56 protein-coding genes (1 of these 56 running past the window's edge) are annotated in these 55,588 nt (G+C 68.9%); 29 read left to right on the plus strand and 27 right to left on the minus strand.

Annotated features, from left to right (window positions below; genetic code table 11):
* Window positions 1–74: 74 nt before the first annotated feature.
* Window positions 75–2,345, minus strand: a complete 2,271-nt coding sequence (gene ovoA / locus ACIHAO_RS16160; RefSeq protein WP_396558458.1) for a 5-histidylcysteine sulfoxide synthase — start codon at window positions 2,343–2,345, stop codon at window positions 75–77.
* A gap of 189 nt (window positions 2,346–2,534) precedes the next feature.
* Between ovoA and ACIHAO_RS16165 the strand changes: the two genes are divergently transcribed.
* Both ACIHAO_RS16165 and ACIHAO_RS16170 read left to right on the plus strand, forming a co-directional pair.
* Entirely contained in the window at window positions 2,535–3,821 is a 1,287-nt protein-coding gene (locus ACIHAO_RS16165; protein ID WP_396558460.1) for an ATP-grasp domain-containing protein, read from the plus strand.
* Entirely contained in the window at window positions 3,818–5,029 is a 1,212-nt protein-coding gene (locus tag ACIHAO_RS16170; RefSeq protein ID WP_396558462.1) for an MDR family MFS transporter, read from the plus strand. Before ACIHAO_RS16165 ends, ACIHAO_RS16170 begins: the two co-directional genes overlap by 4 nt.
* A 6-nt stretch (window positions 5,030–5,035) precedes the next feature.
* Here ACIHAO_RS16170 and ACIHAO_RS16175 read toward each other — a convergent pair whose 3' ends face one another.
* The 4 genes from ACIHAO_RS16175 to ACIHAO_RS16190 form a co-directional block, all read right to left on the minus strand.
* Entirely contained in the window at window positions 5,036–5,662 is a 627-nt protein-coding gene (locus ACIHAO_RS16175; RefSeq protein ID WP_396558464.1) for a maleylpyruvate isomerase family mycothiol-dependent enzyme, read from the minus strand.
* Window positions 5,663–5,868: 206 nt separating this feature from the next.
* Window positions 5,869–7,188 carry a M20/M25/M40 family metallo-hydrolase gene (locus ACIHAO_RS16180; protein ID WP_396558808.1) on the minus strand — a complete coding sequence of 440 codons (1,320 nt, stop codon included), beginning with the start codon at window positions 7,186–7,188 and terminating at the stop codon, window positions 5,869–5,871.
* A gap of 136 nt (window positions 7,189–7,324) precedes the next feature.
* On the minus strand, window positions 7,325–8,152 hold the full coding sequence (locus ACIHAO_RS16185; protein WP_007035431.1) for a M55 family metallopeptidase: 828 nt from the start codon (window positions 8,150–8,152) through the stop codon (window positions 7,325–7,327).
* Window positions 8,153–8,194: 42 nt separating this feature from the next.
* Window positions 8,195–8,791 carry a hypothetical protein gene (locus ACIHAO_RS16190; protein ID WP_396558466.1) on the minus strand — a complete coding sequence of 199 codons (597 nt, stop codon included), beginning with the start codon at window positions 8,789–8,791 and terminating at the stop codon, window positions 8,195–8,197.
* A 283-nt stretch (window positions 8,792–9,074) separates the two neighbouring features.
* On the opposite strand from ACIHAO_RS16190, the gene abc-f reads away from it, so the two are divergent.
* Window positions 9,075–10,697, plus strand: coding sequence for a ribosomal protection-like ABC-F family protein (gene abc-f, locus ACIHAO_RS16195; RefSeq protein ID WP_396558468.1), 1,623 nt, complete (start codon window positions 9,075–9,077; stop codon window positions 10,695–10,697).
* Here abc-f and ACIHAO_RS16200 read toward each other — a convergent pair.
* Entirely contained in the window at window positions 10,681–11,946 is a 1,266-nt protein-coding gene (locus ACIHAO_RS16200) for a family 1 glycosylhydrolase (protein WP_396558470.1), read from the minus strand. The genes abc-f and ACIHAO_RS16200 overlap by 17 nt on opposite strands.
* 181 nt (window positions 11,947–12,127) lie before the next feature.
* Here ACIHAO_RS16200 and ACIHAO_RS16205 point away from each other — a divergent pair, with 181 nt between their 5' ends.
* Complete coding sequence (locus ACIHAO_RS16205) at window positions 12,128–12,973, plus strand: LLM class flavin-dependent oxidoreductase (RefSeq protein WP_125794071.1); 846 nt, start codon at window positions 12,128–12,130, stop codon at window positions 12,971–12,973.
* Between the two features lie 423 nt (window positions 12,974–13,396).
* Window positions 13,397–13,972 carry a CGNR zinc finger domain-containing protein gene (locus ACIHAO_RS16210; protein WP_396558472.1) on the plus strand — a complete coding sequence of 192 codons (576 nt, stop codon included), beginning with the start codon at window positions 13,397–13,399 and terminating at the stop codon, window positions 13,970–13,972.
* Here the strand turns inward: ACIHAO_RS16210 and ACIHAO_RS16215 are convergent.
* Window positions 13,961–14,713 (minus strand): PIG-L deacetylase family protein, encoded by a 753-nt coding sequence (locus ACIHAO_RS16215; RefSeq protein WP_396558474.1) that lies wholly within the window; start codon window positions 14,711–14,713, stop codon window positions 13,961–13,963. The genes ACIHAO_RS16210 and ACIHAO_RS16215 overlap by 12 nt on opposite strands.
* A 177-nt stretch (window positions 14,714–14,890) precedes the next feature.
* Here ACIHAO_RS16215 and ACIHAO_RS16220 point away from each other — a divergent pair, with 177 nt between their 5' ends.
* Window positions 14,891–15,970, plus strand: coding sequence for a glycoside hydrolase family 5 protein (locus tag ACIHAO_RS16220; RefSeq protein ID WP_396558476.1), 1,080 nt, complete (start codon window positions 14,891–14,893; stop codon window positions 15,968–15,970).
* A 72-nt stretch (window positions 15,971–16,042) separates the two neighbouring features.
* Here ACIHAO_RS16220 and sigJ read toward each other — a convergent pair whose 3' ends face one another.
* Both sigJ and ACIHAO_RS16230 read right to left on the minus strand, forming a co-directional pair.
* On the minus strand, window positions 16,043–16,930 hold the full coding sequence (gene sigJ / locus ACIHAO_RS16225) for an RNA polymerase sigma factor SigJ (protein WP_396558478.1): 888 nt from the start codon (window positions 16,928–16,930) through the stop codon (window positions 16,043–16,045).
* A 118-nt stretch (window positions 16,931–17,048) separates the two neighbouring features.
* A complete protein-coding gene (locus tag ACIHAO_RS16230) occupies window positions 17,049–18,230 on the minus strand; it encodes a thiolase family protein (protein WP_396558480.1) in 1,182 nt (393 codons plus the stop codon).
* Window positions 18,231–18,319: 89 nt separating this feature from the next.
* Here ACIHAO_RS16230 and ACIHAO_RS16235 point away from each other — a divergent pair, with 89 nt between their 5' ends.
* Window positions 18,320–18,754 (plus strand): winged helix-turn-helix transcriptional regulator, encoded by a 435-nt coding sequence (locus ACIHAO_RS16235; protein ID WP_396558482.1) that lies wholly within the window; start codon window positions 18,320–18,322, stop codon window positions 18,752–18,754.
* A gap of 72 nt (window positions 18,755–18,826) precedes the next feature.
* Here ACIHAO_RS16235 and ACIHAO_RS16240 read toward each other — a convergent pair whose 3' ends face one another.
* Together ACIHAO_RS16240 and ACIHAO_RS16245 are read right to left on the minus strand one after the other, a co-directional pair.
* Window positions 18,827–19,405 (minus strand): DUF2867 domain-containing protein, encoded by a 579-nt coding sequence (locus ACIHAO_RS16240; protein ID WP_396558484.1) that lies wholly within the window; start codon window positions 19,403–19,405, stop codon window positions 18,827–18,829.
* The gene (locus ACIHAO_RS16245) at window positions 19,402–19,686 is read right to left on the minus strand and encodes an antibiotic biosynthesis monooxygenase (protein WP_125794061.1); all 285 of its coding nucleotides are present in this window, start codon (window positions 19,684–19,686) and stop codon (window positions 19,402–19,404) included. The genes ACIHAO_RS16240 and ACIHAO_RS16245 overlap by 4 nt, the downstream gene beginning before the upstream one ends.
* Before the next feature lie 93 nt (window positions 19,687–19,779).
* On the opposite strand from ACIHAO_RS16245, the gene ACIHAO_RS16250 reads away from it, so the two are divergent.
* Both ACIHAO_RS16250 and pip read left to right on the plus strand, forming a co-directional pair.
* Window positions 19,780–20,346, plus strand: coding sequence for a TetR/AcrR family transcriptional regulator (locus tag ACIHAO_RS16250; protein ID WP_396558486.1), 567 nt, complete (start codon window positions 19,780–19,782; stop codon window positions 20,344–20,346).
* Window positions 20,347–20,405: 59 nt separating this feature from the next.
* Window positions 20,406–21,347, plus strand: a complete 942-nt coding sequence (gene pip / locus ACIHAO_RS16255) for a prolyl aminopeptidase (protein WP_396558488.1) — start codon at window positions 20,406–20,408, stop codon at window positions 21,345–21,347.
* A 136-nt stretch (window positions 21,348–21,483) separates the two neighbouring features.
* Here the strand turns inward: pip and ACIHAO_RS16260 are convergent, their stop codons facing one another.
* Genes ACIHAO_RS16260 through ACIHAO_RS16270 form a run of 3 tightly spaced genes read right to left on the minus strand, consistent with a single transcriptional unit; the run spans window position 21,484 to window position 23,212 of the window.
* Window positions 21,484–21,630 (minus strand): hypothetical protein, encoded by a 147-nt coding sequence (locus ACIHAO_RS16260; RefSeq protein ID WP_396558490.1) that lies wholly within the window; start codon window positions 21,628–21,630, stop codon window positions 21,484–21,486.
* Entirely contained in the window at window positions 21,627–22,850 is a 1,224-nt protein-coding gene (locus ACIHAO_RS16265; protein ID WP_396558492.1) for a hypothetical protein, read from the minus strand. The genes ACIHAO_RS16260 and ACIHAO_RS16265 overlap by 4 nt, the downstream gene beginning before the upstream one ends.
* Window positions 22,847–23,212, minus strand: a complete 366-nt coding sequence (locus ACIHAO_RS16270; protein ID WP_396558494.1) for a hypothetical protein — start codon at window positions 23,210–23,212, stop codon at window positions 22,847–22,849. Before ACIHAO_RS16270 ends, ACIHAO_RS16265 begins: the two co-directional genes overlap by 4 nt.
* 111 nt (window positions 23,213–23,323) lie before the next feature.
* Here ACIHAO_RS16270 and ACIHAO_RS16275 point away from each other — a divergent pair, with 111 nt between their 5' ends.
* From ACIHAO_RS16275 to mptB, 6 genes are all read left to right on the plus strand, one after another.
* Complete coding sequence (locus ACIHAO_RS16275) at window positions 23,324–25,114, plus strand: hypothetical protein (RefSeq protein ID WP_396558496.1); 1,791 nt, start codon at window positions 23,324–23,326, stop codon at window positions 25,112–25,114.
* Window positions 25,115–25,405: 291 nt separating this feature from the next.
* Window positions 25,406–27,292 carry an ABC transporter substrate-binding protein gene (locus ACIHAO_RS16280; RefSeq protein WP_396558498.1) on the plus strand — a complete coding sequence of 629 codons (1,887 nt, stop codon included), beginning with the start codon at window positions 25,406–25,408 and terminating at the stop codon, window positions 27,290–27,292.
* A gap of 6 nt (window positions 27,293–27,298) precedes the next feature.
* A complete protein-coding gene (locus ACIHAO_RS16285) occupies window positions 27,299–28,330 on the plus strand; it encodes an ABC transporter permease (RefSeq protein WP_396558500.1) in 1,032 nt (343 codons plus the stop codon).
* Window positions 28,327–29,232, plus strand: a complete 906-nt coding sequence (locus tag ACIHAO_RS16290; protein WP_396558502.1) for an ABC transporter permease — start codon at window positions 28,327–28,329, stop codon at window positions 29,230–29,232. Before ACIHAO_RS16285 ends, ACIHAO_RS16290 begins: the two co-directional genes overlap by 4 nt.
* Window positions 29,229–30,899: a nickel ABC transporter ATP-binding protein NikE gene (gene nikE, locus ACIHAO_RS16295; RefSeq protein WP_396558504.1), complete on the plus strand. Its 1,671-nt coding sequence runs from the start codon at window positions 29,229–29,231 to the stop codon at window positions 30,897–30,899. The genes ACIHAO_RS16290 and nikE overlap by 4 nt, the downstream gene beginning before the upstream one ends.
* Window positions 30,900–30,913: 14 nt before the next feature.
* On the plus strand, window positions 30,914–32,476 hold the full coding sequence (gene mptB, locus ACIHAO_RS16300) for a polyprenol phosphomannose-dependent alpha 1,6 mannosyltransferase MptB (protein ID WP_396558506.1): 1,563 nt from the start codon (window positions 30,914–30,916) through the stop codon (window positions 32,474–32,476).
* A gap of 223 nt (window positions 32,477–32,699) precedes the next feature.
* Here mptB and ACIHAO_RS16305 read toward each other — a convergent pair whose 3' ends face one another.
* From ACIHAO_RS16305 to ACIHAO_RS16320, 4 genes are read right to left on the minus strand one after another with little or no spacing between them, the layout of a single operon-like run.
* Window positions 32,700–33,116 (minus strand): TIGR03668 family PPOX class F420-dependent oxidoreductase, encoded by a 417-nt coding sequence (locus ACIHAO_RS16305; protein WP_396558508.1) that lies wholly within the window; start codon window positions 33,114–33,116, stop codon window positions 32,700–32,702.
* Window positions 33,117–33,136: 20 nt separating this feature from the next.
* Window positions 33,137–33,763 carry a class I SAM-dependent methyltransferase gene (locus tag ACIHAO_RS16310; protein WP_396558510.1) on the minus strand — a complete coding sequence of 209 codons (627 nt, stop codon included), beginning with the start codon at window positions 33,761–33,763 and terminating at the stop codon, window positions 33,137–33,139.
* Between the two features lie 48 nt (window positions 33,764–33,811).
* Window positions 33,812–34,699: an LD-carboxypeptidase gene (locus ACIHAO_RS16315; RefSeq protein WP_396558512.1), complete on the minus strand. Its 888-nt coding sequence runs from the start codon at window positions 34,697–34,699 to the stop codon at window positions 33,812–33,814.
* The gene (locus ACIHAO_RS16320) at window positions 34,696–36,636 is read right to left on the minus strand and encodes a S9 family peptidase (protein WP_396558514.1); all 1,941 of its coding nucleotides are present in this window, start codon (window positions 36,634–36,636) and stop codon (window positions 34,696–34,698) included. The genes ACIHAO_RS16315 and ACIHAO_RS16320 overlap by 4 nt, the downstream gene beginning before the upstream one ends.
* A gap of 121 nt (window positions 36,637–36,757) precedes the next feature.
* On the opposite strand from ACIHAO_RS16320, the gene ACIHAO_RS16325 reads away from it, so the two are divergent.
* The 6 genes from ACIHAO_RS16325 to ACIHAO_RS16350 all read left to right on the plus strand — a co-directional run bounded on the left by ACIHAO_RS16325 (window position 36,758) and on the right by ACIHAO_RS16350 (window position 41,816).
* Complete coding sequence (locus ACIHAO_RS16325; RefSeq protein ID WP_396558516.1) at window positions 36,758–37,333, plus strand: DUF3090 domain-containing protein; 576 nt, start codon at window positions 36,758–36,760, stop codon at window positions 37,331–37,333.
* Window positions 37,334–37,337: 4 nt separating this feature from the next.
* On the plus strand, window positions 37,338–38,120 hold the full coding sequence (locus tag ACIHAO_RS16330) for an SCO1664 family protein (RefSeq protein WP_396558518.1): 783 nt from the start codon (window positions 37,338–37,340) through the stop codon (window positions 38,118–38,120).
* On the plus strand, window positions 38,105–39,004 hold the full coding sequence (locus ACIHAO_RS16335) for an aminoglycoside phosphotransferase family protein (RefSeq protein WP_396558520.1): 900 nt from the start codon (window positions 38,105–38,107) through the stop codon (window positions 39,002–39,004). The genes ACIHAO_RS16330 and ACIHAO_RS16335 overlap by 16 nt, the downstream gene beginning before the upstream one ends.
* A gap of 97 nt (window positions 39,005–39,101) precedes the next feature.
* Window positions 39,102–39,917, plus strand: coding sequence for a DUF3097 domain-containing protein (locus ACIHAO_RS16340; protein WP_396558522.1), 816 nt, complete (start codon window positions 39,102–39,104; stop codon window positions 39,915–39,917).
* Between the two features lie 95 nt (window positions 39,918–40,012).
* Complete coding sequence (locus ACIHAO_RS16345; RefSeq protein WP_125787764.1) at window positions 40,013–40,444, plus strand: NfeD family protein; 432 nt, start codon at window positions 40,013–40,015, stop codon at window positions 40,442–40,444.
* A 58-nt stretch (window positions 40,445–40,502) separates the two neighbouring features.
* On the plus strand, window positions 40,503–41,816 hold the full coding sequence (locus tag ACIHAO_RS16350; protein ID WP_396558810.1) for an SPFH domain-containing protein: 1,314 nt from the start codon (window positions 40,503–40,505) through the stop codon (window positions 41,814–41,816).
* A gap of 312 nt (window positions 41,817–42,128) precedes the next feature.
* Here ACIHAO_RS16350 and ACIHAO_RS16355 read toward each other — a convergent pair whose 3' ends face one another.
* From ACIHAO_RS16355 to ACIHAO_RS16370, 4 genes are read right to left on the minus strand one after another with little or no spacing between them, the layout of a single operon-like run.
* Window positions 42,129–42,503: a hypothetical protein gene (locus tag ACIHAO_RS16355; RefSeq protein ID WP_396558524.1), complete on the minus strand. Its 375-nt coding sequence runs from the start codon at window positions 42,501–42,503 to the stop codon at window positions 42,129–42,131.
* A 4-nt stretch (window positions 42,504–42,507) separates the two neighbouring features.
* On the minus strand, window positions 42,508–43,722 hold the full coding sequence (locus ACIHAO_RS16360; protein ID WP_396558526.1) for a WXG100 family type VII secretion target: 1,215 nt from the start codon (window positions 43,720–43,722) through the stop codon (window positions 42,508–42,510).
* Complete coding sequence (locus ACIHAO_RS16365; protein ID WP_328701620.1) at window positions 43,722–44,045, minus strand: hypothetical protein; 324 nt, start codon at window positions 44,043–44,045, stop codon at window positions 43,722–43,724. Before ACIHAO_RS16365 ends, ACIHAO_RS16360 begins: the two co-directional genes overlap by 1 nt.
* A complete protein-coding gene (locus ACIHAO_RS16370; protein ID WP_396558528.1) occupies window positions 44,042–44,464 on the minus strand; it encodes a hypothetical protein in 423 nt (140 codons plus the stop codon). Before ACIHAO_RS16370 ends, ACIHAO_RS16365 begins: the two co-directional genes overlap by 4 nt.
* A 163-nt stretch (window positions 44,465–44,627) precedes the next feature.
* On the opposite strand from ACIHAO_RS16370, the gene ACIHAO_RS16375 reads away from it, so the two are divergent.
* Entirely contained in the window at window positions 44,628–45,110 is a 483-nt protein-coding gene (locus tag ACIHAO_RS16375; protein ID WP_396558530.1) for a pyridoxamine 5'-phosphate oxidase family protein, read from the plus strand.
* Here the strand turns inward: ACIHAO_RS16375 and ACIHAO_RS16380 are convergent.
* From ACIHAO_RS16380 to ACIHAO_RS16390, 3 genes are read right to left on the minus strand one after another with little or no spacing between them, the layout of a single operon-like run.
* Window positions 45,100–45,474, minus strand: coding sequence for a MerR family transcriptional regulator (locus ACIHAO_RS16380; RefSeq protein ID WP_396558532.1), 375 nt, complete (start codon window positions 45,472–45,474; stop codon window positions 45,100–45,102). The genes ACIHAO_RS16375 and ACIHAO_RS16380 overlap by 11 nt on opposite strands.
* Entirely contained in the window at window positions 45,471–46,919 is a 1,449-nt protein-coding gene (locus tag ACIHAO_RS16385) for a DHA2 family efflux MFS transporter permease subunit (protein WP_396558534.1), read from the minus strand. Before ACIHAO_RS16385 ends, ACIHAO_RS16380 begins: the two co-directional genes overlap by 4 nt.
* The gene (locus ACIHAO_RS16390; RefSeq protein ID WP_396558536.1) at window positions 46,916–47,500 is read right to left on the minus strand and encodes an NADPH-dependent FMN reductase; all 585 of its coding nucleotides are present in this window, start codon (window positions 47,498–47,500) and stop codon (window positions 46,916–46,918) included. Before ACIHAO_RS16390 ends, ACIHAO_RS16385 begins: the two co-directional genes overlap by 4 nt.
* 254 nt (window positions 47,501–47,754) lie before the next feature.
* Here ACIHAO_RS16390 and ACIHAO_RS16395 point away from each other — a divergent pair, with 254 nt between their 5' ends.
* From ACIHAO_RS16395 to ACIHAO_RS16410, 4 genes are all read left to right on the plus strand, one after another.
* Entirely contained in the window at window positions 47,755–48,141 is a 387-nt protein-coding gene (locus ACIHAO_RS16395; protein WP_396558538.1) for a VOC family protein, read from the plus strand.
* Window positions 48,141–48,458, plus strand: coding sequence for a metalloregulator ArsR/SmtB family transcription factor (locus ACIHAO_RS16400; RefSeq protein WP_396558540.1), 318 nt, complete (start codon window positions 48,141–48,143; stop codon window positions 48,456–48,458). Before ACIHAO_RS16395 ends, ACIHAO_RS16400 begins: the two co-directional genes overlap by 1 nt.
* Complete coding sequence (locus ACIHAO_RS16405; protein WP_396558812.1) at window positions 48,455–48,892, plus strand: SRPBCC domain-containing protein; 438 nt, start codon at window positions 48,455–48,457, stop codon at window positions 48,890–48,892. Before ACIHAO_RS16400 ends, ACIHAO_RS16405 begins: the two co-directional genes overlap by 4 nt.
* 164 nt (window positions 48,893–49,056) lie before the next feature.
* Entirely contained in the window at window positions 49,057–49,629 is a 573-nt protein-coding gene (locus ACIHAO_RS16410; RefSeq protein WP_125678004.1) for a TetR/AcrR family transcriptional regulator, read from the plus strand.
* Here the strand turns inward: ACIHAO_RS16410 and ACIHAO_RS16415 are convergent.
* Window positions 49,620–50,390: an SGNH/GDSL hydrolase family protein gene (locus tag ACIHAO_RS16415; protein WP_396558542.1), complete on the minus strand. Its 771-nt coding sequence runs from the start codon at window positions 50,388–50,390 to the stop codon at window positions 49,620–49,622. The two genes, ACIHAO_RS16410 and ACIHAO_RS16415, sit on opposite strands and share 10 nt — an antisense overlap.
* Window positions 50,391–50,515: 125 nt before the next feature.
* Here ACIHAO_RS16415 and ACIHAO_RS16420 point away from each other — a divergent pair, with 125 nt between their 5' ends.
* The 3 genes from ACIHAO_RS16420 (at window position 50,516) to ACIHAO_RS16430 (ending at window position 52,917) form a co-directional block, all read left to right on the plus strand.
* Entirely contained in the window at window positions 50,516–51,034 is a 519-nt protein-coding gene (locus ACIHAO_RS16420) for a PadR family transcriptional regulator (RefSeq protein ID WP_396558544.1), read from the plus strand.
* Window positions 51,031–51,801: an alpha/beta fold hydrolase gene (locus tag ACIHAO_RS16425; protein ID WP_396558546.1), complete on the plus strand. Its 771-nt coding sequence runs from the start codon at window positions 51,031–51,033 to the stop codon at window positions 51,799–51,801. The genes ACIHAO_RS16420 and ACIHAO_RS16425 overlap by 4 nt, the downstream gene beginning before the upstream one ends.
* 81 nt (window positions 51,802–51,882) lie before the next feature.
* On the plus strand, window positions 51,883–52,917 hold the full coding sequence (locus ACIHAO_RS16430; protein WP_396558548.1) for a helix-turn-helix domain-containing protein: 1,035 nt from the start codon (window positions 51,883–51,885) through the stop codon (window positions 52,915–52,917).
* Here the strand turns inward: ACIHAO_RS16430 and ACIHAO_RS16435 are convergent.
* A protein-coding gene (locus tag ACIHAO_RS16435) for a S8 family serine peptidase (RefSeq protein WP_396558550.1) crosses the window boundary here: on the minus strand, window positions 52,880–55,588 show its 3' portion. Its footprint extends 1,257 nt past the window's final position; the window shows 2,709 of its 3,966 coding nt (coding positions 1,258–3,966); its start codon lies beyond the right edge, outside the window — the gene reads right to left on this strand; its stop codon occupies window positions 52,880–52,882. The genes ACIHAO_RS16430 and ACIHAO_RS16435 overlap by 38 nt on opposite strands.

Below are 55,588 nucleotides of genomic sequence, written 5' to 3' on the forward strand. Positions count from 1 at the left end.
GTGGGCGCGCGCGCTCCCCGGCCCCGAGGGGGGCCCGGGCCGTCCCTCAAGGAGGCCTTCACGGACCGCCCGGATCAGCGCTTACGCCAGATGGAGACCTCCAGGTCGGTGATCTCGTAACGGCGGCCGTCGGCCCGGGTCAGGCTCGGTTCCGTGCTTTCCGACAGCAGCTCGAACGCCTCGCCGAGGACGTTCGCGAGCTCGGCTGCCGACGCCCGCGGGAGTGCCACGAGCAGCAACCCTCCGGCGCGCAGGAAGTTCGCCGAGCCGACGAGCGGGCGCAGGTAGCCCGCCGCACCACCGAGCCGGTCGAAGGCGTCCACCACGACCACGCCGTCGAACGTGCCCAGTGCGGCCGGCGGACGGCCGGACTCGGCGAGGGTGAACGAGACGCTGCCGTCCGGCGCGATCGACGGCCGCCGCGCGTGCTGTTCCCCGCGCCCCGGCACCCGGTAGCCGACGTCCCAGCCTTCGGCCAGCCGGTCCGCCGCCGCGACGAACATCGGCCGGTCGTCCAGTCCGACGACCTCGATCGGCCGCTCGGCCAGCGCGAACGCCAACCCGCCCGCCGCGGTGGCGAGATCCGCGACGCGGCGCAGCTCGACCCCGGCTTCGGCGGCGGCCTCGGTGAACCTTCTGGCCAGCCGATCCGGATAGCCCGCGGTCGCGGCCAGTGGATGCCCGGACCGGCCGAAGGCCTGTTCGGCGGTGCCGTACTGGCCGAGCAGCGCCCGGTCGAGCTCCGCCCGCGCGTCACCGTCCAGAGTGGACTCCGGCGCCACGACCAGCCGGATCCCGGCCTGCTGCAGGAAATGCGGCCGGTAGAAATGCCGCGCCCAGATGCTGCCCAGCTCGCCGGTGCTGATGTACGCGCCACCGACGATCAGCTGATGCTGCCCGCCGAAGCTGGGTACCGAGAAGTCCTCGTAGTACGGGTGCGGGGTGAAGCCCTCGAGCGGGTTGAAGGTGTCTTCGCTCCAGGTCCACAGGTTGCCGGCGGCGTCGTGCACGCCCTGCGACGTCGTCGGCGAGTGGTCGACCGGGCCCTCCGAACCCCAGGCCAGGCCGAGGTTGATGCCGGCATCGCGCAGCTGCCCGCCGTCGAGCCGCATGACCACGTCGTCCTCGACGCCAGGACGCTCCGGCAGGTCGCGCAGCAGGAAGTACTCCGCCTCGGTCGGCAGCCGGTATTCCCGTCCGTCCTTTTCGGACCGCCAGGCGGCGAAGGCCTTGGCCTCGTGGTAATTCACCACCACCGGCCAGTCCCACGGCATGTCGATCTCGTCGAACAGCGTGCGCAGCCGGAACGCGTGCAGCCCGGTCGGACCGGTCGGCACCCAGAAACGCGGCCACTTGGTGTTGCGGAAGCGGCGCCACGCCTCGCCCTCGGCCGACCACAACTCCGGCCGGCGATAACCGCCGTCGGCGACGAACCCGTGGAACTCGCCGTTGCTCACCAGGCAGCGGGCCGCTTCGAAGTCCGGCAGCTCTTGACGGCGGGAGCCGTACGCGCTGTCCCAGCCGTAGGACGGGAAGGACAGCGGCTTGCCCAGCTGAGCCGTGCGCCCGGGCACGGTGACGGTGCCGTTGGCGGGCACGGAACCGGGTTCGGGCTTGCCGGACTCGGTGGTGCGGCGCAGTGGCGACGGCGACGGCCACGCGGCCGGCCGTTCGACGAGGCTGGAACGCATTTCGCGGACCAGGACCGAACTGGTCTCCAGATGGATGCGATCGTGCTCGATGGCCAGCAACAGCGCCCAGGCCTGGTCGTCCATCGTCACCGGCCGCCCGAGGTCGGGGGCGAACGGAGTGGTCTCGATGATGCCGACGACCGTCCGGTACACCTCGGCCCGGTAGTCCTTCACCTCCGAAACCGACGGCCACACCATGTCGTTCTTCGACATGTCGTCCCATGAGTTCTCGTCGACACCCATTTCCAGGACGTGTTCGAGATAGGCGTCGATCGGCGCGTCCAGCAGCCCGGAGACCCGCAACTTGTTGACGTACAGCGCGGTCGTGTGGCCGTAGTAGAAGATCATCGGATGCCGCAGGTTGTGGTCCGGCGGGCGGTAGAACGCCTCCGCGCCTTTCAATCCGGCGAACATCACCTCGTGCAGGGTCCAGGCGTTGTCGAAGTAGTCCAGCACCTCTTCGCGGCTGCATACGGACAGATCGGGCAACGGCAGCGCGCTGATCTCGCCGGATTCGGCGACACCCGGGCATCGGCCGGGCTCGGGGCGTATCCCGGTGTACCACCACCGTGGATCACGGGCCCCGTTCAACCGTTCGTCGGCGTGCTTTATCGCATTTCTCTCCCAAGGTTCCATGGTGACCGTCGGTGTCATCTGACCTCACTTCGGATGGGGCACTGGGGCGGGTGCCGAAACCGTCGCATCTCCGAAAAGGTCATTTCCTCTCCTTTCGTGCTCTGAATCGCTCTCCGGAAGAAGTCCGGCGCGGGATCGCAATCGGGGAGATGCCCGTTGATCACGGCGGATGAGACCGTCGGTGTTCCGAATCCCACCGGTTGAGGGGTGAAAGGCTTGTCGACGAAGCCCTGTGTCGTGCTCGTGGACACCTACGAAACGGCCGATCACGGGTTGCCGCAGACCGCCCGGCACATCGCGCCGACGTTCCTGGCGCTCGGCGCGGAATGTGTGCGCGTGCAGAGCGCGCCCGACGCGCCCGGTCAGTACCGGAAGTCCTCACCGACCATGAGCAACTATCGCGAGAACATCGTCCACGACGGCGATCTCGCGAAGACGCTCGACGCGCTGGCCGTGCACGAGCCGGTCGCCGTCGTGGCCGGTGGCGAATACGCGGTCGCCTTCACCGACGAACTCAGTGAGGCGCTGGGCGTTCCGTCGAACGGCACCGCGCTTTCCCTTGCCAGACGGGACAAGTCCGCCATGGGTGAGGCCGTCGCCGCGGCAGGGTTGCCCGTCGCACGGCAGTTGCCGACCGCGGACGAGGCCGAACTCGCCGCATGGCACCGGGAAGTGGGCGGGCGGATCGTCGTCAAGCCGAACCGCAGCGCCGGCGGCGACGGGGTGTCCTTTTGCGACACTCCGGAGCGGTCGGCCGCGGCACTGCGCGCGATCACCGGCCGCCAGAATGTGTTCTCCGAGGACAACGACTTCGTCATCGCGCAGGAGTACCTCGCCGGCAGTGAGTACATGGTCAACACGGTCAGCATGGACGGCCTGCACCAGGTGTGCGACATCTGGAAGAGCTCGCGTTTCGCCGTCAACGGGGTGTCAGACCTGCTCGGCGCCTGCCAGATCGTGCCGAGGCGCGGGCCGGGCCACGACGAACTGGTGAATTACGCGTTCGCGGTACTCGACGCGCTGGGCATCCGGCACGGCGCCGCGCACGTCGAGATCAAGCGGACCCCACAGGGCCCACGGCTGATCGAGGTCGGGTCGCGGCTCTCGGGCGGAGACCTGCCGCATCTGGCGCGGCTCGCGATCGGCGAGTCCCAGCTGGACTGGATGGCCGACGCGGTGCTGCGGCCGGAGCGGTTCCGCGAGCGGTGGGGCGAGGACTACCGGATCCGGCGGCACTACGCCTGGTCCGCGCTGCTCTCACCGGTCGAAGGCACGCTCCGCCGGTACACCGTGCTCGACGAGATCGAGCGGCTGGAGAGCTTCCACGAGATGTTCGTGCTGACCCGGCCGGGGAAGCCGTTGCGCCGCACCGTCGACGACACGACGTTCCCGGTGGTCGTCACGTTCATGCACGAGATCGAGGAGTACGTCCTGCGCGACCTCGGCACGCTGCGGTACCTCGACGGTGTCGGCTGCTACGAGCTCGAACCGTGACGGCGCCGGGGTTCTTCCGGACGCGGCTCGGCGGGCTGCCCAAGTCGTTCTGGGTGTTGTGGACGGGCACGCTCGTCAACCGGCTCGGCACGATGGTCCTGCCGTTCCTGGCGCTGTATCTGACCAGTGATCGCGGCCTTTCGGTGGCGACGGCGGGAACCGTGCTGGCGCTGCTCGGCATCGGCCAGGTGTTCTCGCAGCTGATCGGCGGCCTGCTGGCCGACCGTATCGGCAGACGGGCGACGCTGACCGGCGGCATGCTCGCCACCGGCGCGATCATGCTGGTACTGGGGTACGTCGAGCGCCTCGAACTGATCGCGGTCGCCGCGTTCCTGCTCGGGCTGGCACTCGACGTGTTCCGCCCGGCCACCCAGTCGATCGTGGCGGATCTGGTGCCCGGCGCCGACCGTACGCGGGCCTTCGGGCTGCTGCTGTGGGCGATCAACCTCGGCTTCTCGATCGGGATGGTGCTGGGCGGCACGATGGCCCGCGCCGGTTTCACGACGCTGTTCTGGGTGGACGCGGCGACATGCGTGCTGTTCGGCTTGTTGGTCTGGCGAGCGGTTCCGGAGACACGCGGAGGCGGCCGATCGCGGGAGCCGGGTGGCTTCGCCGTCGTCCTGCGCGACCGGGTCATGGCCGGGCTGATGCTCATCTCGCTGGTGGTCGCGTTCGTGTTCCTGCAGAGCCTGGCCACGTTGCCGCTGGCGATGCGTGAGGACGGGCTTTCGCCCGCGGGGTACGGGCTGGTGATGGCGGTCAACGGCGTCGTCATCGTGGTCGTGCAACCACTGGTGGGGCACCGGCTGGGCCGTTGGGACCCTTCGCGGGTGCTCACGTTCGGGATCCTGTTGACGGGTTTGGGCTTCGGCGCCACGGCATTCGCGTCGACGACGCTGGTGTACGCCGCGTGCGCCGTGGTGTGGACTCTCGGCGAGATCGTGATCCAGTCGGTGGGCGTCGCGATCGTGGCGGAGCTCGCTCCACCGCATCTTCGTGGCCGGTACAACGGCGCCTATGGCACCGCGGCGGGTCTCGCCGCGTTCGTCGCCCCGCTCGGCGGCACGCAGCTGCTGGTACTGGGCGCGCCCGTGTTGTGGACGGTCTGCTTCGGCCTGTGCCTGGCCGCGGCCGTGGGACAGTTGCTGCTCGGCAACGCGGTCCGCCACCGGATGACCACCGCGCCTGTTCCCGTGACGGTCGGCTGACTCGGCTTATCCGTCCATTCTGGACGCGAGGATCGCCGCGCCGGGCCCGGAAACCTCGTCGAGCGCCACGACCCTTCCGGCGATCGCCAGCAGGAGGGCCTCGCCGGGGCCGTGGAGTTCCGGTCCGGAGCCGGCCGACCAGCCGAGGTCGGTGGCGACGAGCCGGAGCCCGCGTGCCCGCCGGTTGGCCTTGATCGGCGGCGCGTAGCGCGCGAAGGCCAACGCGTGGCGCAGCCGGTCCGGCGGCACCTCGCGGGGAAGCCCCAGCGGCCGCCGGATGTCCTGCTGATGGATGAGCCCGTCGAGCAGTGCCACCCGCCCGCCGAACGCGGCGGTCAGGCCGCGGGGTTCGAGATGCTCCTCGAACCTCGCGATCAGCTCTTCAGGCGTCCGGCCGGGCTTTCGCGTGACACCGAGCGCGTTGATCCGATCCAGTCGCAGCCTCCCGCGGACAGCTTGGCCGAGCACCTCACGCAGGCGCAGGGTGTCGTAGTCGACGACATGGGTGACCACCTCCCGGACCGTCCAGTCCGCACACAACGTCGGCGCGTCCCACTGATCGGGGGACAGCGAGCGCAGGAACGCGGCGAAGTCCGCCCGTTCGTCCCGTGCGAGTCGCGCGACGGATTTCACCGGCGGCCTCCTGGGTCACTTGTGGTCGAGCCTGGGCGGTGTCCTCAGTCCGGGCGGCGAACTCGCGTGATTGGAGGCGGAACACACCCGAGGCCGGTCCGCACCGTGTCTTCCGCCTGTAGACACGCGTGATACGGCTCCAATCACGCGTGATACGGCTCTGGACACGAGTCTTCCGTTCAACGTGCGCGACACGGCCGGTCGGGTCAGCAGGTCGCCAGGAAGTGCCGTAGTACCCGCGTGCCGAACCGCAACCCCTCCACCGGGACCCGCTCGTCCACACCGTGCGCCATCGCGCGGTAGGGGAAGCCTTCCGGCAGCCGCAGCGGAGCGAAGCCGTAGCAGTCGATCCCGAGCGGGCTGAACGCCTTGGCGTCCGTTCCGCCGCCCATGCAGTAGGGAACCACGACGGCTTCGGGGTCTTCGGAGCGCAAAGCGTCCGCCATCGCGTCGAACCACGGCGAATCCACCGGCGCCTGCACCGGCGGCTGGTGCGCGACGAACTCGCGGGTGACGCCCTCGCCGAGCATCGCGTCGACCTCGGCGAGCAGTTCCGGTTCGGTGCCGGGGAGGACGCGGACGTCCACTTGGGCCTCGGCCGAAGTCGGGATCACGTTCACCTTGTAACCGGCGTCGAGCATCGTGGGCGTCGTGCTGTTGCGGACGGTCGGCACGACCAGCGCGCCGGCGGGTCCGAGCCGCGCGATCGTTCCGTCCACATCGGACAGATCGACCGGGACGCCGAGCGCCTCCCCGGTGCGTTCCAGGAACGCTTGCGCCGTCGGGGTGAGCCGGATCGGCCAGCGGTGCGCGGCGATCTTGCCGAGCGCCGTGACCAGCCGGGTGACCGCGTTCTCGTCGTTGGGACGCGATCCGTGCCCCGCGCGGCCCTTGGCGGTCAGCCGCAGATGCGCGGTGCCGCGTTCGGCCGTCGCCACCGGGTAGAGCCGCACGGTCCGGCCGTCTGCGGCGGGAACGTGGTAGGTGTACCCGCCCGATTCGCTGATCGCGGCCGCGCAGCCGTCGAACAGGTCCCGGTGCGTGGCGGCGAGCCAGTGCGCGCCGTACTCGCCCTTGTCCTCCTCGTCGGCCACGAACGCCAGGACGATGTCACGCCGCGGGCGGACGCCGGTGGCGAGGGCGGCGAGCACCATCGCGCAGAAGTCCTTCATGTCGACGGCGCCGCGGCCCCAGAGGAACCCGTCGCGGACCTCGCCCGAGAACGGGTCCACCGACCAGTCGGCCGCGTCGGCGGGGACGACGTCGAGATGTCCCTGCACGAGGAGCGCCGGCAGGCTCGGGTCGGTGCCGGGGACCCGGGCGATCACGTTCGCGCGCCGGGGCGCGGACTCGATGATCTTCGCGCCGATCCCGAGCCCGGACAGCAGCGTCGCCACGTACTCGGCGGCTTCGCGCTCGCCTTCGGAGTCCCCGTCGCCCCGGTTCGTGGTGTCGAACCGGATCAGCCGCGAGCAGACTTCGACAACATCCATGTCAGCGTTGTCTTCGGAACCCGCGGCCGCGATCACGTCGCCAGGGCGCGGCCCGCGAACGTCCGGCCGGTCAGGGTGGGCGGCGCCCTGCCGCCGCGATAGCGGGGCCTTCGGCCCGGCGGGTTCGGTGTCGAGAGGCCGGTCGTGAACCTCGCTCCGCGATTCCATGTCAGCCATAGATACCCTGCACCGCCCCGGCCGCGATCGCCGTCACGATCTTGAACGCCTTCATAGCTTCGGTCATGTCCGGCGCGTCGAAGCCGACCCGCCGCACGCCGATCTGTTCCACCGTCGGGATCACCGCCGCCGCCTGCGCGAGATGGCTCGCGTCGAATTCGACCTCGATCCGGTGCGGGGTGGTGAACCGCTCGACCCGGCCCGCCCGGTTCATCGCGTCCGCCGCGGCCGAGGACAGCAGTTCGGCGGTCCTCGCGGGCGGCAGGCAGATCGCGGCGTAGCGGCTGACGCACTCCTTCACCGTGACCAGTTCGGCCTCCGGCGCGTAGTCCTGGGCGTCGTCACAGGCCTTGTCGTCACCGGAAACGACCAGCACCGGGACGCCGTACTCGGCGGCCATCGCGGCGTTGAGCCTGCCTTCGCTGGCGGGGACGTCGTCGAGCCACACGCCGGTGATCTGATTCTCCAGGTACGTGTGGGAAAGCACGCCGTCGAAACCGGCGCCGGCGTGGTAGCCGAGGAAGACGACGCCGTCCACGCCGGTGTCGATGCCCTGCATCATCGAGAGCGGTTTGTGCCTGCCGGTGAGCATGCGCGCCCGGCCGTCGAGGTCTTCGAGCAGGAGGTTCCGCTGGGACGAATGCGCCTCGTTGACCAGAACGTCGGTCGCGCCGGCGTCGAAGAGGCCCGCGATGGTGGCGTTGACGTCACCGGTGAACAGGCGCCGGAATCGTTGCCACTGCTCGGTGCCGGGGATGACGTCCTCGGTCCAGGTGACGCCGGTGGCGCCCTCCATGTCCGCCGAGATCATGATGCGCATGCGGGGCAGACTAGCCGAGGTTCTTTGCCCTCGCCGCCGGGATCAGGGCCAAGAACCGGAACGCGGGTAGACCGCCCAGGCGCGTTCCCACGCCGCGAACCGGTGCCGGTCGAGCACCAGCCGGACGACCCGGTGCAGCAGGACGAGCGAGGCGACCACCGCGAACCAGAGCCAGAGTCCGACGAGCACGGAATCGAACACGGCCGTCGACGCCGACCTCGGTGCGGCGGTGAGGTCACCGCGGGCGTCGATCCAGATCGGCACGGCCGATCCGGCGGGGCTGCCCGGCGTCGCGAGGACACCGCCGGTGTGCCGCACGCCGCGCGAGTCGGTCCAGGTCGCCTCGGTGGTCGAGTTGTCGGTCCCGACGCTTTCGCTGTCGACGATGCGGACGGGTGCGGCCTTCAGCAGATACGCGGTGGTGGCCTGACGCCCGGCCGCGTCGGTGGCGGCCGCGGCGACCTGCCTGGCGTGGTTGGCCGAGCCGGCGGCGGCCGCGACCGGGACGGCGAGCAGCGCCGCGAGGATGACGAGCTTGAGGAGAAGGGCTTCGAATCGGTCTGAGCCACGGGCGAGCGAGTTGTGACCAGGGAAGAGCCGTCGCCTGAACCGGGCGATCGGACCGCTGGACCCGTGCACGAGGAACCCCATTCCCTCAGACCGCGAAAACCTCCATCTTCGATTCTCGGTCACCGGGGCGCAGCTGTCGCGGTAGGGGGACACAGACCACTCTGTGAACCCGTACACAACCTTTAATTCGTTTTACCCGTCCGGGTTCCCCGGCTACCGTCTTCGCCATGGGGATTTTCTTCAACCTGTGATTCTCGTCTTCGACGCGGCCCTGGCGTAGAGCCTTCGCTCCGCCGGGCCGCGTCCTTCCGCACGCGCTCTTCTTCCTTCGAGAATCCAGGAGGACGCCCCTATGCGTACCCCGTCTCAAAATCCCGGGACACAACTCGTGCTCGCCGGTGTCACCAAGCGTTTCGACGACCATGTCGTACTCGATCAGGTCTCCTTCAGTGTCAAACCGGGGGAGAAGGCGGGCGTCATCGGCGACAACGGTTCGGGTAAATCCACTCTGCTGAGGCTGATCGCCGGCCGCGACCGGGCGGACAACGGCACGGTGACCGTGACCGCGCCCGGAGGCGCCGGCTACCTTCCGCAGACCTTGGAACTGCCCGAAACCGCCACGGTCGGCGACGCGATCGACCTCGCGCTGGCCGACATCCGGGAACTCGAATCCCGGCTGCGGGCGGCCGAGACTTCGCTCAAGACCGCCGAAGACCTCGCTGCCTACGGTGACCTCATCACCGCCTACGAAGCCCGCGGCGGTTATGAGGCCGACGCCAGGGTGGAGGTCGCCCTGCACGGGCTCGGGCAGCCGGGCCTCGACCGCGGCCGCGCGCTGGGCAGCCTGTCCGGCGGGCAGCGGTCCCGGCTGGCGCTCGCGGCCACCTTGGCCGCGTCACCCGAACTGCTGTTGCTGGACGAGCCGACCAACGATCTCGACGACGAAGCCGTCGCCTGGCTGGAGAACCATCTCCGCGGGCATCGCGGCAGGATCGTCGCGATCACCCACGACCGGATGTTCCTCAGCCGGGTCACCACCACCATCCTTGAGGTCGACGCCGATCGCCGGACCGTGCACCGGCACGGCAACGGTTACGCGGGTTACCTCGCCACGAAGGAGGCCGCGCGGGCCCGGTGGGTCCGGGAGTACGAGGAGTGGCGGCTGGAGAAGGCCCGCTACGAACGGCTGGCGGACGTGAACATCGACCGGTTCTCGGCGATCCCGCGCAAGGCCCCGGCGGCCTTCAGCGGGGCCGGCGCGTTCCGGGCTCGCTCGCGGGCACACGGGGCGATGAGCCGGATCCGGTCGGCTCGCGAGCGGATCCAGCGGCTCGATGCCGACGCGGTCCCGCCTCCGCCACAACCGCTCCGGTTCAGCGCGCGGATCGCCGCGGGGGAGGCGGAAGCAGATCAGTACGTGGTGAAGGTGGACGACGTGTCGGTCGACGGCCGTCTGCCGCGGACGTCGCTCAGCGTGCTGCCCGGCGAACGGATCCTCGTGACCGGACCCAACGGGGCGGGCAAGACGACCCTGATGCGGGTGCTCGCCGGAGAACTGGCGCCGTCGACGGGATCGGCGGAACGCGCGGGCAGGATCGGGTTCCTGCACCAGAACGGCGGGCTCGCGTGCGACGCCCGAACCGTCCTTGCCGTCTTCTCCGGGGAGGGTGACGAGGACGAGGCGGCCGAGAGGTTGCTGTCGCTGGGTCTGTTCCGGGCGCCGGATCTGCGCAAGCCGGTGCGGGAGCTGTCCGTCGGGCAGCGGCGCAGGCTGGAACTGGCCAGGCTGGTGACGGCCAGGACCGACCTGCTGCTGCTCGACGAGCCGACCAACCACCTCGCCCCGGATCTCGTGGAGGAGATGGAACAGGCGCTCGCGGAGTACTCCGGCGCGCTCGTGGTCGTCACCCACGACCGGCGGATGCGGCGGACCTTCGAGGGCAGGCGGCTGGAACTGGTCACTCCAGCGGCATGAGCGGCCCGTCGACCTTGGCCGGGTTGAGGCAGCTGTTCAGTCCGTCCACGAGGGAACAGGTCCCAGGTCCGCGTTTGAGCCGGTAGCCCTGCGGCACGCCACCCGCCGTCACCAGACCCTGGTACGCGGGAACGGCGTCCGTGGGGCGCCGGGTCAGCGCGGGATCGGTGAGAGCGTCCACTGTGTACAGTCCGAAGCGGGCGCGGTAGCTGCCCCATTCGTAGTTGTCGGTGAGGCTCCAGTAGTTGTAGCCGATGAGGTTCATCCCGTCGGCCTTCGCCCGCTGGAGCCAGTACACGGTGTCGCGGATGTGATCGCCGCGGCTGTAGTCCGCGTCGCGGGGTTTGCCGTTGTCGGTCGCCATGCCGTTTTCGACGATGTACAGAGGCAGGCGCGGGAACCGGTTGTGGTAGCTGCGCAGCGCGTAGTAAATGCCTTCCGGCTGGAGCTTCACGTCCCAGAACTTGTCACTGGCGGCGGCGAAGACCGTCCAGTTGTCGATGCTGAGGCCGTAGTAGTAGTCGATGCCGATGAAGTCGAGCTTGTCCTTGACCTGGTCGAGGAAGAACCAGTCGGCCATCCCGTTGACCCCGGTGATGTAAGCCTGGTTGCTGGTGACCTTCGAAGTCGGATCGAGTTCGTGGATCAGGTCGTAGGCCCGCCGGTGCGCCTGGACGACGTTGGACTGCGCCGCGAAGTACCGCGTCGCGTTCAGCGCGCCGACCTTCTGTTCGTTCTTCAGGAAGATGAGCGGCTCGTTGAACGTCACCCAGAGGACGTCCTGACCGGCGTAGCGCTGGACGATCTTCCGGCTGAAGTCCAGCCACGCGTCGGCGGTCCGCGTCTCCGCCCAGCCGCCCTGATCGAGCGCCCACCCCGGGTAGACCCAGTGGTTGAGCGTGATCATCGGGGTCATGCCCGCGGCCCGGACCTGCCGGAGCACGTCGTCGTAGAAGGCCAGTTCGGCCTCGTCCCACCGGCCAGGCGAGGGCTCGACGCGAGCCCACTCGACACCGAAGCGATAGGTGTTGACGCCGAGCCCGGCCGCGAGGCGGATGTCGTCGGCGTAGCGGTGCCGGAAGTCCACGGAGTCGCGGTACTCGTCGACGCCGTCCTTGCCGGCGGAACGGTCCACGAACCGCTTCCAGTTGCTGTCGGGCGCACTGCCTTCGGACTGGTAGCCCGAAGACGCGACGCCCCAGTAGAAGTCCCGGGACCAGTCGTCATCCTGCGATGCGGACGCGTTCACGGCCGAAAGTGTCGCGCATAGTGAGACGGCGACCACCGAGGACAACACCCGGCGTAACCTTCTCCGATGCTCCGGCCACTTCGTCGATCGTTCACCGGTGTCCGCCATCTTCCGGACGCTAACGTGAGTGAACGGCGTAAACAAGCGGCCGTCCGGGGACTTCGACGATGACGTTGGGGAGATGATCGACTTGACCGGCAGCACGGTCCGACACGCCGTCTATCTGCCGCCTTTCGGCCCGTTCGGTGAGCCGGGGGTGCTCGTCGACCTCGCCGTGCGCGCGGAGGCGGCGGGCTGGGACGGGTTCTTCCTGTGGGACCACGTGGTCGCGGACACCATGCCCATCGCCGACCCGTGGACGACACTCGGCGCGATCGCGCACGCCACCAGCCGCCTGCTGTTCGGCCCGATGATCACGCCGCCCGCCCGGCGCCGCCCGTGGGTGGTCGCTCGGCACGCGTCGACGGTCAGCCGGCTTTCCGGTGGGCGGCTGATCCTCGGCACCGGGCTCGGCTCGGACGAATCCGGTGACTTCAGCCGGTTCGGCGAGCAGACCGACCTTCTGACCCGATCGGCGATGTTCGACGAAGGCCTCGACGTCATCCGCGCGATCTGGTCCGGCAGGCGGTTCGACCACGACGGCGCGCACTACCAGGTCGCCCTCGCCGAGGCGCCACCCGAGCCGTTCCCGATCCCGATCTGGGTGGCGAGCTCGACCGACAACCCGCGCGTCGTCCGGCGGGCGGCGTTGTGCGACGGGATCTTCCCGAACCCGGAGGACCACACGCCGACCGCCGAAGAGATCGCGGAGACCCACCGCGCGCTCCGCCTCGCCGGACTGGAGCCGGGGCGTCCCTTCGACGTCGCGGTCGCCGGGAACGCGAGCCCGGCGTGGGAGGAACCCATCAAGGTCGATCTGCCCGCGCTCGGGCAGGCCGGGATGACCTGGTGGATGGAGTCGCTGATGCACCTCGACCCGCTGGAGCTCTCACAGAAGATCGTGGACGCCGGTCCGCCTCGGTGGTGACGCGGCCGCTCGGTCTCGTGAGTGGTCGGGGCGGGTGGGGCCGGGTGTGGGGCGAAGGCTCCCTTCGCTAGTGAGCGGGCGGTTCCTTCAGCGCATCCGATGGGCCTGGCGTCGAGTTGTGATGTCGTGAAGGGCGCCTTCGAGACGTTCACTGTCCCAAGGGGGCCCTTCACGACATTCCCACGACCGCGACAACTCACGTGAGTGCCCGCCTGGAGTCCTTCACGCGCAGCCGCTGTGACTGCTGGTGCCTGTGGGGCGAACGTGATTTCTCAGCGCCTATCTGTCCACAGTAGACTGACGCTCCGCCTTCCGCCGGATTCCTTTGCTCCGAAAGACTTCACCGCCCTTGTGGTGACGCGAGCCTTTGGTAGCGTCACCGCGGGCGTCCTGCGAACCAGTGACGCGCGGGGGAGGGGTCGAATGACCGGCGAGCTGGACGGGCGCCACGCGATGCGGCTGGAAACCGGGGTCGCGCTGATCAACGCGCTGACCGGGAACCACGTGCACGGCAGGCCGAAACCCGTGCTCGGCGGTCGCGATCTGGTTCGCGCGGCCGCCGAAGCGGTCGGCGACACCGGGAACGGCCGCGTCGACCTGCCCACCGCGGAGCGGCTGCGAAATCTGGCGTCCCGATTGCGGGAGATCATCGAGTCGCTCTCCAGGCGCGAGCACGACGAGGCGGCCGGGTTGCTCAACCGGATGCTCGCCGACAGCAGGGCGCGTCCGTCGCTGCACCGCCACGGCGACCAGTCCTGGCACCTGCGTTTTCACGGCCCCGAAGCCGACCTCGTCCAGCAGTGGACGGCAGGGCTCGCGGTGTCGGTGGCCGCGGCGTTCGGCGAGCACGTCCCGCATCGGGTCGGGCTGTGCGCGGCGCCGCGGTGCGATCAGGTGTACATCGACGCGAGTCAGGCGCAGGTCAAACGGTTCTGTGGCCTGGCCTGCCAGAACCGGGTGAAGGCCGCCGCGTATCGCGCCCGCCGGTCAGGGGCGTGAGCCGCGCGGTGTCGCGTCGATGTACCACTCGCGGCTGAACGCGAGGCCGAAGAGCGGCGCCGGAAGCCGGGTGATGACACGCATCAGCGGCGCGAGCCTGCCGGTTCCCTTCACCTGGGTGGAATGCGCGGCGATCGCGGCCTGTTTCTGGCGAGCGAAGCGCCGGACGTCGAAGGTGTGGGTGATCTCGGACCGGGCGCTGTAGGCGCGGAGAAGCGCGTCGACGTCGTAGCGGAACGGGATCCGGGACAGGCGCACGATCCGCACCAGGCGAGCGACCGCGTCGCGGGGGATCGTGGCTTCCAGCAGCCGGACGTCGCCGGCGAGCTCCGCCGCGCGCTTGCCGACTTCGTGCACCTTGACGTGGTCGCGGTGGCCGTAGCCGCCGTTGCGGTCGTAGCTCAGCAACACGGAGGCCTTCTCCTCGCCCAGGATCGCGACGAGCCGCGCGGCCGCTTCGTCGGTGCTGGCGCGGACGAAGCGGACCCAGCCCGGCGGGTCCGGGTAGAGGATCGCGCCGTGGCCGCTGCCGGCGTATCCGAGATGTACGACCCGCGCGACGCCCAGCACCGTCGCGCTCGCCTCGAGTTCGGCCCGGCGCGCGGGGTCCGGGCCTTTCATGCCGATGGTGGCGACCACGAGCACGACTCGGTGCCCGTCCGCGGCGGCGCGGGCCAGGGTGCCGCCGGTCAGCAGTGCTTCGTCGTCCGGGTGGGCGTGGAAGGCCACGATGGTCGTCACGGTCCGATCATGCCGGAGATCGTCGAAACCGTGGGTGGTCAAGTCTTGACCGTCCGTCGACCCTGTGGGTAATCTTCCCTTTACTTTCCAATAGTAAGGAAAGTTTCCTATTTAATCCCGCCGCCCTGACCGTCGGCGCGCCGACGACGGCGCCGTCGACGCGAGAGGAGAAGCCGAATGCGTTGGGACAAGATCCGTCTCCGGGTGACGGCCGCACTGGCCGCCGGACTGCTGGCGCCGGTCGCCGCCGCGAGTACCTCGATGGCCACCGAGGCCGGCGCAGAACCCGCAACGCAGGCAGCCGCCGCGCTGCCGCCGGGCAGCCCGGCGGCGATCAACGGACAGCTGAAGGTCTGCGGCCTCCAGCTCTGCAACTCCGCCGGCAAGCCGATCCAGCTCCGTGGCATGAGCACCCACGGGATCCAGTGGTTCAGCCAGTGCGTGAAGACCGCTTCGCTCGACGCGCTGGCCAACGACTGGAAGGCCGACGTCCTCCGGATCTCGATGTACATCCAGGAAGGCGGCTACGAGACCAACCCGCGCAAGTTCACCGACATGGTGCACGGGTACATCGAGGAAGCCACCAAACGCGGGATGTACGCCCTGGTCGACTGGCACCAGCTCACCCCCGGCGATCCGAACGCGAACCTCAGCCGCGCCAAGACGTTCTTCACCGAGATCGCCCAGCGGCACAAGGACAAGACCAACATCATCTACGACATCGCCAACGAGCCCAACAACGTCAGCTGGGACCGCGTCCGCAGCTACGCGGAGCAGATGATCCCTGTCATCCGCGCCCAGGACTCCGACGGCGTCGTGCTCGTGGGCACCCACGGCTGGGGCTCGCTCGGCATCTCCGACGGCCGCAACGAGACCGACATCATCAACAACCCGGTGCGCGCCACCAACTTCATGTACACGTTCCACTTCTACGCGGCGTCGCACAAAACGGAGTACTTCAACGCGCTGAGCCGGGCCGCGAGCAAGATCCCGCTGTTCGTGACCGAGTTCGGCACCCAGACCGCCAGCGGTGACGGCGGGAACGACTTCACCAACTCCCAGAAGTACCTGGACTTCCTCGCGTCGAAGAAGATCAGCTGGACCAACTGGAACTTCTCCGACGACAGCCGTTCGGGCGCGGTGTTCAAGCCGGGCATCTGCTCGGGCAGCTCGTTCACCGGCACGGCTCCGCTGAAGCCCGCCGGCGTCTGGATCCGGGACCGCATCCGCACCGCGGACAACTTCCCGACCTCCTGATCCCGGCAGCGCGTATGTCAGGAAAGGGTCGTTCAGGACAAAAAATGTCCTGAACGACCCTTTCCTGACAGTTCAGCCGAGCGGTTCGAAATCCAGCGCGGCGAGGCGGTCCGGGTCGGCCAGGATCTCGATCGCCGCGATCTTCCCGTCCACGACGGTGAAGGCGAAGACCGTCGTCGGGACGCCGTCCTTGGTGACGACCATCCCGGCCGCGCCGTTGACCAGTGCGGGGCGCGGTACCCCGCCGGCGCCCGCCGACCGGAACATGAGCGCCTGGCTCGCGACCGTGGCCGCGCCGCGCACGAAACGCGTGGTACCGGCCGGGGTCGCGCCACCCTCGGCACGGAGGATGACGTCCGGGTCGAGCACCGAGACCAGCGCGTCGAAATCGCCGTCCCGCGCGGCCGCGAAGAACGCGTCGACGACTGCCCGCTGACGGCTCAGGTCCGCGTCCGGGACCGTCGGCGAGCCCTGCAGGCGGCGGCGTGCGCGGCTGGCGAGCTGCCGGGTCGCCGCGGAAGACCGGCCCACGATCGGCGCGATCTCGTCGAAGGGCAGGGCGAACATGTCGTGCAGCACGAACGCGAGCCGTTCGGCGGGGTCCAAGGTGTCGAGGACGACCAGGAGTGCCAAACCGACCGAGTCCGCCAGCAGGGCTTGGTGTTCCGGGTCGATGCCGTCCTCACGGCCGATGATCGGATCGGGCAGCTGCGCGCCGACCGGGTCTTCCCGCCTCGACTTGCGTGAGCGCAGCATGTCGAGGCAGATCCGGCCGACGACGGTGGTCAGCCAGCCGCCGAGATTGTCCACGTCACCGGACTCCGACCGGCTCAGCCGCAGCCAGGCCTCCTGCACGGCGTCGTCCGCTTCGCTGAGCGAACCGAGCATCCGGTACGCCACCGCCCTCAGATGCGTCCGGTGCCCCTCGAAGCGTCGTGCCAGCCAGTCGTGTTCGTCCACGGTCCCCATCCTTCATCGATCAGTCGTAACCCTGACGCGTGGGGGAACGAAGATGTGACGACGTGGTCCACCGACCGTGTCGGGTAGCCGCCGTAGCGGTTCATCCGCACCACGAGCGTCACAACGCCTCCAGGATGGTCGCGTTGGCCTGGCCACCGCCTTCGCACATCGCCTGCAGGCCGTAGCGGGCGCCGTGGTGATGCAGCGCGTTGACCAGCGTGCCCATCAGCCGGGTGCCGCTCGCGCCGAGCGGATGGCCCAGCGCGATCGCGCCGCCGTGGACGTTGACCTTGGCCGGGTCGGCCCCGGTCTCCTGCTGCCACGCCAGCACGACGCTGGCGAACGCCTCGTTGATCTCGAACAGGTCGATGTCCGCGAGGCGCAGACCGGCGCGCCGCAAGACCTTCTCCGTCGCCGGGATGACACCGGTGAGCATGAGCAGCGGGTCGGAGCCGGTGACGGCGAAACTGTGCAGGCGGGCGCGCGGCCGCAGGCCCAGTCTGGCGGCGGTCTCGCTGGAGGTGATGAGCACGGCGGAGGCGCCGTCGTTGATCGGGCTGCTGTTGCCCGCGGTCACCGACCAGTCGATCTGCGGGAATCTTTCCGAGATCCCCTCGTCCTGGAACGCGGGCCGCAGCTTGGCCAGCGTTTCGAGGTCGGTGCCGGGCCGGACGGACTCGTCGGTGGAGACCCGGCCCGACGCGGTCTCGATCGGCACGATCTGGCTCGCGAACCGCCCGAGCGCGTGTGCCCGCGCCGCCTTCCGATGCGAGGACATCGCGAACTCGTCCATCGCCTGGCGGCTGAGCGACCACTTCGCGGCGATGAGTTCGGCGCTGATTCCTTGTGGCACCAAGCCTTCCGGATAGCGCTCGGCGACGCCAGGGCCGAGGGGATCGGTACCGGGCAGCACGTTCGACCACATCGGGACGCGGCTCATGGACTCGACACCGCAGGCGATGACGACGTCGTACGCGCCGGCCATCACGCCTTGCGCGGCGAAGTGCACGGCCTGCTGGCTGCTTCCGCACTGCCGGTCGACGGTGGTCGCGGGCACGGTCTCCGGCAGCCCGGCCGCGAGTGCCGCCCACCGCGTGACGTTCTGGGCCTGTTCGCCGACCTGGTCGACCGCGCCGCCGATGACGTCGTCGATCAGCTCCGGGTCGAGGCCGTTGCGCTGGACGAGCGCGCGCAACGTGTGGGCGAGCAACTGGACGGGATGGACCCCGTGCAGGGCGCCACCGGGCTTGCCCTTGCCGATCGGGGTACGGACGGCGTCGACGATGACCGCGTCGTGCACGGCTGCCTCCAGTAGTGAGTTGGAACCTCCAACTCACTGTGGCACCGAGTGGGTTGGAAATCAAGACTCACTGGGTTTACGCTGGCCGCATGACCGAAAGACCGAGGGACTGCTCGATCGCCAACGCGATGGAGGTGATCGGGGAGCGCTGGAGCCTGCTCGCGCTGCGCGAGGTGTTCTTCGGGGCGCGGCGGTTCGACCAGATCGTCCGCAACACCGGGGCGAGCCGGGACATCCTGACCGCGCGGCTGCGCAAGCTCGTCGAGACGGGAATCCTCGAGAAACGGCTCTACGAGGAGCATCCGCCGCGCTACGAGTACGTGCTCACCGAGGCGGGGCACGCGCTCAACCACGTGCTGCTGAATCTCATGGCGTGGGGCGACCGGTACGTCACGGACGGGCCGCCGCCGACGGTGTGGCGCCATTCGTGCGGTGAGGTCCTCGCGCCGGAGACCGTCTGCGCGCACTGTCAGGAACCAGTGCGGGAGAAGGACATGACGCTGGTACGGAGCAGTCGGCGATGACGCGGTTCGGCTGTCCGTGAAGGCCTCCTTGAGGGACCCAGGGTCCCTCAAGGAGGCCTTCACGGATCTTCGCTAACCGCGGTTCCGCCATTCCCGCGCGATCATCCGCATGAGCGCCGGGTAGATGATCAGGTACCGGAACGGCTTGATGAATCCCATGTACGCCCGGCCGAACAGGCCGTTGGGTTTGACCAGCACCGCCATCTGACCGCGATACCCGCCCTGCCCGTCTTCGACCCAGGCGATGTGCAGGACGCCGTGCATGGTCCCGTTCGCCATTTCGGCGGCGAATTCGTCTTCGAGCCGGTACACCGGGGTGAACGGTGACCAGTCTTCGTCCGGCCCGGTCGGTGTGTCGCGGAGGTCTTCCGGCAGCTTGGCGCGGAGTGATCCCACCCGGGTGTCGAGGCCGGAAGTCCGCTTGTCCAGGCCGAACAGTCCGCCGAGTTTCCAGCGCAGCGCCCACAGCGCCCGGACGGGCAGAGGCGCCCCGTCCGGGAAATCGCCCGACGAGAACTGCTTCACCAGCTTGTCGAAGTCGTCCGGACCACCGGGTGTTTCCAGTGCCCAGACGTCTTCGAGGTCGAAATCCCCGGCGATTTCGTGGATCCGCCAGGAGTGGGTCGTGTGTGCCGTGTTCGCGAGTTTCATGCCGACACCAGCTGGACGATCTCGCGTGGCCGGACTTCGCGGTCGTCGAAGGCGACGTCCACGTCCGCAGAACCCAGAGCTTGCATCGAAGCCGCCTGCGCCGCCTCGGATTCCCACCGCACGATCGAGACCACGGCGTCTCCGGCGGCGGTCACCCAGCATTCGGCGGCGAGGCAGCCCGGAGTGGAGCGCAGGACGGCGGCGACTCGCTGGACGCGCGAGACGAAATCGTCGTGATGATCGGTGTGCGGGTAGTGCGTGGCCACGAATCCGACAGTCATCGTCGTTGTTCCTCCCAGTGAACTTCCGCCATCTATACGGTAGCGTATATATCGTCGTCGTGGTGCCGGAGTGACGGGAGATACGGTGATCGCATGGCCGCCGAAACCCGGACCCCGCCGAGCGCCTGGATCGACGCGGGGCTGCACGCCCTCGCCGCCGGAGGTCCCGGCGCCGTCCGCGTCGAGGCGCTCGCGAAAGCGCTCGGCGTCACGAAAGGCGGGTTCTACGGCCATTTCGCCGATCGGGGCACGCTGCTGGAGGAAATGCTCGCCACCTGGGAGCGGATGAGCACCGACCTGCTGTTCGAGCGCGTCGAGCGCGAAGGCGGCGACGCCAGGGCCAAGATCCGGCGAGCCGGGCTGCTCGCCGGCGACCGGCTGCTGCCGATCGACCTCGCGATCAGGGATTGGGCCCGGCGCGACCAGGCGGTGGCCGAACGGCTCCGGCGGGTCGACAACCAGCGGATGGATTACCTGCGTTCCCTCATGCGCGAGATCTTCGCCGACGAGGACGACGTCGAAGCCCGGTGCCTGCTCGCGTTCTCGCTCCTGATCGGCAAGCACTTCATGGCCGCAGACCACAACGGCCGCACCCGGGACGAGGTCACCGAGCTGGCGGGGGCGTTGCTTCTCGGTGGCGGGCCCGGTCATGACGGCTGAGCACCTACCGTGAGCGTCGTCTCGTCCGTGAACTGCGCTAGGTGTCGGACGATAGGTCCATGTACCCGGAGATCGAGCCCTACGCGTCAGGCCACCTGAACACCGGTGACGGCAACCTCGTGTACTGGGAGGAATGCGGCAACCCTGACGGCAAGCCCGTGGTCTTCCTGCACGGCGGTCCTGGTGGCGGCTGCTCGCCGTCGCACCGCCGGCTGTTCGACCCGTCCGCCTATCGGATCGTCCTGTTCGACCAGCGGGGTTGCGGGCGGTCGTTGCCGCACACCTCCGCGTCGGGCGATCTTTCGTCGAACACGACCTGGCATCTCGTCGAGGACATCGAGCGACTGCGGCGGTCGCTGGGCATCTCGCGGTGGCAGGTGTTCGGTGGGTCGTGGGGATCGACGTTGGCACTGGCGTATGCCGAGAAGCACCCTGAACGCGTGTCGGAATTGGTGCTGCGCGGGGTTTTCACGCTGCGTTCGTCCGAGTTGCGGTGGTACTACCGTGGTGGTGCGGCGAACGTCTTTCCGGACCTGTGGGAGAAATTCATGGCGCCGATCGCGGAGCTCGACGGGGATCCCGTCGAGCTGTACGCGGAGCTGCTCGCCGACCCCGACCCCCGGGTGCACGGGCCGGCCGCTGTCGCGTGGAGTACTTGGGAGGCCGCGACGGGAACGCTGCTTCCCCGGCCCGAGCTGGTGGCGGAGTTCGCCTTGCCGGAATTCGCGCTGGCTTTCGCACGGATCGAGAACCACTATTTCGTGAACAACGGGTGGCTCGAAGAAGGACAGCTGATCCGGGACGCCGCCGCCTTGAAGGACATTCCCGGCGTGATCGTGCAGGGGCGGTACGACCTTGTCACGCCCGTGGTCTCCGCGTGGGACCTGCACAAGGCGTGGCCGGATTCGGAACTGGTGATCGTGCCGGATGCCGCGCACGCGTACGACGAACCCGGCATCCTGGCCGCGTTGCTGGCGGCGACGGATCGGTTCCGTGACTAGGTGCTGACCTGCGGAAAGGGAGCGGGGGACCTTTGGTGTCGCGGGAGGGGGTGTGTGGATATAGGGACGTTGAGTGCACCTATATCCACACGGTCACCGGAGGGGAACCGCGAACCTGACTTGCCCCACCGAGCGGCTAGTCGTCGTCGTCTTCGGGGGTCGTCGGAACCTGTTTGCGCGCGACGTAGATGAGCAGCCCGATGATCACCACGGGACCGACGAAGATGAGGATCTCGTCCCAGCCGCCCTGGTGCATCATCATCACCCGCGCCGAGATGGTCATGAGCCGGACACCAGCGCGATCCCGAGCGCGGTGTAGCCGATCATCAGCGCCAGCATGGGGTACTGGCCCACCTTGACGTAGTTCGCGCGCAGCACGCCGACGGAACGGTCATGCGCCGAGGTTACGGCCAGCACGTGCCCCGCGACGATTCCGGCGATCTGCACCAGCGCGATCACGCCGGTCGAGACGACCGTGTAGTCGATCGCGCGGCCGAAGCCCTGCTGCCCGGAGAACACGGCGAACGAGAAGTAATGCGCGACGGTGTAGCCGACCATGATCGGGATCAGCGACGGCGCGAACGCGGGATACGGGTCGAAACCCCGGCGCAGGTACGGCCTGGTCAGGCTGATCGCGCCCGCGTAGGCGCCGTACGTGAGCGCGATACAGGCCGCGAGCCCGCCGGTGCCCCCGAGGACACCGGCGTCCAGGGACGTCCAGAACGGGAGCCTGGTCAGGCCGTCGAACGCCGTCGAGCCGAGCACCACCAGCACCAGCGCGGTCAACCAGGGCGCGGGGGAGATGGCGACCAGCCCGTCCAGCGGATTCCGGACCACGAGCCGCCCGTCACCGCGTCTGCCGAACGGGGACAAGGCCGCGATCAGGCGCGCGTAGACCTCGAAAGCGTCGCCGCGATCGAACCACCGCGGGCCGTAGACCACGCCGAGAGCAATGTGTATAACGGCATACACGGTGCAGAAAAGAGCGATCGCACGCGGCGAATCCGAGTGCGGGAACACCAGTTCCAGCCAGAGAAACGCCAGGAGGCCGACGATCGCGGGCAGGTAGCCCAGCCGGTCCGGGAGTTCGCGATGTCGCGCGGGGATCAGCGACGCGACCGTCCTCAGTGGATTCAGTCGCCGCCAGACCGGGCCGAAAAGGAGCGAAAGCGGAACCAGTCCCACCCAGAACCAGACGTAGAACCATGCCGGAGCCGGGTTGTCGGCCGAACTGCCGGGACCGGCCCACGCCATCGCGAGGAAACCCGCGAACAGTACGACGCCGATCACGCGTGACGCGACCCGCGAGAACGCGCTGTCGACGAACCGTTGCAGGGGGAGGGGGAGTGCGCGGCCGGAGTCGGCGCCGCGGAGCCTTGGTTCCTTCCAAAACACGGTGAGCGCGAAGAAGGAGACGACGACGGCCGCCGCACCCGCGTAGAGCGCGAGCCACAGCGGCACCGGCAGATCGGACCGGCCGCCGAGACCGTGCGCCAGGATCATCCGCTCACCCGGAGCTTGGTCACCGCCGCGCCGCTCTTGTGCAGTTCCACCTCGAAGATCCCGTCGATGTTCGCGGTGAAGGAGACCATCCCTGGAACCCCGGGGGCCAGCTGGGCGGCCTTGTCGTAACCGTGGACGTGCAGTTCGTCCGCCTGGTCGGAGGTGACCTCGAGCGCGACGTTCTCGCCGGTCCGCACGGCGACCTCCTCCGGGCCCGCCGTGCGCTTGCCCTCGGTGATCGAGAACTTCACGGTCCGAGTGCCGGTGTCCGGCGACGGCTCGGAACCGGTCGATCCCGAACAGCCGGTCACGGCCAGCAGCGCGGCCACGGTGATCCCGCAGATCCCGCCGATCCTCCGCATCGAGGTTCCTCCAAGTCGTACGCCCCGGCTTGCCTGGCCGGAACCATGCCTCTATCGTGTTACCCCAAGGTAACAGTTACTTAGGTTAGCAGGAAGGCGAGAACGGTGTTCATGGCTCAGGAGAGCCCGCCTGCCGGCGGCGCGCAATTCGGGCAGATCGTCATCGCGGGCCTGATGTTCACCGCGGTCTTCCTGCCTTTGGCCCTTTTCGTCCTCCGCGAACGCGCGGGGAAGCGGACCGTCATCGGCCGTGTCGCCGACTGGATGGGTGACTTCAGCGGTCTACCGCGCTGGGCCGCGCTGCCGATGTTCGTCGCGTTCCTCTCCGGGATGTCGGCGCTGATCGGCGTCTATTGGGACGTGCCGATCCACATGGAGCTCGGCCGCGACGAAGGTCCGCTCGCGAACCCGTCGCACTTCCCGATCTACTTCGGGCTGATGGGCATCTTCGCCAGCGGCGTCCTCAGCGCGACGCTGGCGACGAAGGACCTGCCCAAGCGCACGTTCAAGATCGGCCCGCACTGGCGGGCGCCGATGGGGTCCATCCAGATGATGGCGACCGGTCTGGTCGGCATCGCGGGATTCCCGCTCGACGACGTCTGGCATCGGCTGTTCGGCCAGGACGTCACCGAATGGGGGCCGACGCACGTCCTGATGATCGGCGGCGGGGTCTGCGTGGTGCTGGGGCTGCAACTGCTGCTCGGCGAAGCGCGGCAGGTCGGCGCGACCGGACCGGTCGTGCGCCTGCTCGGCCCGGTGCTCGCCGGTGCCTGGATGATGGGTGCTTCGGCGTTCCTCATGGAGTTCGACCTCGGCGTCCCGCAGTTCCCGATGCTGTCGCAGGTCGTGCTCGTCGGCCTGATCGGCGCCTGGACGCTGACCTACGGGCGGCTGTCCTGGGGACCCGGCGGCGCGCTGATCGTCCTCGCGGTCTTCCTCGCCTCCCGTGCTTCGTTCACCGTCATCCCGCTGTTCGCCGATCTGCACGTGGCCTCGTTGCTGCCGTACGTCGCCGAAGCGGTGATCATCGAGGTCGTCGCGCTGGCGATGCGCAGCCGGCAGGGCTACACCTTCGCCGCTGTCGCCGGTCTGCTCGTGGGGACGGCCGGGATGCTCGCCGAGGCGGCGTTCACCCAGTGGCTGATGCCGAACCCTTGGCCGGCGGCCCATTTGCCGTTGTTCGTCCTGTTCGGAACCGGTGCCGCCCTGGCGGGTGCGTTCATCGGTGTCTGGCAATACCAGCGGGTGGAGGAGACGGCGACGCAGGTGCCCGCGGCAGGCCCCCGCCACACCGTCGGGCTCGTCGGCGCGCTGGGCGCGGTCGCCCTGATGTCGGCCGTCGCCGTCCCGCAGGATCCGGACGCCGGATTCACCGCCGACGTCCGGCTGACCGAGGCCGCGGCCGGGCTGCCGATCTCGAACCCGCACGGCGGTGGCACGCCCCGCTGGGTCGACGCGACCGTCACGATCTCCCATCCCGACCTCGCCGACGACGCCGTGTGGCTGAACGGTTTCGCTTGGCAGGGCGGCGACTTCTTCACCGCGCCGCTGGAGAAGATCGGCGACGGGGTGTATCGCACGACCCAGCCGCTGCCGGTGTTCGGTCAGTGGAAGACCGGGATCCGCGTGCACGTCCCGAACCGGGTGATGGGGCTCGCCCCGATCTACGCGCCCGCCGACCCGGCCGCGAACGCACCGGCGATCGACGCGGCGTCCGGTGCCCGCCCGTTCATGTCCGAGATCGAGTTCCTGCAACGGGAACGGAAGTCGGAGACGCCCGCCGTGCTGTGGACCGTCGCGTACGTGACCGTCGGGCTCATCTTCGCCGGCATGTGGGCGCTGTTCGCGTGGCTCTACGCGGCCGCCGCCAGCGCGCGACGGCGTGAGGTCCCGGTCGGCTGACGCCCTCGCAATTCGTCACCTGCTTGCGATGGTTGCGCACGCAACCATCGCAAGCAGGTGACGAATCGCTTTGCTCGCACTTCGTCGCACGTATCGATTGAGCATCATCGGACGCAAGCGTTCTGCAAGCACGCTTCCCTTGAATACCCAGGACACTGCACGTGTCACCGTCTCGCGCGCCGAAACGGTGACTCACCGCAACGTCGGCGAGACGTAAAGTAGCTGTCGACCACGTGACGACATCCGCCGTGCACGATCGGTGTTGGCGAGTCATTGCGCGGTTACCGCGATATGTGGTTACTTTTCCGCCTCGGGGGTTGGGTTACAGCGAGTTTCGATGGGGTGGTCTTCGTGCGCACTGAGCGTTTTCCGAAGCGACTACGCGGTCTTCGCGTAGTCGCGGTCCTTGCCGCTTCGGCGGTCGCGACGGTGCCTTTCGTGCCCGTCGCGGCGGCACAGCAGCAGGGCAAGGTCCTCCGGGTGGCGCTCACGACCGGCATCGACCACCTGAATCCCTTCACCGCCCAGCTGGCGGCGTCGACGCAGGTCGGCCGGTTCAACTACGAGTTCCTCACCCTGCCTTCGGCGGAGGACACCCAGCCCACGGGTGGCATCGCAGAATCCTGGAAGACCTCGGACGACAAGCTCACCTGGACCTTCACCATCCGTCAGGGGATGAAGTGGTCCGACGGCAAGCCGATCACCGCGCAGGACCCCGCGTACACCTTCCAGCGAATGCTCGACGACGAGAACGCGCGCACCGCGAACGGCAGCTACGTCACCAACTTCGCCTCGGTGTCGGCGCCGGACGACAAGACGCTCGTCATCAAGACCAAGGCCCCGCAGTCGACCATGACCTCACTCGACGTCCCGATCGTGCCCAAGCACATCTGGGAGCCGATCAAGGACCTCAACGCCCCCTCGACCGACGAGATGGCCGTCGTCGGCGTCGGCAGCGGACCGTATCTGCTGACCGAGTACAAGAAGAACGAGTTCGTGAAGTTCAAGGCGAACAAGGACTACTGGCGTGGCGCGCCCAAGGTCGACGAACTGCAGCTGCTGCAGTTCAAGGACGCCGAGGCCGCGGTCAACGCGCTGAAGCAGGGCGAGGTCGACGTCATCAACCGGCTCACGCCGACGCAGTTCGACGCGCTCAAGGGCGAGAAGAACATCACCACGAACAAGGCGCCGGGCAGGCGGTACAACGAGCTCATCATCAACTTCGGCGTCAAGAACGTCCTCGACCAGCCGATCGGTGACGGCAACCCGATCCTGAAGGACATCCGTGTCCGCAAGGCGATCGCGCAGGCGATCGACACGGAGACCATCGTCCAGAAGGTGATGAACGGCTACGGCCAGCCCGGCACCGGTGTCGTGCCCGCGATCTACAAGGCCTACAACTGGACCCCGTCCGACGCGGAGAAGACCAAGTTCGACATCGCGGCCGCGAACGCCACCCTCGACCAGGCGGGTTACGCCAAGGGCGCGGACGGCATCCGCGTCGCCCCCGGCGGCGCGAAGCTGCAGTTCCGGCTCGCCGGCCACGCGAACCGGCCGTTCGACCAGCGCACCGCGCAGTTCGTCAGCGGCTGGCTCAAGGACATCGGCATCGCCGTCAAACAGGAACTCGTTTCCGACGACGAGGTGGACGACCGCACCACCGCGGGCAACTACGACCTCGCGATCTCCGGTTACGGCACCTCGCCCGACCCGGACTACGCCCTCAGCCTGAACACCTGCGCCGGTCGTCCGAACGCGGAGGGCAACGGCGGTTCCTCGTCGACGTTCTTCTGCGACCCGCGCTACGAAGAGCTGTACAAGAAGCAGCTGACCGAGTTCGACCCGGCCAAGCGCGCCGAGCTCGTCAAGCAGGCCCAGGCCGTGCTGGCGGGCGAGTACGTCGACGTCGTCCTGGACTACGACAACGTGCTGGAGGCCTACCGCTCGGACAAGTTCGCCTCGTTCACCAAGCAGCCGCAGCCCGACGGCGCGATCCTCGAGCAGTCCGGCTACTGGGGCGTGTACGGCGCCACTCCGGCCGACGCGGTAGCGCCGGCCGCCGAGGAAAGCGGCAACACCGGACTGTGGATCGGCATCGGCGCGGTCGTGCTCGTGGTGCTCGTCGGCGGCGGCGTGCTGCTCGGGCGGCGCGGCAAGTCGGCCGACGACCGGGAGTAGAGCTCGTTGACCGAAGCACTCAGTTCCCTCGACCAGACCCCGGCGCTCGTCGATCCCGACGAGCGCCGGGGCGGGACCGGCACCGCCCGGTTCGTGCTCTCCAAGATCGGCGGCGCGCTGGCGAGTCTCGCGCTCGTCGTCGTGCTGGGGTTCTTCCTGTTCCGGACGCTGCCAGGAGACCCCGTGCGGTTCATGGTCCGCGACCGGCCGACCGACCCGAAGATGATGGCCGAGCTGCGCGAGCAGATGGGCGTGGACAAGCCGCTGCTGCAACAGTTCTGGGACTACGTCGTCGGCCTGCTCCAGGGCGACATGGGGGTCTCGTACCTGCAGCGGCGCCCGGTCTTCGACATGGTCGGCGAGCGGTTGTGGCCGACGATCCTGCTCGTCGGCAGCGCGACCGTACTCGCGGTCATGCTCGGCCTGTGGCTCGGCATCCGCGCCGGCTGGCGCCGGGGGAGCAGGTTCGACAAGGTCCAAACAGGACTCGCGCTGACGCTGTGGTCGGTACCGCAGTTCTGGCTCGGGCTCATGTTGCTGGTGGCCAGCAACGGTCTCTTTCCGAGCCGGGGCATGCATTCCCCGGATGTCGCGCCGGGCTTCTTCAGCGAAGGGCTCGACGTGCTCCACCATCTGGTGCTGCCGTGCGTGACCTTGCTGGTGGTGTTCTACGCGCAGTACATGCTGGTCATGCGGTCGTCCCTGATCGGCGAGATGAATGCGGACTACCTCACCACCGCGCGGGCCAAGGGGCTGCGCGACGACCTCGTCCGCAAGCGGCACGCCGTGCCCAACGCCCTCCTGCCGACGGTGACGCTGGTCTTCATGCAGTTCGGGATGGTCGTCTCGGGTGCCGTCTCGGTGGAGGCCGTGTTCAGCTGGCCGGGGCTCGGGCAGCTGCTCTACGAAGCGCTCCGCGGGCCAGATCTTCCTGTCCTGCAAGGAGTTTTCGTCACCCTCGCGGGTGCGGTGGTGCTGATGAACCTGCTCGCGGAGTTGCTCTACCGCGTGCTCGACCCCAGGGTGCGGACGGCATGACCACAGCGGAAAAACCCGGTTCGATCGTCTGGCGCCGCCGCCGTGAGTCGGTGGCGAAGCGCTGGCACGAGTTCACGACGAACAAGGCGGGCGTCTTCGGACTGGCCTTCCTCGGCCTCATCACGCTGCTGGCCATCCTCGCGCCGGTCATCTCGGACGAATCCGGCCTCGACGTCACCAAGGCCGAAGGCAGTTCGCTGGACCCGCCCAGCGGGGAGTTCTGGCTGGGCACCGACATCGACGGCCGTTCGGTGCTGCTGATGACGTTCTGGGGCGCGCGGATCTCGCTGCTCACCGGCTTCTCGGCGGCGTTCCTCTCGGTGCTGATCGGCACCCTCATCGGGATCGCGGCCGCGCATTTCGGTGTCTGGCTTTCCGGGCTGTTGCTGCGGTTCACGGACTTCTTCCTGGTGCTGCCGTCGCTCGTCCTCGCCGTGGCGCTCGCCTCGGTGCTGGATCAGGGCACGATGACGGTGATCATCGCCATCGGCGTCACCGCCTGGCCCAGCACCGCGCGCCTGGTCCGCGCGCAGACCCTGACGATCGAGGGCCGCCCGTACATCGAGCGCGCGAAAGCACTCGGCGGCGGTCACCTGCACATCGTCGGCAAGCACGTCCTCCCCGGCGTCATGCCGCTCGTGCTGGCCAACACCACGCTCGTCGTGGGCAACGCGGTCATCGCGGACGCGACACTGGCGTTCCTTGGCGTCGGCAACCCGAACACCGTCTCCTGGGGAGCCATGCTGCAGACCGCCTTGAACAACGGCGCGATCAGCAAGGGCGCCTGGTGGAACCTGCTGCCGCCGGGTATCGCGATCGTCGTGGTCGTTCTCGCCTTCACCCTCGTCGGACGCGCGCTGGAGACCGTGCTGAACCCGCGCCTGAAGGGACAGCACTCATGAGCCCCTTGCTGGAACTGAAGAACCTCGGCGTCACCTACGCCACCGGCGGCGGCGAGGTCGCCGCCGTGCGCGGCGTCAGCCTCGTGCTCGAACCCGGCGACACCCTCGGGGTCGCGGGGGAGTCGGGGTCGGGGAAGTCGACCGTCGCGATGAGTGTCCTGAGGTTGCTCCCGCGGTCGGCCAAGGTCAGCGGAGAGATCCTGCTGGACGGCGAAGACGTCACGGCCATGAAGTGGGGCAGGCTGCGCGCGGTGCGCTGGGCCGAGGCCTCGGTCGTGTTCCAGGGCGCGATGCACGCGCTCAACCCGGTCCGCCGGATCGGTGAACAGATCGCCGAGCCGATCCGCCTGCACCCGCCCGGCGGCAAGGCGCTGTCGGACGGCGAGATCAACGCGAAGGTCAAGGAACTGCTCGAACAGGTCGACCTGCCGCCCGGCCGCGCCGGGGCGTACCCGCACGAGCTGTCCGGCGGCCAGAAACAGCGCGTCATGATCGCGATGGCTTTGGCCTGCTCACCGCGGCTGATCATCGCGGACGAGCCGACCACCGCGCTCGACGTCGTCGTCCAGGCACAGGTGCTCGACCTGCTGGGCAGGCTGGTCTCCGAACAGGGGATCGGGCTGATCATGATCAGCCACGACCTGTCGGTGCTCGCCGCGACCTGCCGCCGGATCGCGGTGATGTACGACGGCGAGATCGTCGAGGAACGGCCGAGCGCGGAGCTGATGAGCGCGCCGCGGCACGAGCACAGCAAGGCGCTGGCGGCCGCGTTCCCGACCGTCGGCGACCCGGTGTCGCGGTTCGCGCCCGCCACCAGCACGCCGTTGCCGCCTGAGCCCGAACGCACCGGTGACCAGCCGGCGCTGCTGGAGGCCGAGGACCTGCGCGTCAGCTTCCGCGACCGCACCGGCAAGCGGATCAACGCCGTCGCCGGGGTGAGCCTCCAGGTGCGGAAGGACGAGATCGTCGCACTCGTCGGCCAGTCCGGCTCTGGCAAGACGACACTGGCCAGGACGCTGCTCGGGCTGCAGAAACCCGACTCCGGCGCGGTGCGGTACGCCGGGAAACCGGTCCCGCTCGGCGGCGCCGGACTCAAGGCGTACCGGCGGCAGGTCCAGCTCGTGCTACAGGACCCGACGAGCGCGCTGAACCCGAACCACACGGTGTACGAGGCCGTCGCGGAAGGTCCCCGCATCCACGGAATGGCCGCGAACGAGCACGAGCTCGTCACCAAGGCCCTCGAAGCGGCCGAACTGCGGCCCGCGGAGAAGTTCCTCGACCGGCTCCCGCACGAGCTGTCCGGCGGGCAGCGGCAGCGGGTCGTCATCGCGGGCGCGCTCGCGCTGGACCCCGGCGTGATCGTGGCCGACGAACCGGTGGCCTCGCTCGACGCTTCGGTGCGAGGAGAGATCCTCGCGCTGTTGCTGCGCCTGCGACGTGAGCTGGGTCTCGCCGGGCTCGTGATCACCCACGACCTCGGGCTGGCCTGGAACATCGCCGACCGGGTCGCGGTGATGTATCGCGGTGAACTCGTGGAGGTCGGTACCGTGGAAGAGGTTTTGCTGGACCCGAAACACGACTACACGAAGTCGCTGCTCGCCGCGTTGCCCGGTGGTACGGCGCGGGAAACACCCATTGCCGCGCACTCGCACAGGCGCGGTGTGTAACCTCCAATCTCGAAATGGCGACCACGACAGAACCCCCGCAGACGCCCTCGGCCGGTTCCCTCGGCGAGCGGCTCCGGGTGCCTTCCCGGTTCCCGTACCGCACCATCGCGATGGGAACCATAGGCAGCACGCTGCTGATGCTGGCGGCGCTCGGTGCCGGCGGCATCCTCATCCGTGACCCGATCCTCGGGCACGGACCGTTGTCGTGGATCCGCTACGGCCACGGCCGCATTCTCGCCAACGCGATGCTCTACACGGGCTTCGGGCTGATCATCTGGGCGTGGGTCCGGCTCGGCCGCTACGCACTCGCAGGCCGGATCGGCAGCCGTCCGATCGTGATCGCCGCCGCCTGCTGGATGGCGCCTCTGCTGGTGTCGCCGCCGCTGTTCACCCGCGACGTCTTCTCCTACCTCGCGCAGGGCGCTCAGCTCCTCAACGGGCTCGACCCGTACGCCAACGGCCCGGCCGAGCTGGTCGTGCTGCCGGACGTCGTGCAGAACGTGCACCCGCTGTGGCAGACCACACCCGCGCCGTACGGCCCGCTGTTCCTGCTGGTCGCCAAGGGGATCGTCTCGGTCACCGGCAACGACATGATCGCCGGTGTCATCGCGACCCGGCTGGTCCTGATGATCGGCCTCGTCGGGATGCTGTGGTCGCTGCCGCGGCTGGTCAAGCACCTCGGCGGCAAGCTGCCGATCACCCTGTGGCTCGCCATCGCCAGCCCGATGACGGTCATCCACCTCGTCGGCGGCCCGCACAACGACCTGCTGATGCTGGGCTTCCTCACCGTCGGCGTGCTGGCCGCGCTGGAGCGCAAACACGTCGTCGCGATCGTCCTGGTCACCGTCGGCATGCTGATCAAACCCACCGCGGCGTGGGCGCTGCCGTTCCTGGTCTGGGTGTGGGCGAACCACCTGCCCGGCGACCGGAAGGTGGTCAACTTCTTCCGCGCGGGCGCCGCGTCGGTCGGGATCTTCCTGCCGGTGTTCGTCGCGGGCACGTGGCTGTCGCTCGGCTCGGTCAACCTCGGCTGGCTGACCGGCCTCAAGGCGCCGACGCTGATCGCGAACTGGATGAACTTCCCGACCGGGATCGGCGAGATCTTCTACTCGCTGGTGAACCTGGTGATCGACGTCGAGGTCTCGCCGTTCGTCACCGTGTTCCGGGCGATCGCGATGGTCGGCCTGTTCGTCTTCGCCGGCCGCCAATGGTGGCTCGCCCGCGGCGGCGGCAACCCGGCGATCCACCGGATGGCGATCGTCCTGCTGGCCGGTGCGATCGTCCCGCCGCCTTCGCTGCCGTGGTATCTGACCTGGGGTTTCGTGGTCCTGTCCGCGTTCGAATGGCGCCGCCGGAACCTCGCGGTCGTCGTCGCGGTGTCGGTGTTCGTGACGCTGGTCTACTACCCGACAGGGGAGCAGGCGCTGTACGACTGGTGGTTCATGGCGGGCGTCGTCGCGGCGAGCGTGTACGCGGCCGCGTCGCTGCTGCGGCCGGATCCACTGGGGATCATCTCGGCCTGGCGGGGGAGGCCGGTGGAGCAGTTCCTGCCTGCCGAGGCTCCTCGCTCCTCCTGACTTTCAGTCCGTGAGGGCCTCCTTCACTACCTTCAGGGTAGGGAAGGAGGCCCTCACGGACTTCTGGCAGAGGCGGCCAGTCCGTGAAGGGCCCCTTCACGGACCCAGAGTCCCTCAAGGAGGCCTTCACGGACATGACCCGGCCATAAAAGTGTATAACGACCTATACGGAACGGCGATGCCGTTGTCGCCGCGGAGCGGCAACAACGGCAAAAAGAAAGGCTCAGGAGGCCCGCCACCCACTCCAGGAGTGGACCAGCGTGCTCACCACGGCATGCGGAGCGGGTTGCGCTTCGTACTGCGGATACTTCTCCCGCAACAGCCGCACCGGCAGCGCCTGCTCGTCGGGATCGGTCAGCACCCGGGCGACACCGTCCGCCCGGGCCCACCACAGTCCGGTCCAGTCCTCGGCATAGTGGTCGGTCAGGAAGCTGACCACCGGGTTCTCCGCGATGTTCTTCAGCCGCCGCAACGCCGTGGTGCTCTTCGGCTTGTGATCGATCGCGAACGCGACCGAGTCGCCTTCGAGGACGAACGTCACCGGCACCAGATGCGGCACGCCGTCCGAGCCCGTCGTCGCGAGCCTGGCTATCCGCTCGCCTTCGAACCGTGACCGGGCTTCCGCAGGCGTCATCCGCATGCCGCGACGGTACCCAGGCGCTAGCCCGAGCGTCGCACGCGGAGCACGTTGTCCGAACGAGTTCCGTGCTGCCCTTCCGGCCCCGGGAAATCGTGCGTGATGAGATCCTGCCGCTCCACGGTCCATTCACCGTCGGCCAGCGCCAGCGTTTCGAGGACTTCGGCGGTCGTCGGGAAGTGGACGTCCTTGTGCGGTGGCTCGTCCATCCACGTCGGCCAGCCCGCGTGGCCCGCGACCACCAGGGTGCCGCCCGGGGCGACGGCCTCGGCGGCGCGGCGGAGTGCCTTGTCCCGTTCGCCGTCCACCTCGACGGGGGAGTGGAAGAACTGCGCGGAGACGAGGTCGAAGCGTCCCTCCGGGAACGACTTCGCCAGGTCGTGACGCTCCCAGACGATGCCTTCGACGCCAGCCGCGGTCGCATGGCCGGCGGCACGTTCGAGCGCGACCTCCGAGATGTCGACGGCGGTGACGCGCCAACCCTGCTGGGCGAGCCAGATGGCGTCGCCGCCTTCGCCGCAGCCGAGATCGAGTGCCGTGCCCGGCGTGAGCGAGGCGACCTCGTTCACCAGGATCGGGTTCGCCTTACCGCTCCAGACCTGCTCTTTGTCGCGGTAGAAGTCTTCCCAGAACTGTTGTGTGGAATCCATGTCCGAAAGATGCCTCCGGTTCGACCGAACACGCAAGTTCCGTTGCCGTTATGGCAAAACTCGGAGGGTGCCCGCGTCCGCGTCGAGAGTGGCCCGCGCACCGAGGGGGATGGTCGGCGACGCGGGGACGTGCCCGACGCCGAATTCCCAGGCCATGGGCACGCCGAGGGGGCCGAGCCGGTCGAGCATCAGGGCTCGGATCGCGTCGGGCTCACCGCAGGACTTCCACGAACCCAGCACGAAGCCGCGGACGCCGTCGAGCCAGCCGGAACGCAGCAGCTGGGTGAGCATCCGATCGATCCGGTACAGGCTCTCGGTGACGTCTTCCAGCACCACGATCGCGTCGCGCGCCGAGCCTTGTTCCGGAGTGCCGAGGCTCGAGGTCAGCAGGGCGAGGTTGCCGCCGACGAGTGTGCCGGTCGCGGTGCCCGGCACCAGCGGTGACGACGTCGGCGACGCGATCGTCCGCACGGATTCCGGCTCGAACAACGAAAGCCGCAGGTGTTCGGCGGCGACCGCGTCGAACAGGGTGGTCGCGGGCATGGGTGAGAACAGCGTCTCCAGTCCCAAGTGGACGTTCACGGCCAGGTGCAGCGCCGTCACGTCGCTCGACCCGGCGAACATCTTGGGCCCGGCCGCCCGCAGCGCCGTCCAGTCGACGAGGTCGAGCATCCGCTGTGAGCCGTAGCCGCCGCGGGCGGCGAGGACGCAGGTCACCCCGGGGTCCAGCCAGGCGCGGGTGAACTCGGCGGCGCGTGCCTCGTCGGAGGCCGACAGGTAGCCGGTGGACGCCGCGCGGACGCACTCGCCGACGTGGACTTCGACGCCCCAGCCGCGGAGGACCGGCAGCGCCTTCTCGATCAGATCCGCCGGGACCGGACCCGCCGGGGCGACCAAGGCGATCGTGTCGCCCGGCCGCGTCTTCGCCGGCCTCATCGGCTCAGCCGGAGCTTCGGCACGCCGGGCGTCGCGAAGCCGAAGACCTGACCGTAGAACGACAACTCCGCTTCGAGCGCGGCCACGATCGTCTCCGCCTTCCGGAAACCGTGCTGCTCGCCCTCGAACCTCAGATAGGCGTGCTCGATGCCGCGTCCCGCCAGCCCGGCCACGAACCGATCCGCCTGCTCCGGCGGGCAGATCTCGTCCTCCAGGCCCTGCAAGAACAACAACGGGCCGGCGAGGGTGCCCGCGTTGTTGATCGGCGACCGGTCCCGGTAGCGCTGTGCGCATTCCGGCAGCGGCCCGACCAGCCCGTCGAGGTAGCGGGACTCGAAGTCGTGCGTCTCGCCGCCGTCACCGGTCCACTGGCCGAGATCGAGGATCGGGTACATCACGGTGCCCGCGCGGTAGGTCGCCGTGGTGGTCAGCGAGGCGGCGGCGGTGTACCCGCCGGCGCTGCCGCCGCGGATCGCCAGCCTGTCGCCGTCGACGGTGCCTTCGGCGGCGAGGGTTTCGGCGACGGTGACACAGTCCGCGACGTCGACGACGCCCCACTGTTCCCGCAGCCGTTCGCGGTAGGCGCGGCCGTATCCGGTCGAGCCGCCGTAGTTCACCGTGACGACGGCGATCCCGCGGCTGGTGAAGTACGCGATCTCGTAGTCGAGCACCGCGCTGTCCCGGCCGGTCGGCCCGCCGTGCGGGTACACGAACAGCGGCGGACGTTCGCCGTCCGGCGCGGCGAAGTCGGCGTTCGCGGGCAGATAGACGAAAGCCGGGATCTGGTCGCCGTCGTCGGTCTTGAAGATCCGCTCCACGGGCGTCGACAGGTAGGCGGGCGACGGCGGTTCGGGCGCCGACGCGAGTTCGGTGACCGTCCCGGCTTCCAGATCGACCTTCACGACGGTGCCTTCGCGGGCGGGGCCTGCCGCGACGCCGACCACGCGGCCTTCGTGGACGGCGAAACCGTTGGTGGACCACGCGGTGAGGTCGGCGGCGGCCGCCACCGGGGTCACTTGCCGCGTCGTCTCGTCGAGGACGGCGAGCTTCCCGGAGGCGATGACGGCGAACCTGCCGTCCCCGAGCGGCGTGAACCAGCGTGCGCCGAGTTTCCACTGCGCACCGCCGATCTCCTGCTCCGACGGCGCGAGGTTCGTGATGGCGCCGTCGAGTCCGACGCGGTGCAGATTCCACCAGCCGTCCGGGTCGAGCAGGGCCAGCAGGCTGTCCGCCGTCTCCCATTCGACCTGGCAGACGGCGATGTCCGCCGCGCCGGCGAGGACGCGATGGGGCCCGAAGGTCCCGTCCTCGCGGAGTTCGGCGACGCACAGTTCCGTGCCGTCCCAAGGCATCGCGGGATGGTTCCAGCCGATCCACGCCGCACGCGTGCCGTCGGGGGAGAGCTGCGGCGCGGTGAGGAAGTGGTGACTGGCCGTCAACACCCGCTCCGGGCCGCCGTCGAGAGGAACGGCGATGAGGTCGCGGGCGATGTCCACGCGCCGGGGACCGGTGCTGCGTTCGCGCACCAGCCACACTTCGCCGGTCCGGCCGGGCCGGAGGTCGCTGTAGCGGATCTGGTGCGGCGTGGCCGGTTCCGGGGTGAGCGGGGTCGTCTCGCCGGTGGTCAGGTCGCGGCGGTAGACGCGCTGATCGGCCCAGTGGGTGAAGATCAGGTCGTCGCCGAGGACGAGCCAGGGGCGGCCGCCGTACTCGTGGACCCGGTTCCGGACGTTCCATGGAGCGGGAAGGACGTCTTCGACCGTGCCGTCGGCGCGGGACCTCACGAGGGTCACGCGGCCGCCCTCACCGGTTCTCGCTTCGGCCCACCACACCTCGTTTCCCGCCGTTCCGAGCCATTGCGCGCTGACTCCCGAGGCCGCGACGTCGGCGGCCGACAGGGGAGACGTCCAGGTGCCGTAAGGGGCGATCTCAACCACAGGGGAAGACTAGGTTCGTCCCTTTGCCGATGACGGCCCGGGGCGCGGCGGTTTCGCCCTTGGCTGAACCTTGGGGCGGCGGATGCCGATCATGGGGCCGTGGCCTAGGGTCAAAGGTGCCATGTCTCGCGTAATCCACGTCTTCCGCCAGCCCGACCGGTTCGTCGCAGGAACCGTCGGTGAGCCCGGCGACCGCACGTTCTACCTCCAGGCGTCCGAAGACGTCCGCACGATCAGTGTGACGATCGAAAAACAGCAGGTCGTGGTCCTGGCCGAAAGGCTCGGCTCGCTGCTGGAAGAGGTCGCCAGCCGGTTCGGCGCGGACGTACCCGACGACGCGCCCGACGAGCTCCTCGACGTCGGCCCCCTCACGGTTCCGGTCGAGGAGGAGTTCCGCGTCGGCACCATGGGTCTCGGCTGGGACGCGGAGAGCAGCGCCGTCGTCATCGAGCTGCTCGCGATGACGGAAGGCGAGGTGGACGAAACGGTCGTTCTGGACGACACCGAAGAAGGCCCGGACGCCGTCCGTGTCTTCCTGAGCCCTGGCGCGGCGCGCGCTTTCGCGGAGCGAGCGGACCGGGTGGTCAACGCCGGTCGCAAGCCGTGCCCGCTGTGTGCCGAACCGCTCGACCCGGCGGGCCACATCTGCCCGCGGCAGAACGGGTACCGGCGCGACGTCGACGTCCTCGAGGACTGACCGGGTGACGGAGACTTCGCGGGAGCTGGTGACGCGCGGCAAGATCGACGTCGAAGGCAGGCTCGTCGACGCCTCCAACGTCACGCTCTTCTGCACGATCGAACTCGACGGCGTCACCGGCAACGTCGTGTACAAACCGGTGTCCGGTGAGCGGCCGTTGTGGGACTTCCCGGACGGGACGCTCGCCGGCCGCGAGGTCGCGACGGCCATGGTCGCCGAAGCCTCCGGGCTCGGCGCGATCCCGCCAACTGTGCTGCGCGACGGGCCGTTCGGGCCCGGCATGGTGCAGCTGTGGATCGAGACCACCGACGAGGAACTGGTCGACGTCCGCTCCCCGGACAACCTGCCGGACGACTGGCGTGTCGTGCTGCACGCACACGATCGCGACGGTGAACCCGCGGTGCTCGCGCACGCGGACCGGCAGGGGATGCGGGAACTCGCCCTGCTCGACATCGTGGTCAACAACACCGACCGCAAGGGCGGTCACGTGCTCGCCGGTGCCGACGGCCGGATCTACGGCGTCGACCACGGCATCTGCCTGCACACCGACCCGAAGCTGAGGACGGTGCTCTGGGGCTGGATCGGTGAGCGGCTGACCGAGGCCGAGGTCGGCAGGCTTCGTGGTCTGCGCGAGCGGCTGGACGGCGAACTCGGCGACGCGCTCGGCGAGCACCTCACCGGTTTCGAGATCCGCGCGCTGGCCGAGCGCACCGACCTGCTCCTGGCGGAGGGTGTCTTCCCGGAGCCCGGCGACGACTGGCGCGCCATCCCGTGGCCGCTGTTCTGAAGGTGCTGGACGATCAGGCCCGCGCACGCCTGATCGAGCGATTCGGTGACGACGTCACGACCTGGTGCGACGAACTGCCCGCGCTCGTGGCGCGGCTGGCGGCGCGATGGGGGCTCACCGTCGTCGACGCGAAGCCGGGCAACACCGGCCGGACCCTGATCTGTGCCGGGGAAGACGGCGTCAAGAAGGTCCTCAAACTCACCCCGGATCACACGATCGCCGAGTCCGAGGCCGCCGCGCTCCGCGCGTGGGACGGCTGTTCGCGGGTCGTACAGGTGCTTGCCACCGAACTCGCCGACGGGGCGATCCTGCTCGAGGGCATCGATCCCGGCACGCAGTTGCTGGAGGCGGGGGTGAACGTGCGGTGGGCGGAGGTCGGCGATCTGCTGACCCAGATCCATGCGGTGACTCCGCCATCAGGCTTCTCGACGCTGGAAGACCGGGTCGCCTTCATGTACGGCCTCGCCGAGCGAGGGCTGCGCGGATCGGTGGCCGAGTCCACGTTGTCGCTGGAGACGCTCGATCGCGCCCGGCTGCGGGCGCTGGCTCTCGCGACGGCTGGGGGAGAGACCGCGATCGTGCACGGCGACCTGCATCCGGGCAACGTCCTCGACGGCGGGCCCGGACGGGGCGCGGTCGCGATCGATCCGCGGCCGAGCGTCGGTGACCCGTCTTTCGATCTGGCGGACTGGGTCACGCTGCCGATGAAAGAAGGGGGCACGCTCGAAGACGGCTTCGACGCGATCGCCCCGCACCTTCCCGGATTCGACGCGGGCCGAGTGCGCGCGTGGTGTGTCGCACTCGCGCCGCTGTTCGTGATGCGCCCGCTCGAACGGGGTGAGCGGACCCCGTTCGTCGAAGCGATGCTGTCATTCTGCCGGTGAACCCGAGTCCGCGATCGACGTCGGCAGGGCAGCGGATGGCCGCCCGACCGGCGTGGCGGGGAGACGCCGGCCGCGTGCCCCGATAGCGTCGATCGCCGTGCGCTCCCATTCGTACGACGACGTGCTGTCCGGTCCGCGCAAGCGGAAGATCCCCGAGGTGCCCGCCGAACCCGGGCTCGTGGTCGAAGACCCGGCCAGCGGCTACTGCGGTGCCGTGGTGAAGATCGAGTACGGCAACGTCGTCCTCGAAGACCGGCACGGCAAGCACCGCGTGTTCCCGCTGAACCCCGCGGGTTTCCTGCTCGAAGGCAAACCGGTCACGCTGGTGCCCGCGAAGGCGGCCCCGAAGACTCCGGCCAGGCGGATCTCCGCGTCCGGGTCGGTCCAGGTCCAAGGGCTCAAGGCCCGGGTCGCCCGCGATTCGCGCATCTGGGTGGAGGGCAAGCACGACGCCGAACTCGTCGAACGGGTCTGGGGACACGACCTGCGGGTCGAGGGCGTGGTGGTGGAACCACTCGATGGTGTGGACGTGCTCGCCGATCGCATCGACGAATTCGGCACCGGAACCGGCAGGCGCCTCGGTGTGCTGGTGGACCATCTGGTCGCGGGCAGCAAGGAATCCCGGATCGTCGACGGAATCCGCGACGAGAACGTGCTGATCACCGGGCATCCGTACATCGACATCTGGGAGGCCGTGAAACCCGCGGTCGTCGGCATCCGCGGCTGGCCGAAGATCCCGCGTGGCACGGAGTGGAAACAGGGTGTCTGCGACGCGCTCGGCTGGGGCGAGCCGTGGGAGGGCTGGCAGCGCGTCCTGGCGGCGGTCGGCAGCTACCGGGATTTGGAGACGCCGCTGATCGGAGCGGTGGAGCGGCTCATCGACTTCGTCTCCGACCCGGGCGATGAGTCCTGAATGACCGGTTTGCGCGAGGTCACTCAAGGTCACGCGTCGGTCACGTCGGTTTCGCTTCTTCGGTATGAATCGGCGCGATCTGGGAGCATGAACGCATGACAGGCGCTCTCATCTGGCTGATCGCCGGGATCCTCTTGATCATCGCCGAGCTGCTCTCGGGTGACCTGTTCCTGCTCATGGTCGGCGCGGGAGCCCTGTTCGGGGCAGGCTCCGCCGCACTGACCGGGAACCCGTTCATCGACGTCGCGGTGTTCGCCGTCGCCTCGGTCGGGATGCTCGCCCTCGTCCGGCCCGCCCTCAAACGCCGGTTCCTCGCGGGGCCGGACATCAAGACCAACACCGACGCGCTGATCGGCGCGCGAGCGGTAGTAGTGTCCACAGTGGACGTCGAAGCCGGGCAGGTGAAGCTGGCGGGTGACGTCTGGTCGGCCCGGGCCATGACCGAAGGGGAACCGATCGCCCCGGGGACATCGGTGACGGTCGTCGAGATCTCGGGCGCCACGGCGGTCGTCTCCGCCGAGCTGTGAGCCGGACGGCCGAACAGCAAAGGGTTTCTACGTAAGGGGAAGGTAGTTGTCAGAAACAGTGGTGTTCATCGTCGTCGGATTGCTCGCGTTGTTCGTGGTCGTCGTCGTGGTCAAGGCGATCATGGTGGTGCCGCAGGCGCAGTCCGCTGTGATCGAACGGCTGGGCCGGTTCCGGACGGTGGCTTCTCCCGGCCTGACGTTTCTGGTGCCCTTCCTGGACAAGGTGCGGGCGCGGATCGACCTCCGCGAGCAGGTCGTCTCGTTCCCGCCCCAGCCCGTGATCACCGAGGACAACCTGACCGTGTCGATCGACACGGTCGTGTACTTCCAGGTGACCGACTCGCGCGCGGCGGTCTACGAGATCTCGAACTACATCGTCGGTGTCGAGCAGCTGACCACCACGACACTGCGTAACGTCGTCGGTGGCATGAGCCTCGAGCAGACGCTGACCTCGCGTGACTCGATCAACAGCCAGCTTCGCGGGGTGCTCGACGAGGCCACCGGCCGCTGGGGCATCCGCGTCGCCCGCGTCGAGCTGAAGGCGATCGACCCGCCGCCCTCCATCCAGGACTCGATGGAGAAGCAGATGCGTGCCGACCGTGAGAAGCGCGCGATGATCCTGACCGCCGAAGGTCAGCGTGAATCGGCGATCAAGACCGCGGAAGGTCAGAAGCAGAGCCAGATCCTCGCGGCCGAAGGTGCCAAGCAGGCCGCGATCCTGGGCGCGGAGGCCGAGCGGCAATCGCGGATCCTGCGGGCGCAGGGTGAACGTGCCGCCCGGTACCTTCAGGCGCAGGGTCAGGCGAAGGCCATCGAGAAGGTCTTCGCGGCGATCAAGGCCGGGCGTCCCACACCCGAGGTCTTGGCGTACCAGTACCTGCAGACCCTGCCGCAGCTGGCGCAGGGCGACGCGAACAAGGTCTGGATGATCCCGAGCGACTACGGCAAGGCCCTGGAAGGCTTCGCCCGCGCGCTCGGCGCCCCCGGCGACGACGGCGTGTTCCGCTACGAACCGCCGAAGGAAGACCCGGTCGAGAAGCCGGACCTGGAAGACGAAGAGGTCCAGGGCTGGTTCGACACCTCCAGCGACCCGAAGGTCGCCGAGGCCGTCGCGGCCGCGGAAGCCGTGGCACGCAAGGAAGTTCCGGCGCTGGGTGTCGCGACGCCGCGACAGGAGCCGCCCGCTCCGCGTCAGGTCGCTCCCGAGCCGGAGGCCGCATCGGAGCCTCAGGTTCCGCCGCCCTCCCGGTTGCCGCAGCCGCAGCCGCCCGCCGGACCGCAGGGTGGTCCGTACCAGGGGCCGCCGTCGCAGGGGCCGTTCCCGCAACAGGGCCCGTTCGGTGGGCCGCAGGGCGGTCCGCCGCAGCACTGAGTCAGGTGAAGGAAGAGGGCCGTCCCGATCGGGGGCGGCCCTCTTCGTTTGCCTTTGGGGTTTTCGGGCAGTGTGTGGAGAGGGCCTTAGGTCCGGTCCGTGAAGGCCTCCTTGAGGGACCCTGGGTCCCTCAAGGAGGCCTTCACGGACTTGATAATCGCCACGTTCGCGCCACAGGCACCAGCGGTCACAGAGGCTGCGTGTGAAGGCCCCTTCCCGAGTACATGCTCGGGGATTTGGGCATCGTGCAGGCGGGTAATTCGGTTGGTCCACTGCTTGGGCGACAGGCTATCTGTCGCGCAGTGCGACTTGTCAGGCTTTAAAGCTGACGTGGGGTTCGGCCGTGGAGAAAATCCGAACGTGACCCCAATCTCCAGCGACTTCGTAGTAGCCGTTGTGGTGTTGGAAGCTGTCGATGTTGCCGAGGTCTTCCTCGCCGGTGGCGTCGCGGTAGGTCTGGGTTGATCGCGTGACCCAGTCGGTTTTCGTCGCGCCAGGGATGGTGAGCACGGCGTCCACGTAGCAGTGCTGCTCGTCGGCCTGCGGCTCGTGGTAGCGCGGATGCGCGGGAGTGAGGACAAGGTCCAGCTTGAAGGCCAGGAAGACGGGGGTTTCGTCGATAGCGAGGACGTAGCTGTCTTCGAGGAAGACGTGCGCGAGCTCGGCGAAGTCGGTGTAGTTCTTCATGCGCTCATTTGTCCCAGGTGATCGGTGTGTGGTTGCCGGGGCTCTTCCTGCTCACCGGGTTGCCGTGTGGGTCGGTGCGGACCCCGTCCTCGTTGCGCAGCTCGACGTGAGGGTTCTCGCTGCCCGGAGCCCGGTTGCTGCCTTCCTTGATCGTCATTCGGACGATGCCGTTGTCATCGACGTACTTCGCCGGACCGGTCGGGGTTTGCTGCTTCTGCCAGCCCTGCGCATCGGCATACCGTGCCAGATCGGACGCCTTCGGAGGCGCACCGTTCGGGTCGAAGTACTCGGATAGCTTCGCCTTGACCGGAGGTGCCCCGCCTGCGTCGGGTTTCTCCCCGGCGCGGGCGTTCTTGAGGAACTTGGCTGCTGCCCCGCCAAGGAGCAGGCCGCCGACGATCTGGCCGCTGGCCCTGCCAGGGTGATCGGCCCAGTCGTTCCAGCCGATGACCTGCTTGCCGAACTCCACCGGGTGTGTGACGTTGTGCCACGCCGCCGAGGCGATATCAGTGATCCCGTCATGATCGGGGTTACCGGGGTCCCCGATGGCGTAAACGAGATTCCATATCCCCTCGGCAGAACCCGAGAAGGCGTTCCAGGCGCCTTCGCCGAAGTCGGCGAAGAAACCGCCTACGTCGTCGAGCCAGTCCGAGGCCGTTGGCGCACCGCCGGCCTCGTCGGAGATGGTCGTGGCCGCGCGATCTCCGGCTTCGGTGAGTTGCTGGCGCGCGCGGTTGAGAGTGTCGCGCGCTGCTTGCCGGGTTGCTTCGCCAGGGTCGGAGAACGGTGCGACCGCGACGCGTGTCGGGTCGCCATTCGCCGCACGTTGTTGGTTCTGGGCGTCCGCATTGGCGACGTTGCGGTCATATTGGGCCTTCGCGTTGGCAGTCGCTGCCTGCCCCTGGTCCCACATGCGGACAGCCTCACTGGCCTGCCCCTGTGCCCACCGCAAGGTCTGAGCATAGGCAGACAGCCCCTCGGCCACCGCGTCGAACGAATCGGACGCAGCCAGCCACTTAGGCGGCTCATAGCTGAACTTGTCGTGGAACTTCGTCGCGGCCGGCCCGGTCCACGAGCCGGTATCGATCCGGCGGAGGCCGTCACCAACCTGCCCGGTTGCCTCGCGCCGCCCGTGCAGTACCCGGGCGTTCTCCTCGATCGCTCCCGGATCGCCGGGCACCAGGGCACGCGGATCCGATGTCTCACCAAGCTCAGCCATCAGTCCTCGACCGCCGCCTCGCCAGGGTCTACGCGCAGTTTCTCTGCCGCGGCCGCATCGGTGCCGCGGTAAGCCTCGGCGACGTGCTTGAGGCAATCGCCGATGACCTCGGCATCCTCGGTCAGAGTGTCGAGCCCCTGACTCCACCGCGCGCAGTAGTCCGCGAGAGCGCTGTGCACCCCGGAGTGCCCATAGAGGGCAGCGTCGCCACACAAACCCCGCAGCGCGAAGGATTGCTGGTCATGGACGCTTTGGGCGATTCCCTTCGCGGCGCCTTCAAGCACCTCGATGTCAACGTGGAAGCCTGGTCCGTCCAAGCTCACCGCACGCGCTCCTGCTGTTCGCCCGCCTTGCTGGAGTGGTGCTCATTTCGGCGGCGCACCGCCGCGAGAATCTTGGGCGGAACCATCCGATTCAGAATGGGCATCCGATGGTCGTCGTCTGGATCCAGCATCACGCCGATGCCGACCGGTAGCTGTTCGAGAAGATCAGCACCGGTGGTCGCGTACAGGCCGCAGTCTCCGTAGTGCGCGGCGAGCCGTTGCGGTGTGGAGAACACGAACGTCCACCTCCCGCGTCCTTCGACCTCGACCACCTCGACACCTGGCCGAGCAGGACGGCGGCCACACACCATGGCTCGGGCAAAGACCAGATCGAACTCGTCAAGGCTTCGTTTCCCAGACCGGACTGCCTGCGCGCACGCGGCCACGGCAGCCTCGTCTCCGATAGCCCCCTCAGCCATGCCCGCAAGTGTACAGCGAACTGCAAGCAAGCGGTCACTGTTCGTGACTACTGCGTGAGGTCTGTATCGCCTCATGCACTGGCTCTAACGAATTCGTTCTCCGGGCGACGAGACTCCGGTCGTCACTGGACCTCGACCCCGGTCGAGGTTGCAGGGTGACTCCATGGACTCATCGGTTTTCGCGATACAGGGCTTCCTCGCCGAGCCACGCCTGCCTGCCAGCGTCGCCACCGTCACGGGCCGCGGGAAGCCGGCGCTGGCGATGATGTGGTTCGTGGCCGAGGAGGGCAGGCTGTGGTTCCACACCCCGGTGCCCGACGGCCCGCCGTCCCCGTTCTTGGCCGCGGCTCGCGACAACCGGGAGGTCGCTGTCATGGTCGCGACCTTCGCTCCGCCCGATGACGTCCGTCAGGTGCGGATGACCGGGCCGGCCAGGCTGGAGGCCAAGGACGTGGGCCGGATCCGCCGCATCTACGAGCGCTACGTTCCCGCCTGGTCGCGGTCCTGGGCGGAGCATGCCGCGTCGCCTGACGCGCGGCTGTGGTCGATGTCCCCTGACCGGGGTATGGCCGTGGCCTACCCCGGTCTGGAGAACCGCCCGGTGTTCCGTTGGTCGAGCGCGGCGGACGGGCCGTTCAGCTTCTGATGAAGTCGAGCGTCCGGTACTCGTCGACCACGGCGGCGAGTTCGGCGATGCGGGCCTGCCCGGCGTCGACGAGTCGTTGCCCGGCGCGTGACCACTGCCCGAGGTCGGAGGACATCGGCGGGATCTCGGCCAGGATCTCCGCGCTTTCGGCGAGGCTGAGCCCGACCCGCTGGGCGGCGACCGCGAGCCGGATCCGGCAGATGGCGTCGATCGTGAACCGGCGCGCGTTGCCGGCGGTGCGTTCGGCGGTGATCACGCGGTAGCGCTCGTAGTAGCGGACGGCGTTGGCCGAGACCCCGGCCTTGCTCGCGACCTCGCTGACGGTCAGCCGGGCTTCCGCCAGGGATCGTGCCGGCGTTGTCATGCCGCGCTCCGTACCGTGATGGGTTCCGCCGCCGGAGTCGGTTCGGTCCGCAGCCTGACCACCAGGGCGAGCACCATGACCGCGAGGACACCGACGAGAGTCAGACGATACGCGTCGACGATCTCCCCGGTGAGCGCCGAGCCCACCGACCGATCGCTCAAAGCGGCGAGACCCTGCCCGGCGGTGACGGTCGCGATCAGCCCGGTGAACACCGCGCTCACCACCGCCGTGCCGACCGCGCTCGCGATGGTGCTGGACAAGGGAAGGATCGCGGAACCGGACGCGAGGTCCGGGCCGCGCAGGTTCCGGCCCGCGCTCACGATGGTGGGCATCATGATCGCCCCCGTGCCCGCCCCTTGGAGCACTCCCAAGATCGCCAGCACCGGGTAAGGCGTGTCCGGTGTCAGGACGAGGATGGTCAGGGCGGTCGAGATGATCGCGAGACTCAGTCCGCTCCCGACGACGATCCGCGGGCCGAAGCGTTCCAATACGCGGGCGGCGAACTGGATGGTGAGGCCCATCCCGATCGTGCCCGGCACCATCATCAGCGCGCTGATCATCGCCGAATCGCCGCGCATCACCTGAATGTAGGCGGGCATCAGCAGCATCGAGCCGAAGTACGGCCCGGCGTACAGGATGAGGACCGCGGTGTTGCGCCCGAACGTCCGGTCGCGCAGCAGCCGGACGTTCAGCAGCGGTGCGTGATGCCTCCACGACCTTCGGATGAACACGGCCATGAGCGCGACCCCGGCGGCGACGATCGCCGCCCGGACGTTCATGCCGACCGTCTCTTCGCTGAATCCGTACGCCACCGCGACCACGCCGGGGACGAGCAGGAGGCCGCCGGCGAAATCGATCGGAGCGCGTTCCTCCGACGGGGTGTCGGCGGGCACCCAGCGCAGCACGCCGGCGACGCCGAGCAGGGCGGGTGGAACGGTGATGAAGAACAGCGCCCGCCACGACAAGCTGTCCAGCAGGAGCCCGCCGAGCATCGGGCCGAGGATCGGCCCGATCAGCAGGGGCAGACCGGTGATCGTGGTCATCCGGCTCCGGCGTTCCGGGGCCACCGCGCCGAAACCGATGGTCATCCCCAGCGGATTGATGAGGCCGCCGGCGAGGCCCTGCACCGCCCGTGCGGCGATCAGCCAGCCAAGATCGCCGGCGGCGCCGGCGGCCGCGGACGCCGCCGCGAACACGAGCAGTGCGACCAGGTACACCCGGCGCGCTCCCCAGCGTTGCGCGAAAGTCGCCGCCAGCGGCATCGCCGCGACCATGCCGAGCGCGTACGCGGTCGCGATCCACTGGATCGTGGTGAGCGACGCGGAGAAGGTCGTCATGAACCGCGGCAGCGCGACGGCGACGATCGTGGTGTCGAGCACGGCCATCAGCCCGCCGAGCGCGATCACCGCGGCGATGCGCAGTTCTTGTCCGGTCAGGCGGTTCATGCCGCACTCGCCTGAGCCGCGACGCGTCCGGCGCGCAGGGTGCGGGCCCACCAGCCCAGTTCGGTCATCGTCGCGACCAACGCGCCGCGCTCGCCTTCGGTGCCTTCGTACCCGTTCGGGCCCAGGCGGGTCCAGGGAGCGTTCAGCAGCACCGCGTCGCGGATGGTGGTGGCCCGCAGTTCCGGGAAGATCAGCCGCAGCTGCTCGATCGCGCGGATACCGCCCGAACCGGCGCCGTAGCCGACGAACGCGACGGGTTTGTACGCCCATTCGGTGAAGTGCCAGTCGATCGCGTTCTTCAGCGCCGCCGGGAAACTGTGGTTGTACTCCGGGGTGACGACGAGGTAGGCGTCGGCCGCGCGCAGCCTGTCGCTGATCACCGTCTCGGTCCCGCCGGGTTGTGTTCCCTGCAAGGGCAGATCGATGTCGGCGAGGTCGATGGGGTCGACCTCCAGTCCGTCGATCGCGGCGAGTTCGGTCAGCAGCCAGCTCGTGATGGCGTCGGCGAATCGTTCGTGCCGGACGCTGCCGATGATCACAGCGAGGCGGAGGGGGGACTGGGTGGTGTTTTCCGTGGTCATGCCGAAGACGCTAAAAGCTCGTCCATAGGCGAACTCAAGCTCTTGCGGCCCTGATCACGAACCCTGGACCTCTATTTAAGTAGAGGTTGTAAGGACAGGTTTTGTGATAAGCCTTCGGTCATGGACGACTTCGGCGCTGACCCGGATGGCCTGGCGAAATGGGGCGACGCCTGGCGCTCTTGGCGCGCAGATGTTCCTCTCCGTCAAAGGGGCCGGGATTGACACGTAGGAAATCTCCTACGTATGGTGGCGGCATGAACATCGACCGCGTGCAGTTCCTCACCGTTCCGGTCGCCGATCAGGCCAAGGCGCGCGACTTCTACGTCGGCAAGCTCGGTTTCGACCTGATCGTCGACGTCAGCGGCCCGCACGGCCCGTTCGTCATGGTCGGCCCCAAGGGGGCGGAGACCGGCATCGTCCTGGTCGATCGCGCCGTCGGCGGGCTCGACCATCAGGCGCGCGTGCATTTCCAGCTGAGCACCGCCGACGTCGACGCCGACATCGCCGAGCTTCGTGCCCACGGCATCGAGGTCGACGACGCGGAGGAGATGCCGTGGGGCCGCGTGACCTCGTTGAAGGATCCCGACGGCAACGCGATGGGATTGCTCGAATCGTCCGGCTACGGCAACTGGCCGCGCTAGTGCCGGTCAACGACGACGTCTTCGCTGCGCTCGCCAACCCGGCCCGCCGCGAGGTGCTGGGCATCCTCCTCGACGGCCCACGGGCGGCGGGGGAGATCGCCGAACGCTTCGACATGCGGCGGCCCAGCCTGTCGGAACACCTTCGGGTGCTGCGTGAGGCCGGCCTCGTCCGGGAGGAGCGGCAGGGCCGCAACCGCGTCTACTCTCTCGAGGCCGCTCCGCTGCGAGAGGTCTCCGACTGGCTTTCGCCCTACGAGCGCTACTGGCGCGGCAAGCTGGGCAACCTGCGCGACCTGCTGGACGGGGAGGAGTTCTGAACGACGAAGATCCGACGGCCGTTCATGTCGATCAGTTCCTGGCGCATCCGCCGCGCAAGGTGTGGCGCGCGCTGACCGAACCGCAGCTGCTCGAACGCTGGCTCCGGATGCCGAACGACATCAAACCCGTTGTGGGACACCGGTTCGAACTGCTCGCGGATCCCGTTCCCGCCGCCGGATTCGAAGGCGGTCCGGTCGCCTGCGAGGTACTGGCCGTCGAGCCGGAACGGTTGCTGAGCATCAGCTGGGGTCCGGAGTGGACGGTCACCTGGCGGCTCGCGCCGGAGGGCTGCGGGACCAGGTTGTTCCTCAGCCACGAGGGCTTCGATCCCGACGACGAGTTCCAGCGGATGTCACGCCAGATCATGGGCGGCGGCTGGCGCACCGGGGTTCCGAAGGCGCTGGCGCGTGTGCTGGACGAGATGGCGGACTAGAGGGCGCTCGCCGGCGGTCCGGTACCTGCTGGAATCTGACCTCGGCTCAGTGGCGCGGGTGAGTGGGGAAGATTCGGGACGTTCAACGTCCCGAATCTCCCATCGTCGATCCCGAGACTCGAGTCGCCGGACAGGCTCTCGACAGCGGGTCTAGGATCCCCGCTGTGACGGACGAGAAACCGCTCCGAGCCGATGCCCGCCGTAATCGCACACGGGTGTTGGAGGCTGCGGAGCGCGTCTTCACGGCCAAAGGCACCAGTGCGCCGACAGAGGAAGTCGCCCGCGAAGCAGGCGTCGGAGTCGGCACCGTGTTTCGGCACTTTCCAACGAAAGAGGCGCTTCTGGAGGCGGTGCTCTTCGCGCGCCTTCACCGCTTCGTCGATGAAGCGGAGGCCACGGTGGCCGCCGACTCACCCGACCCGGGCGCCGCGTTCTTCGGGTTCCTGACCGGCTGGATCGAGATGTCGGGTGCCAAGAACGCCTACTTCGAAGCCCTGTCGGCGGCCGGAGTCAGCGTTCCGTCGGCAGGGTCGGTCATCGGCGTCCGCCTGAAGGACGCGCTCGGTGTACTGCTGAGCCGGGCGCAGGACACCGGCGATGTCCGCAAGGATCTCGGCGTCGACGAACTGATCCCGGTGATCATCGGAACGGCGAAGGCGGCGGAGCATGCCGGACCCGAGTTTCGGGCCCGGACGATCTGCATCCTCTTCGACGGGCTTCGGCCGCGTCAGGCGTAGGGGTCCATCGCCGGCCGCTTCGGCGCGAGCTCGTCGCCCGAGGACTCGCCACGCAGCCTGCGCTTGATCCACGGGACAGCGTGCTCCTTGCCCCACTGGAGGTTCTCGGAGCGTCGCGCCTGCGGGCTCAGTAGCGGGCGCGGTCCGAGTTCGGCGGGGGCCAGCTTGTGCGGTTCGCCGAGCGCGTCGAGGACGGCGATGGCGATCTCGTTGTGCCCCAACGAGTTCAGGTGCAGGCGGTCCGGTGCCCACAGCCGCCTGTCCCGCAGTTGCCGCATCGCCCACATGTCCACCAGCAGTGCCCCGTGCCGCGCGGCGATACCGCGGACGTGCTCGTTGTAGATCGCGACGCGGCCGCGGATCCTGCGGAACAACGCGTCCTCGACCCCGTCGACACCGGTGAAGAGGACGACCCGCGCACCCGTGGCCACGACCTTGCCGACGGCGGCGTCGTAGTCGTCGATGAGGGCGTCGATGTCGACCTTCGGCCGCATCAGGTCGTTGCCGCCGGCGTACAGCGTCACGAGGTCCGGGTTCAGCGCGAGCGCCGGGTCGAGCTGCTCGGCGAGGACCTGCCCGAGGAGTTTGCCGCGGATCGCGAGGTTCGCGTAGCGGAAGTCCTGGTAATTGGCCGCGAGAGTGGCGGCGACGCGGTCTGCCCAGCCGCGGACGCCGTTGGGCGAGGACGGGTCATCGTCGCCGACACCCTCGGTGAAGGAGTCCCCGAGGGTGACTAAGCGCTTGCTTATCGCGGAGGACATGGGCCGGTCTCCTCGAATAGTGATGGCATACCCGGATGTTACCCAGACGGGCGCGGTGGGCCGGGCGCACCCTCCTCGGCGGACGCTAGTTGACAAGTCTCATAGGTGACCTGTCTACTAGTGGAATGGTTCTTTCCCGCCTCATCCTGGGGTTACTCGCCCTCTCACCCATGACCGGCTACGACCTCAAACGCCATTTCGACTCGACGGTCGGGCACTTCTGGGCGGCGGACAAGGCGCAGATCTATCGCACCCTCGCCCAGCTCGTCACCGACGGGCTCGCCGATGTCGAGAAGGTCGCCGGTTCCGGAGCGCCGGACCGGCAGGAACACCGCATCACCGCCGCGGGGCGGACGGCTCTCGCCGAGTGGCTGGCGAGTGAGCCCGAGCGTCACGTCGAGCGCGATCCGTTCCTCGCGCGGGTGTTCTTCGGCGCGGACCTCGGCGACGACGCCTTCCGCTCACTTTTGGCGGGACATCGCGAGGCGACCCGAGCCAGGCTGGAGCGGTTCGAACGGACCCGGGCCGAGTCACCGGCATCCGACCGCGCGTCCCGGCTGCGACTGTCCACGTTGGACAATGGGATCGCGCATCTGCGCGTCGAACTGGCCTGGCTCGACGCTGTCGAGGAGGAGCTCGCGTGAGCGCGTTCCCCGAAGTGCACTCCGCCGGGACGGACGCGACAAAGCGGCCCCTGGTGCTGGTGCACGGCGGCAACGCCGCGAACTGGATGTGGGAACCGCAGCTGTCCGCGTTCGGCGACCGCACCGTGCTCACGCCGGATCTGCCGGGCTTCGGCGAGCGGGTCGGCGAGGACTGGCCTGGACTGAACGCGGTGGCGGACGACGTCGTCGCGAGGGTGTCCGGTCACGGGGTCACCGGTCCCTTCGATCTCGTCGGGCTTTCCCTCGGAGCCCTCACAACGTTGCGTGTGCTGGCGCGGCATCCGGACCGGGTGGGTTCGGCGTTCCTGACCAGCGCGCCGCTCGTGCCCGCCGGTGCCGGGATGCGGCTGTACTGCAAGATGCAGCTCGCCTTGCTGCACACCCGCTGGTTCTGGCGTGCTCAAGCCTCGGTTTTCGGACTCCCCGCGGACTCACGCGCCCGGTATGTCGAGCACGGTCTTTCGGTGCGCCGGGAGACCGAGTCCGCGATGGTCGCCGAAGTGTGCGCGGGTGGGGTTCCCGCGCAAGTACGCCGCTATCGGGGCCCCTTGCTCGCGATCGCGGGGGAGAAGGATTCCGCGGCGGTGCGGCGATCCCTGGCGGACATCGCGCGGGTCGCACCCCAGACAAGTTCCCGGGTGGCGCCGGGGATGCACCACATCTGGAATGTGGAGGACCCGGAACTGTTCAACGGTGTACTGCGCACGTGGCTCGAGGGAGCCGTCGATCCGCGTCTGGAGAGTTGACCGCCTGGACCAGCGCGGTCCCTGTTGCCCGCCGAAGCCCAGCGGTATGGTCAGGCGAAAGCGACCTCGGTGGGAGCTAATTTGCTGGACATCATCGGTCTGAGTGAAATCGACGTCGAGGTCTACGACGCGTTCGCCGGAACCGGTTCGATGACCGTCGCCGAAATCCGGCGGCGAACCGGGTTGCCCGAGCAGCGGCTGCTCCCGGTTCTGCGCTCGCTGACCGAAAAAGGGTTGCTCACCGGGCTGCCCGGTCCGGCGGAGGCGTATTCGGCGGTGCGACCGGAGATCGCGCTGGAGGCGATGCTCCGGCAGAAGGAGCGGGAACTCGCGAGTGCGCGGCTGGTCGCCGACCGGTTGCGCGAGCGCTACCGGGCGACGGCCGGCGAACGGCCGGTCGACCTCATCGAGGTGGTCCACGGGGACGAACTCATCGCCGACCGGGCCGATCAGCTGCTGCGCTCGGCCGAGCAGGAGGTCGCTTTCGTCAACAAGCCGCCTTACGCGCAACCGCCGAGTGTGCTGCACCCCGCCGAACGTGACCTGCTCAACCGGGGTGTCCGGTTCCGCGGGGTCTACGAGCGCAGTGCGCTGGAATTGCACGACCTGTCGTCCGACATCGAGGCGGGTCTCGCCCTCGGCGAGGAGGCCCGCGTGGTCACCGCCGCCCCGCTGAAGATGATCGTGGTCGACCGGCGACTCGGGCTGGTGCCGCTGCGTTCCGATCTCCCCGAGGTCGGCACGGCACTGGTGATCCACCCGTGCGCGCTGCTCGACGCGCTCAGCGCGGTCTTCGCTTTCCTTTGGCAGACCGGACTTCCGCTGCACATGCCCGGTTCCGTCGAGCAGGCGGACGTCGCACCGTCCGACGACGCCCGCCTGCTCGCGCTACTCACCACCGGCCTGCCCGACCGAAGCATCGCCAAGCAGCTCGGCATGAGCTACCGGACGTTCCAGCGACGCCTCCGCGACCTCATGACCGCACTGGGCGCGACCACCCGGTTCCAAGCCGGGCTTCAAGTCGCCACCCGGGGCTGGGTCACCTTGCCGGTGACCCGGCCCACGCGTGAGGACGACGTCATCGAAGACGAGGGTTCGCCTTCGCCACGTCCGTGAGCGCATAGGCCCGCTGGACCGTCTGCGTCACGGTGTTGCCGGAGCCGTCCCGTGCGTCCGAGCGCAGCCAGACGGACCCGTCGGTCGCCGCGAGCCGCGGGTGAGTCACCGTCACCGACCAAAGGCCGCTCCCGTTCGGACGGACGTTCGCCGCCGTCCAAGTGCGTCCGCCGTCCGTCGACGCCGAGACCCGCAGCTGCGTCACCGGCCCGCCGCCACGCGCGCCGCTGTGCGACCCGGCGAACACGTCGAAGGTGAACGGGTGCCCTGCCGGTGCGCGGCCGCCGAGATCCAGCGGCAGCCGGTGATCCAGCTGGATGAGCGGCTGGAAGGAACACGCGTTGCCCGATTCGTAGCAGGTGAACCCGAGCGGTGACGCGGCCTCGGACCGGGCCGAGGCGAACGTCCACGACGTGTCGGTCCGCGGGGCGTTCTGGAACAGCACTCCGCTCGGGACACCGACCTGCGCCTGGCCGGGCATCACGTCGGTCACGTCCAGCCGGTACGTGGCGGGAGTGGGCGCGAGCCGGAACACCGGGAGAAGGGCGAGCGGATCGTCCACATTGGATCGCGGGATCTCTTTCCCGTCCTTGGACAACCGCACCGTGGTCGCCACGAAGTACCGCGCGTTCTCGTACGGATTCGTGTAGTGCCCGCCCGAACCCACACCGCTCGCACCGTCCATCCACTGCGCCGCGGGGACGAAGAGGTCAGGGTCCGCGCCGCCCCGGCACATCGAGCACAGCACCGCCCAGCCACGGGCCGTCGCCGGGTAGCGAGCCGGATGGTCCGACGGCAGTTCGATCGACCCGCCGCGCAGTGGCGCGCGGAACCAGCTCTCGTCCGGCCTCGACCGCTCGCCCGCGCGGTAGATGTTCTGCGCGTTCATGGACAGCGCGGCGCGACGGCCCGCTGCGTCGGTACCGGACAGGGTGACCACCCGTTTCCAGATCAGCCGATCGTCCGCCGGGCCGGTGTACTCGGTCCACGCGCCCGGCACCGGGATCTTCGTGCCCTGCACCACTTGCGTCTTCCACAGCCCGGTCGGGAAGGCGTACCAGTTCTTCTGCGCGCTCAGTGCGGGTTTTTCGGCTTGGTAGGCGGTTTTCGTGGCGACCAAGGACTTCTGGTCGACACGCCGGACGAGCTCCTTCGGCACCCCGTTGGCGTCGAGGTAGCTGAGGTTGTACATCGCGTCCGGAGCCGCGCGCACCAGCAACCGCACCGAAACCGCGCCGGCGGTCCGCAGCGTCTCGCCTTCGTCCCAGCCGAGGGACAGGGTCGGCACCACCGAACTGCTGAGCCCCGGAACACTCAGCGAACCCGGCGAACCGGCGTAAGGGATCATGGCGGCCCCGCCCGCGGCGGCCACCGCGCGTGCCGCGTTCGCGATATCGGCGGAGACGTCGCCCACCGGGTTCGGTGACCCGGCTTGGACCGGGATCCGCACCAGGACGGCCTTCCCCCGTACGTCGATACCCGCGAGATCACTCGCGCCACCCGCGCCGCCGAAGACGACCGGCAGTGTTCGTTCACCAGGTGACTTCGCCGTCAGCGACGGCACGTCGTACGCGGGATTCAGCACGGGCGAGCCGCCGCCGACGACTCGCATTTCGACCGCGGTCTGGGACAGCGTCGCGCTGTCCTGCAACGAAATCGCGCCCGCCGAGGTGGCCGCCGCGGGGGTCACGCGGACGTCCCAACCCGGGCCCACGGCCAACCCGGCTTCGCCAACGTAGCCGTTCACCCCCGCTTCCCCGGGGATCACGCGCCGCAGCATCACCGTGCGGTCCCGCAGGTCGGTGGGGGTGGGCGTGATCAGCCCTGCCGGGACGGTGTTCGCCGCGTTCAGGGTGATCTCGGCCGGGGCTGTGACCGAGACCTGCGTCGCGCTCATCGCCGACCAGCGCCGCACTGCCAGCCCGCGCTCCATCACCCAGCCGAGTGCCGAATAGCGTCCAGCGGGCACGAGCACCCGGCCGACTCCGTCGACCAAGCCGACCTGCTGGCTGACCTGGTCGAGGAACGGGTCATTGCGGTTTCCCGCACCGGCCGCGTCGTCGATCAGCTGGGCCGACGCGAGCTGAGCCGGGCCATCCGCCGAATCCCGCACCCGGATCGTCACCGGGAACAGCTTCGCCGCGTTGTAGGTGCTCACGGCCGTTCGCACCGAGTTGGACCCGTCCGCTGTCGTGGCCACCACGGCGCCGCCGTAGACGCCGGCCACCCCTTGGCTCGGATCCACGGCGAGGTCGACGGTGGCAGAGGATTTCGGCGGGATCGACAGGTCCGTCTTCGTCAGGCGCATCCCGGTCCCGGGTTGTGCGTTGCCGTCCCACGGCCGCACGGTCAGCTTCAGGTTCAGTGCCAGCGGCCGGTCCCCGGCGTTGGTGTAGGACAGCTGCCGTACGACCGGCGCCGCGCCGGTGGTGGTCCGCTCGTTGCGGCCGAAGCTCGCGACGGCGGTTCCGGTTGCCTTCTGCGAGACCGCGCGTGCGACGTCGAGGAGACCGGATCCCTGCTCATACCAGCGAAGGCCGATGTCTTTGGCCGTGGTGACGAGCGTGTTCTTCAGTTCCTGCCAGGTGATCCCCGGCTGCTGCTGCAGCAGGATCGCCGCGGCACCCGCGACGTGCGGCGTCGCCATCGAAGTGCCCGACGCCGCGGTGTA

The sequence above is a fragment of the Amycolatopsis sp. NPDC052450 genome, assembly GCF_044547565.1.
Classification (GTDB): domain Bacteria; phylum Actinomycetota; class Actinomycetes; order Mycobacteriales; family Pseudonocardiaceae; genus Amycolatopsis.

Excerpts from the sequence above, each read along its gene's own strand:
- ovoA (WP_396558458.1), bottom strand. The coding sequence starts at position 2,345 with ATGACACCGACGGTCACCATGGAACCTTGGGAGAGAAATGCGATAAAG.
- ACIHAO_RS16185 (WP_007035431.1), bottom strand. The coding sequence starts at position 8,152 with ATGCGCATCATGATCTCGGCGGACATGGAGGGCGCCACCGGCGTCACC.
- abc-f (WP_396558468.1), top strand. The coding sequence starts at position 9,075 with ATGCGTACCCCGTCTCAAAATCCCGGGACACAACTCGTGCTCGCCGGT.
- ACIHAO_RS16205 (WP_125794071.1), top strand. The coding sequence starts at position 12,128 with ATGATCGACTTGACCGGCAGCACGGTCCGACACGCCGTCTATCTGCCG.
- ACIHAO_RS16210 (WP_396558472.1), top strand. The coding sequence starts at position 13,397 with ATGACCGGCGAGCTGGACGGGCGCCACGCGATGCGGCTGGAAACCGGG.
- ACIHAO_RS16220 (WP_396558476.1), top strand. The coding sequence starts at position 14,891 with ATGCGTTGGGACAAGATCCGTCTCCGGGTGACGGCCGCACTGGCCGCC.
- ACIHAO_RS16235 (WP_396558482.1), top strand. The coding sequence starts at position 18,320 with ATGACCGAAAGACCGAGGGACTGCTCGATCGCCAACGCGATGGAGGTG.
- ACIHAO_RS16240 (WP_396558484.1), bottom strand. The coding sequence starts at position 19,405 with ATGAAACTCGCGAACACGGCACACACGACCCACTCCTGGCGGATCCAC.
- ACIHAO_RS16245 (WP_125794061.1), bottom strand. The coding sequence starts at position 19,686 with ATGACTGTCGGATTCGTGGCCACGCACTACCCGCACACCGATCATCAC.
- ACIHAO_RS16250 (WP_396558486.1), top strand. The coding sequence starts at position 19,780 with ATGGCCGCCGAAACCCGGACCCCGCCGAGCGCCTGGATCGACGCGGGG.
- pip (WP_396558488.1), top strand. The coding sequence starts at position 20,406 with ATGTACCCGGAGATCGAGCCCTACGCGTCAGGCCACCTGAACACCGGT.
- ACIHAO_RS16260 (WP_396558490.1), bottom strand. The coding sequence starts at position 21,630 with ATGACCATCTCGGCGCGGGTGATGATGATGCACCAGGGCGGCTGGGAC.
- ACIHAO_RS16265 (WP_396558492.1), bottom strand. The coding sequence starts at position 22,850 with ATGATCCTGGCGCACGGTCTCGGCGGCCGGTCCGATCTGCCGGTGCCG.
- ACIHAO_RS16270 (WP_396558494.1), bottom strand. The coding sequence starts at position 23,212 with ATGCGGAGGATCGGCGGGATCTGCGGGATCACCGTGGCCGCGCTGCTG.
- ACIHAO_RS16275 (WP_396558496.1), top strand. The coding sequence starts at position 23,324 with ATGGCTCAGGAGAGCCCGCCTGCCGGCGGCGCGCAATTCGGGCAGATC.
- ACIHAO_RS16280 (WP_396558498.1), top strand. The coding sequence starts at position 25,406 with ATGTGGTTACTTTTCCGCCTCGGGGGTTGGGTTACAGCGAGTTTCGAT.
- ACIHAO_RS16290 (WP_396558502.1), top strand. The coding sequence starts at position 28,327 with ATGACCACAGCGGAAAAACCCGGTTCGATCGTCTGGCGCCGCCGCCGT.
- nikE (WP_396558504.1), top strand. The coding sequence starts at position 29,229 with ATGAGCCCCTTGCTGGAACTGAAGAACCTCGGCGTCACCTACGCCACC.
- mptB (WP_396558506.1), top strand. The coding sequence starts at position 30,914 with ATGGCGACCACGACAGAACCCCCGCAGACGCCCTCGGCCGGTTCCCTC.
- ACIHAO_RS16305 (WP_396558508.1), bottom strand. The coding sequence starts at position 33,116 with ATGCGGATGACGCCTGCGGAAGCCCGGTCACGGTTCGAAGGCGAGCGG.
- ACIHAO_RS16310 (WP_396558510.1), bottom strand. The coding sequence starts at position 33,763 with ATGGATTCCACACAACAGTTCTGGGAAGACTTCTACCGCGACAAAGAG.
- ACIHAO_RS16315 (WP_396558512.1), bottom strand. The coding sequence starts at position 34,699 with ATGAGGCCGGCGAAGACGCGGCCGGGCGACACGATCGCCTTGGTCGCC.
- ACIHAO_RS16325 (WP_396558516.1), top strand. The coding sequence starts at position 36,758 with ATGTCTCGCGTAATCCACGTCTTCCGCCAGCCCGACCGGTTCGTCGCA.
- ACIHAO_RS16345 (WP_125787764.1), top strand. The coding sequence starts at position 40,013 with ATGACAGGCGCTCTCATCTGGCTGATCGCCGGGATCCTCTTGATCATC.
- ACIHAO_RS16355 (WP_396558524.1), bottom strand. The coding sequence starts at position 42,503 with ATGAAGAACTACACCGACTTCGCCGAGCTCGCGCACGTCTTCCTCGAA.
- ACIHAO_RS16360 (WP_396558526.1), bottom strand. The coding sequence starts at position 43,722 with ATGGCTGAGCTTGGTGAGACATCGGATCCGCGTGCCCTGGTGCCCGGC.
- ACIHAO_RS16370 (WP_396558528.1), bottom strand. The coding sequence starts at position 44,464 with ATGGCTGAGGGGGCTATCGGAGACGAGGCTGCCGTGGCCGCGTGCGCG.
- ACIHAO_RS16375 (WP_396558530.1), top strand. The coding sequence starts at position 44,628 with ATGGACTCATCGGTTTTCGCGATACAGGGCTTCCTCGCCGAGCCACGC.
- ACIHAO_RS16380 (WP_396558532.1), bottom strand. The coding sequence starts at position 45,474 with ATGACAACGCCGGCACGATCCCTGGCGGAAGCCCGGCTGACCGTCAGC.
- ACIHAO_RS16385 (WP_396558534.1), bottom strand. The coding sequence starts at position 46,919 with ATGAACCGCCTGACCGGACAAGAACTGCGCATCGCCGCGGTGATCGCG.
- ACIHAO_RS16390 (WP_396558536.1), bottom strand. The coding sequence starts at position 47,500 with ATGACCACGGAAAACACCACCCAGTCCCCCCTCCGCCTCGCTGTGATC.
- ACIHAO_RS16395 (WP_396558538.1), top strand. The coding sequence starts at position 47,755 with ATGAACATCGACCGCGTGCAGTTCCTCACCGTTCCGGTCGCCGATCAG.
- ACIHAO_RS16415 (WP_396558542.1), bottom strand. The coding sequence starts at position 50,390 with ATGTCCTCCGCGATAAGCAAGCGCTTAGTCACCCTCGGGGACTCCTTC.
- ACIHAO_RS16420 (WP_396558544.1), top strand. The coding sequence starts at position 50,516 with ATGGTTCTTTCCCGCCTCATCCTGGGGTTACTCGCCCTCTCACCCATG.